A 56805-nucleotide genomic window follows, 5' to 3' on the forward strand; every position below is an offset into this window, starting at 1 on the left:
GTAGCGGGCGAAATGCCGTAGTGACGGCAAAGAGAACGGATGTTCGCCCCGTCTTGCGAGGCGAACAGAACAAACTCGGTACGTAATGACATGGTATCTCTCGCATCCCAGGGCATAAGCGACTCCAAAAACGGGTTCGTATGCCTTAGTTGTAAGTGTCTACCATGTCCCCGAACAAGTGTTCATGATGTCCCCGGACCGTACACCCATAGGGAGAGGGTGCAAAAACTAAAAACGGCAACTTGCGTTGCCGTTTTGCGTTTACCTTGCCGCCACCCGGCAAATAAACTCAAATCTTACACGCATCACCGCAATCATCGTCGGCAACCACTGCCTGCGCTTTTTTATCCGCATCTTCAAGACGTTCCGCATTGCGCTCTTGCGCTTCTTCCAGTCCGTTAAACACCAGATTCTCGAGATCAATTTCCATCATGCACCTGCTTAGTTCAGTTTTGCTGTTGGCAGATTATAGGATAAAAAAGTCAGGGAAAGTACCTCACCGCACGTAACGCCAATCCCTGCCATACTCATTCTCGAACGGATAAGAGGAGGGAAAATGATCACACTCTGCAAAACCTGCGGGACATCCTATGACACCGCGCCTGCACGCTGCGCGATTTGCGAAGACGAGCGCCAGTATGTTCCCGTCAACGGGCAACAGTGGGTTGATTTTGAGACCGTTACACGAAGCCACACCAACAAATGGCAGCAGCTTGAGCCTGGTCTGTTAAGCCTCAAAACCGTACCCAAATTTGCCATCAACCAGCGTGCATTATTGCTGACCACGCCGCACGGCAACGTGCTGTGGGATTGCATCGCCACGCTCGACCCGGCCACGTTAACGCTGATTAAGGCGCTGGGCGGAATCCACGCTATCGCCATTTCCCATCCGCATTATTACACCACCATGCAGGACTGGGCGGCGGCATTTGACGCCCCGGTCTATCTCCACGCCAGCGATCGGGAGTGGGTGATGCGCGACAGTTCGGCGCTGCATTTCTGGGACGGTGATGCTCTGGATATTTTGCCCGGCGTCCGGCTGCTGCGTCTGGGCGGGCACTTTGCCGGTGGCACGGTACTGCACTGGACTAACGACAGCGGGGTTCTGCTGGCCGGGGATATTTTGCAGGTCACGCCCGGCGCGGATCGCGTGTCGTTTATGTGGAGTTATCCGAATATGCTCCCGCTGCCTGGAGCCACGGTAGAGGCGATCACCGACCGTCTGAACGCGGTGGCTTTCGAACGGTTGTACGGCGCATTCGAAGGCCAAAACATCACTGAGAATGCTCATGAAATCGTCATGCAATCAGGGCGGAAATATATTTCTTGTATGAAGTAAAGCGCGGTGGGTAAACTCAGGAAGCGTGATCTTGATCATGCCTAAACTAAAACAGATAAAAGAGACATTGCTATGCAACATATCATTGAAGGTTTTCTCAGCTTTCAAAAAGAGATTTTCCCGCAACGTAAAGAACTCTTCCGCAGTTTAGCGTCCAGCCAGAATCCCAAAGCGCTTTTCATCTCTTGCTCAGACAGTCGTCTGGTCCCAGAACTGGTGACGCAGCAGGAACCGGGACAGCTCTTTGTCATTCGTAATGCTGGCAACATCGTGCCGCCGTTCGGTCCTGAACCGGGCGGTGTCTCTGCGACGATCGAGTACGCGGTGGTGGCGCTGGGCGTGACTGATATCGTGATTTGCGGTCACTCTAACTGTGGTGCGATGAAAGCGATTGCCGACAACGCCAACCTCGATCCGATGCCTGCGGTCTCCCACTGGTTGCGTTATTCCGACGCCGCCAAAGCGGTGGTTGAGAACAAAACCTGGGATACGCCGACCGACAAAGTGAACGCGATGGTGCAGGAAAACGTCTTTGCTCAGCTGAGCAACATCAAAACCCATCCATCCGTAGCGGTGGGCCTGCGCAATAATGCCATCCGCCTGCACGGCTGGGTGTATGACATCGAAAGCGGCGCAATTCTGGCGCTCGATAAAGACAGCAAAACCTTTATCTCCCTGTCTGATAATCCGCAGGTTTACTTCGAGTAAACCCGCGTCAGGGCGGGAATTTTCCCGCCCTGAAACGCTCATTATCCCGGCATGACTTCCCGCTTCAGACCCGCCTTACGCGCCGTTACCGGCAGCAAATCCGCCGCCGCGACGTACCCATCCGGGTCAAGACAGCGGTTTAATTCCCGCGCTTTCGCCAGAATTTCTTCGTCCCAGTAAACGCGTTTACGCTGATCGCCTTGCGTGGTGAGGATACATTCCACGTCGCCGTCGACCGCGCGATATTTTCGCCAGCTATTGCCCGGAACGGAAATCACCGAGCGCTCAGGTGCAATCACGCTGACTTCCTCGCCCGCCTGATTCCACGTCACCTCCAGCGCGCCTTTAAACACCATGATCACCTGCACGTCCGGGCACAAATGACGCCCGACCACATGCTCTGGCGCAAGGCGCAGCCATTCCACGGAGAACCCGTGCGGATTCACAATCGCTGGCGCGGCGTGGCGATCCTGCGAAATGCCGTAGCCAATCACCGGCGCAATTTCGCCACCGTGACCCGGCAGCACTGAATCCAGCAGACCGTCAGCTGACCAGCGGCGTTCGTCCCCGGTCACCGCACGCTGGCGCATCTCTGCAACAGAATAGTGGCGCAGGGCGGCGATCTCTTCCGGCGGCAGCGGGGCTAACAGCTGTGACGCGTCCGGCAGCGTATCGCCCGCGTTGACGTCGAGCAGCATATTGTCTTTGCTCAGATACAGCCCGTATTCGCTGGCCGCCGCCAGAATCGACGGATGCCAGATGATCCCCCCGGTGTTATTTCCGCCGAGCACCGTATACACCATGCCGCAGGTCTCTTCTTTACTGACGTTGGTGAAGCCACGGAAAATCCACGTCGGAATCGACAGAATGGCGGGCGCGCTGAACTCGGCTTCGTTTTCGCCGTTCGCCCCCCAGCGAAAACGCCACGTGCCTTCGTGAATCAAAAACACCTCCGCCGTGAAGTGCAGATGCAGGTTATTGGTCACGCCTTTCGGCATCGCCGCCGCGCCAATGTTAAAGCCGTGTGGTTCAGGAATGTTCACCACCTGCGCCGATGACTGCGTCACGCCAGGCCCGATAAACGAGTAGTTCTGCTTCAGATGCGAGCCAGGCAGCTTGCAGTCAATGAACGCCAGATTGCAGGACACCATATCGTCCGGTGTGATAACGCGGGTTTTGGCCTGCGCCGGGGTAATCGATTGTACTTTCATGTGTTCTCCTGTTAATAACCGGATGCACCCGTGGTCGGGGCGGATGTGCCGCGTGCCTGCGCGATGGCAACGCGTGCGGCACGGCCAAGCTGCATGACGTCGTTGGCGGGGGTGACAAACTGAAAACCTTGTTCGATGCGCAGTCGCGCCGCATCGCCGGAGGTGCAAAATATCCCCGCCAGTTTTTGCCTCTCGCGGCAGCGGCTGACCACCCGCTCAACGGCAGCGAGCATGTCAGGATGCTGAGATTCCGCGATGGCGCTGCCGGTAAGGGTGAGCGACAGATCGTTCGGGCCGATAAACACCCCGTCCAGCCCGTCGGTTGCCAGAATGGCGTCGAGATTCGCCAGCCCTTCGCGGGTTTCAATCATCGCCAGGGTCAGGATCGCCTGATTCGCGTGCTGCGGATAATCCGCACCGCCGTACAGCAAACCGCGTGCCGGGCCAAAGGAACGCACGCCGTACGGTGGATAGCGGCAGGCGGCGACAAAGTGCGCGGCCTGTTCGGCAGTCGAGATCATCGGGCAGATAATCCCGTACGCTCCGGCGTCGAGCATGCGCATGATCTGCGCCGGGTCGTTGTGCTGAACACGCACCAGCGGCACCGCCGGGGTGGCGGAGAGTGCTTGCAGCATCGTCAGGGCGCTGGCGAAATCGATCATCCCGTGCTGCAAATCCACGGTCACTGCGTCATACCCCTGATGGCCGACAATTTCCGCGCTGTAGCTCGACGGGATCGCCAGCCAGCCGTTGATGATTGGCGTGTTTTCCTGAATCAACTCTTTGAGTTTATTACGTCGCATTAAGAGACTCCTGAATCCACTGGCGCAGCGGCGGGGCGATTTCGTCGGGCGCTTCGAGCACCGCGAAATGTCCAGCGGTGTGCACAGTTATCCGTCGTGAGCGAACCGCACTTGCCGCGGCCAGTTGATGATGATGGGGCGTGCAGATCGGATCGTGCGCGCCGTTGATGATAATGATTGGGCATGAGAGCGCGGCCAGTGCCACGCGGTTATCCTGACGGGTGATGGCGATTTCCGTTTGACTGGCAAAGGTATCGGGGCCGCTCTCTTCTGCCATCTGGCAGATAATTTCCCTGAGCGCCGGATCACCCAGGCGCTCGGGTGCAACATACTTATGCCACAAATTTGCAGAGAGCCACTCCGCCAGCCCCTGTTCATGCGCCGTACTAACCGCTTCGCGCCGGGAAGACGCATTTTCCGGCGCATCGGCGAGCGGATTCACCGAGATTAGCGCCAGTCCGGCCAGCCGCTCGGGGGCGTCGGCGGCCATTTGGAGCGCCACGATGGCCCCGAGAGAAAACCCGGCCAGCAGAAAACGCGGCGGCAAGTTTTGCAGCAGACGCCGTGCGGCCTGTGGTGCGGAATCTGAACCCGTCAGGCTGATACACATCACGCTGGAAAGCGCTAATTGTTCAACCAGCGGCTGCCACAGCCGGGCAGTGCAGAGCGTGCCGCCAATCAGCACCAGCGGCAGTTCGGTATTATCGAGCATGACTTACCTCAGGTTGCCGTCCAGCCGCCGTCGACCAGCAGGGCGGTGCCGGTGATCATCGCCGCCGCGTCGGAGGCCAAAAACACGACCGGCCCCATCACATCTTCGACGCGTCCGAGCCGCCGCAGCTTGATGTTCTCCAGCACGTAGCGGCGAAAATCGGGGTTATCCAGCGATTGTCGCGACAGCTCGGTTTCGATAAAGGTCGGGCAGATCGTATTGACCCGAATCCCCGCATCGCCCAGCTCCAGCGCCATCGTTTTGCTCAATCCCTCCAGCGCAAATTTTGATGCACAATAGACGCTGCGATTCGGGCCGCCGACGTGGCCCATTTGGGATGACACATGAATAATGGAACCGGCAATCCCTTCGTCGCGCATCCGCTGCGCCACCCGCTGGCTGATAAAGAAGGTGGCCCGCAGATTCAGCGTCATTACGGCGTCAAAATTATCTTCGCTCACCGTCAAGAAAGGCTCATGGCGGGCCAGTCCGGCGCTGTTCACCAGAATGTCAAAAGCGGGCAACTGCCCCAGCGCCGACTCGACGCTGGCGCTGTCCGTGATATCCAGCGCCAGCGGATGCAGCGTCAAACCGCTTTCGCCCGCCAGCGCGGCGGCGTGTTCCAGCGTGAGGGGATCGCGCGCGGCAATCCACACCTGAGCGCCCGCCTGAGCGAGGGCCACGGCGCTGGCAAATCCCAGTCCTTTGGAGCCACCGGTCACCAGCGCCCGTTTTCCTCTTAGAGCAAAAGAGGGCGTTTGCGGAAGCGTCATGAATTACACCTTTTCCCGCACGGGCGCAGGCGTGGCGTAGGGCACGTCGGTATTCCCGTAGCGACGTACGCGAATGTTGGCCTGCTCCGCATGTCCGGCAAATCCTTCCAGCAGTGATAAACGCGAGCAGTAGCTACCGATTTCGGCGGTCGCTTCGTCGCTGAGGACTTTTTGCCAGGTGCAGGTTTTCATAAATTTGCCGACCCACAGGCCGCCCGTGTAACGCGCTGCTTTTTGCGTGGGAAGGGTGTGATTGGTGCCGATCACTTTGTCGCCATAGGCCACATTGGTGCGCGGGCCGAGGAACAGGGCGCCAAAGTTGGTGAGATTTTCGAGGAACCAGTCGTCGCGGTCGGTCATCACCTGCACGTGCTCGGAGGCAATGCTGTCCGCTTCAGCCAACATTTCGTCGTAGCTGTCGCAGACAATAATTTCGCCGTAATCTTTCCAGGACTGGCGGGCCACGTCGGCGGTTGGCAGTTTCTCCAGCAGGCGCTCGATTTCTGTCAGCGTTTCTTTTGCCAGTTTTAGCGAGTTGGTCAGCAGAATGGCAGGCGTGGTGACGCCGTGTTCCGCCTGACCCAGCAGATCGGTGGCGCAGATTTCCGCATCGACGGTGTCGTCGGCAATCACCAGCGTTTCCGTCGGACCGGCGAACAGATCAATGCCGACGCGGCCAAATAGCTGGCGCTTGGCTTCGGCCACATAGGCGTTGCCCGGCCCGACCAGCATATCAACAGGGGCCAGGGTGTCGGTGCCGAGCGCCATCGCGCCAATCGCCTGAATCCCGCCGAGGGCGAAGATCTCCGTCGCGCCCGCCATTTTCTGCGCGGCGACGATCGCCGGAGCCGGTTCGCCGCCAAACGGTGGGGCGCAGCTGATGATGCGCGAACAGCCCGCGACGTTGGCGGTGATAATCGACATATGCGCCGAGGCCAGCAGCGGATATTTCCCGCCCGGCACATAGCAGCCAACGGCGTTTATCGGGATATTTTTATGGCCGAGGATCACGCCGGGGCGGGTTTCAATTTCCAGGTCACGCAGGCAGGCTTTTTGCGCACGGGCAAAATTAAACACCTGCTCCTGGGCAAACTCGATATCGTGAATATCCTGACGGCTGAGCCTTTTCATGCAGCTGTTTATTTCTGCTTCCGACAGGCGATAATCACGGCGGTCGTAATTGTCGAAATTAATTGATAATTCGCGAATCGCTTTATTCCCGCGTTTTTCAATATCCATCAGAATCAGCTCTACGGTTTCGCGTATTTGCCGCTGCGCTTCCTGACGTTCCTGCACCGGTTTACTGGATTTAAGTTGATAAGCCACGATGTTCTCCTTTCATATTTGAAATGACAGATACCCTCCCGGCGAACCGGGATAAATAGTAATAAGCGGTTAATTTATTCTCGCGCGGAGGCGAGGGAACGGTTTGCCGATATTTCTGCTGGCTGACTGGCTTTACGTGAATGAACCCAGCGCACCGAAAGCGGGGTGGCGATAGCGGCAATAATCGAAAGCCCCGCAATAAACAGATACCCGGATGAGAGATTAATATGCTGCATCATCACGCCCATGATCACTGGCCCGGCAAACATACCGCATGAATAAATGGTCTGGAATAATCCCATGCGGGTGGACTGTTCATCTGAAGAGGTGTTGACCACGCTCAGCGACATAAATGCCGCGAAAGCCATACCAAATGAGAAACCGGCCAGCGCCTGTAACAGATAGATGAGATACAGATTGCTGGTAAACGGAATGCCAAACGAGGAAACCACCTGCAGCAGAATGCCCAGCACCGCGGTTTTGACCAGCCCAAGCCGCTGATAAAACACCGAGCTGCACAGGGCAATCGCCAGAGCGTAGAAGATCAGGTGAATGTTACTCAGCAGGGTCAGAATGCCAGCCCGCGCGCCCAGCTGTTCAGCGTAGATAGGTGTGAGCGTGTCGCGGGTGGCGAACGGCACCAGAATCACGATGGTCGCCAGAATGCCAATCAGCCAGACGGAGCGGTCGGCCAGCTGGAGTTTCGCGCCTGCAATACAGGCTTTCAGAGACGGAGCCTTAACCGGATCGTGAACGTCGCGGATGCGGGTGGTCAGGAACAGGGCCAGCAGGGCGGACACACAGGAGACGAAAAATGCGATGTTGTTCGCAAAATAGTGAATCAACACGCCGCCGATGCAGTTGCCAAGAAACACCCCGATAGGGCCTGCCAGCGCCAGCAGAGCGACCGCTGCCGGGGCTTCTTTGCGATCAAAATAACGGATAAACAGAATGTTATACAGCACCCAGGTAGCCGCGGTGACGCCATCGGCGGCTTTGGCGAGATACAGGGTGATGGCGTTTGGCTCCAGCCAGGCAATCGGCCAGGCGACAATCGGCAGCACCAGCGCTATCTGGATAAAAATTTTGCGGCTCTTCACCACATCAGAAATGATCCCCAGCGGGAAGCGAATCATCAGCGTCGCCAGACCGCTGGCGCCCATGATGATGCCCATCACCTGCGGTTCAATGCCCTGATTGATCATCATCGGCGCAAGAAACGCATCAATGCTGTGAATACAGATGTAAAACAATACGCTGATGATAAAAAACAGCCGGGCTTCCGGGCGGCGTAATAGTGCTCGAAACATGGTTGTGAACCTCTTAATAATTAATGGGTTATAACCAATCAAGTACAACGTTTACCGGTTCATTCCCTCTGGTGACGACCCAATTCGCCCGGTACAATTGACGGTGTGCATACGTATTCAAAAATTGAAGTTACGAAAAGGTTTCAATTTTGTAAAGGTACAAGATCACCATTGTGAAAAAAATAATTTAGCCGGTTGCATACGCATGCAAAGATGGTGTAAGACTAAAAAGCACTCACTTTCCAGGCGCTCCTGACGGGGCGATTGTGATACAAAACCTGAATGTGGCAGTGACAGGATAAGGAACCCAGGGTAATGAAGCGTAAGACTTTTGCGGCGGTGACCAGCCAGCAGGTGGCACAGTTAGCAGGTGTATCTCAGTCAGCGGTATCGCGGACTTTCACGCCGGGGGCGAGTATTTCGCCCGCCACGCGTGAAAAAGTGCTCAAGGCGGCACGCGAGCTGGGCTATCGGCCAAATGCGATTGCCCGGTCGCTCAACACCGCCCGGTCACGCATCATCGGCGTGGTGATCTCTTATTTCGATAATCAGTTTTACCCGCAGGTGCTGGAAGCGTTGGCGCAAAAACTGGATACCCTCAACTATCACTTGCTGTTGTTTGTCGGTGACAGGGACGGCAACGTGGACCGGATTTTTGACCAGATCATGCAGTACCGCGTGGATGGCATTGTGCTGGCGTCGGTCACGCTGTCGCTGGATCTCTCGCAGGAGTGTCTGGCCGCCGGCATTCCGGTGGTGCTGTTCAATCGCAGCGAAGAGAGCGGTATGGCGTCGAGCGTCAACAGCAATAACGAAGCCGCTGCGCGCCAGATCGCAGAATTTTTGCTGGCCGGGGAACATAAGCGCTTCGCCTATGTCGGCGGCGTGGCGGACTCGTCGGTGAATATCGCCCGTCAGCGCGGGTATCTTGAGACGCTCGCGGAACACGGCGTCACAGACGTACAGGTGGTGAATGGCAACTATGACGCGCAGCAAACCACGCGCGCGGCGTATTCTCTGTTCACTAACGCACCCGCACCGGACGCCATTTTTGTCGCCAACGACCATATGGCGGTGGCGGTGATGGACGTGGCGCGTTACGAATTTGGTCTGCGGGTGCCGGAAGACGTGTCGATCATTGGTTACGACGATATCGGCCCGTCGGGCTGGCCGTCTTATGCCTTAACGTCGGCCTCCCAACCGGTGGAGGCGATGGTGACGGCAACGGTAGAGTTACTGATGAAGCAAATCGACAGCGGCAACATCGAGCCAGAACAAATTACGCTGCCCGGTATGCTGGTGGTGCGCCACTCGGCGCGGCGTCCGCGCACCGGTGTTATCGAAAAAGACGGTTTATCTCTGTTCCAGCCTCAGGAGGTCAAATGAGCAGATTGCCGGGGTTCAGCCCCCAGTTCGACTCCATTCAGCAATTTATTTTGACTCTCACCCACGTGGTGTGGGAGCAAAAGGACATCGGCCAGTTGGCTGACTTTTACGCCACGCCAGTGGTGTTTATCACCCCGGAAAAACAGCTCACTGAACTGTCGCAATTTATGCGCCTGACGCTGGAGGCGATGCACAGTTTTCCGCAACGCTCGGTGCTGACGGAAGATATTCTTTGCAGCCACACTCCGGGTGAAGAGTATTACGCCGCCCAGCGTACGATGGCCTCGATTCGCCACCAGGGGGAAGGGTTCTTCGGGGCGCCGACCGGGAACAATGTTTGGGTGCGCACCTGGGCTGACCGAATCTGCGCTGACGGCGCGGTTCGCCAGGAATGGTTGCTTCAGGATCGGGCGGCGATAGTGTCGCAGCTGGGATTGGATGTGCGCGAGTTTGCCCGCAATCTTGCCGCCACCCAGCAGCAGCTTGGCATCCAGCCAGAAGCGGCGGAAACCCTTGACGCGCGCTGGTCGGGCGGGCCAGAAGGTGATGATATCGATGGGCCGCTGGCGGGCGTGGTTGAGCGCTATATGACGATGTGGGCTGGCGGCAATGGCGGAACGGTGCCGGGGTTGTATCATCCCGCCGCCACGCTATACGCTCCGGGGCATCACGTCGCCACCGGCGAGCAGGAGATCGGTGCCTGGCTTTCCGGCTATCGCGCCTCGTTTGCGGACAGCGAAACCCAGCTCCACCATCTGATCGTGCGCAAAGACGTGAATGAACCGGTGCGCATTTCCCTGCGCTGGTCGCTGCTCACCTGGCATGACGGTTACGGTAAATTTGGTGCGCCGACCCGTAAACCGGTTTCAATTACCGGTATTACTCAGCTGGAATTACGCGATGGTTTAATTATTCGTGAATATTTAGGTATTGATGAATTAGCTATCTGGTCTCAGGTAGTGAATTAATAAAGGGGAGGTACGCCTCCCGTCACATTTTTATTAACGCTGTGAACGTTCATTTCTCCATCCATTCCGGGTGCGGGAACTTATTGTCTGAAAATAGATGCAGGAGGTCACATGTCTTCAACTGAAGCAACAAATAAAGCTCCAGCCGTACCCGAGAAAAACAGCTCAAAACCTACGCGAGACGAACCGGTATTACAGGTCGAACGTCGCGACTTTATTGATTTAGTGCCGGAAAAACGCCCGCGCGCCCAATCATTAAGAGGCTTCGACGACTGTTATACAGACATTGTCGATTATATCGTTCGCTGTACCCATAAAATTTGGGATGAGCGCGATGTGGGATTAATTTATACCCATTACACCCACAACTGTGTTTTATATAATGCGCTGGGAACGCTGTATAACCGCGAACAGGTGGTGCAGGATACGCTCCAGCGCTTAATTGCTTTCCCGGAACGTCGCGGCATGGCGACCCAGGTTATCTGGAACGGTAATGACGTCGATGGTTTTTACACTTCCCATCTGGTGACCGGCAGCGGACGTCACACCCAGTTCAGTCATCTTGGCAAGCCGACCAATCGCACCTTCGTTACCCGTACCGTCGCCGACTGCATGATCCACGAGAACAAAATTTATCGTGAGTGGGTGGTGAGCGACAATATGTCGATGATGAAACAGTTGGGCCTGGACACCGATGAAGTCGCCTTTAACATGGCGAAAGAGCAGTTTGATAAAGGCTTCCGCGTCACCGATATCGGCGAGAATGGCCGGATGCTTGGCCAGTATCCGCCGGATGTGGCCTGCGATGTCTCTATCGCCCATACCGACACCGAAGAGCAGCTCCTGCGCTGGCTGCATGAGATTTATAACCGCCGGATGTTGGGCAAAATCAAAGAGATTTACGCCCCGAATGTGCAGTGGCATGGCCCATTAATGAAAGAGCTGTACGGCACGGCGGCGGTGACGCACCAGACGCTGGCGCTGATTGGCATGATACCGGATGGCGCGTGGCTCCCGCAGCATATCTGCTCCAATCCGTGCGACGAGGGCGGCGTCAAAGTGGCGGTGCGCTGGATTATCGAAGGCCATCATCTGGGCTACGGCGAGCTGGGGAAACCGACCGGTGAACGCCTGTTCGTGATGGGGATGTCTCATTACCACATTATCAACGGCAAAATCGTCGACGAGTGGGTGGTGTATGACCATCTGGCGCTGCTGGCGCAGATCAAACTCGGCCAGATGGAGGACGCGTAATGTCAGCTCAGTCTATTACCGAACAGGTGCGCTGGATCAAGCGTCCTCAGGGTCAGGACGCCCAGGCCGATCGCTCATTGACGGATAAAGTGAGCGCGATTATTGAGCGCGTGAAAGGTGAGGGTGACAGCGCGCTCAGGGCTTTTTCACAGCAGTTCGACAAAGTGGTACCCGAGCAATTTGAAGTAACGGCGCAGGAGATTGAAACCGCACTTAGGGAACTCGATCCGCAAACCCGTCGCGACAGCGAATTTGCCATTGCCCAGGTGCGCCGTTTTGCCCAGGCACAGCTGGCGACCATGCAGCCGCTGGAAATCGAAACCCTGCCGGGCGTACATCTCGGGCATCGTATTATTCCGGTGCAAACCGTGGGATGTTACGTCCCTGGCGGGCGCTATCCGATCCTTTCTGCGCCGGTGATGTCGATTGTTCCGGCGACGGTGGCGGGCTGTGAGCAGATTATTGCCTGTCTGCCGCCGGGTGCACATCCGGCGATGATTGCGGTGTGCCATCTGGCGGGCGCACATCGAATTTTCAAAATTGGCGGTGCGCAGGCGATCGCGGCGATGGCCTGGGGGACCGAAAGCGTTCCGGCGGTGGACAAAATTGTCGGGCCGGGCAATGCCTTCGTCAATGAAGCCAAGCGCCAGGTGTTTGGCAAAGTGGGCATTGACGCCCTGGCCGGGCCGAGCGAAATCTTCACCGTGGCCGACGACAGCGCCGATCCGCGCATTCTGGCGGCAGATTTACTGGCGCAGGCCGAGCATGACGTTCATACCCGCGTCGGGCTGGCGACCACCAGCCAGGCGATTGCTGAAGGTACGCAGAGGGAGATCCAGCGTCAGTTAAGCTCGTTGCCAACGGCGGAAACAGCAGGTGAGGCGTGGCGTCGGCAGGGTGAAATCGTGGTGTGTGACACAGAAGAGCAGCTGATTGCCTTCGCGGATCACATGGCGACGGAGCATCTGCAGGTACATACCCGCGATCCGCACGGCACGGCGGCGAAGATCCGCAACTACGGTTCGCTGTTTATTGGTCAGAACGCCAGCGTGGTGTTCTCGGATAAATGCTGCGGGACCAACCACACCTTGCCGACAATGGCAGCGGCGCGTTACACCGGCGGACTGTGGGTGGGAGCGTATGTGAAAGTCTGTACTCATCAATGGATCGATGACAAAGGGATTGCGGCGATTGCGGAACCGGCGATTCGCCAGAGCCGCACCGAGGGTATGCAGGGACACCGCCGTGCGGCGGAGATTCGTTTGCGGCCTAATGAGGTGGATGCGATTACGTCGGGGATGAGAGACTAAGTTTTGTAGGCTGGGGGCTGTTTCCTCTCACCCTAACCCTCTCCCACAGGAAGAGGGGACTGTCCGGAGGGAGAGGGGACTGTTCGGAGGGAGAGGAGACTGTTCGGAGGGAGAGGAAACTTGACCACCCTCTCCCTGTGGGAGAGGGCCGGGGTGAGGGCATCAGGCCGCACTTGTTTGTCACTCTTCCAAAAACGGCAACCGACGACGTGCGCGCGACGCGCGTTGCGTTATCGCTTTCGCCATCGCATCACCGATTTCTGCGCACACGGTCAGCCCCTGAACGAAGGGCTGATCGTGCATCAGATAGGGCAACGCGCCGAAGGCGATGCGCCCACGCACGCTGTCGGGCGCAAGCAGTGTGTAATCTTCGCTGACGTCCGGGATCTCATCCCCGTTTTCCTGTAACTGATGGCGCAGGGTCGGGAACGGCAGGTCTTTCGTTTTCAGCGGTTTTTGTCCTCTGGCATCAATAAACAGATCAAATTCAACCTTTTTACCGTCGAAGACAATCACCGTCCGGTTCTCCTGCACGTCCATTTCATACTCTGCCCCCAGCGCCAGGACGCTAATAATCCCCGCTTCGCGCAGCGCCAGCAGACGGCGAATCGACTGAGAAGGAATGGCCGCGTAGTTGTCGATGAAAATACGGGAAAGCCCGCCGTCGAAGCGCTTTCGATCCTTGTCGGTCAGATGCGGAACAATTTCCTGCACCACTTCATGCATTCGCAGAATGGTGTAGCGCCACGGCACCGTGCGTTTGTCGCGCTTGTTGCGCTCGACTTCATCGAGATTGGTTTGCGCCCAGCTGAAGGGATCATGTTTGTGGCGTTCGGCGAAGTAGGCGTCATGGAAACTGTCGGCGTCCAGCGCTGTTAAGGCGATGGAGGCGCTCCACTGCGGGTCAGCGAGCTCAAGTTCCTCAGCCATCATGCTGAAAACGCTATCCAGCAGGCCGTCCGACCCGGCGGCAATCTCTTTTTCGATCGCCTGTTCCGTTACGATGCTTAAAGGTTCATAAGGCAGTGGGCAGTAAAAATCCGCTTCCGGCAGAATGCCCGAGCGGGACATCAGCACCATGTTGAGCGCTTCGCTACCTTCGTCGAGCCTGAATTCAACGGGCTGGTTTTCCGGCTCGATAAAGTCACCGTGCTGAATGGCGACCGCCATTGCCGCGTCCAGTCCGCTTAAGGAGGTGCCCATAATCCCGACGCGACAGGCGTCGATTTTGGCTTCCATCAGCCCTGACCACGGGCTTGGGAAGTATGAACGGGTCGACTCGTCGTCGTCCGGCCAGACGTGCCCGGTAGCTATCACGGTGAGATCGTAAATTGTGGGTTCCGCACGGTTCTTCGCCCAGACGCTGACGCCTTCGGGCGTAGACTCCAGATCTGTGACCTGGCAGGATTCCTGCACGTTGACGTCAAAACCGCGCTGTTTTGCCTGATCGATCAGCTGCAAAAACTGGTCGCGATAATACTCGCCTAACAAAATGCGCGGCAGGAACTGACGGTCGTGAAGCGAGGATTTCTCCACGCCGTAGCGGGCCAGATGCGCGCTGCTTTGGGTGCGCAGCCAGTCGAGGTAAGTGGAAAAGAGTGGGGGAATTTCGATACTGGCAATATTCGCCAGCATCATCCGCGAGTTGTCTTCATCGCTGTAGGGCATTCCTACGCCAGCCTCTTCGGCCTGCTCGTAGATATCGATGCTAAATGGCGTCTTATTTTTTAGCAGCGAGAAAAGGGTGTAAATCCCCGTAGGTCCGGCGCCGATAATCGCAATTCTTTTCATTCATCGTTCCCTTATCCGATTCCTTAGGATGCTGACGCTAATATTTGGCCGGGAGCTTATTCACTTTAATCAATCTGCCCTCGTTCATTTCAACATATCCCCCCGTTTTCAGCTCTGCCAGTATTTTTAAGATCCCGCTGCGGGATAAATTTGTTTTTGCACGGATATATTTTTCAACAGTAGTGCTGGCGCGAAATTCTTCGGTTTCGGTCATCAGTTCCAGCAGTTGATAACGAATAATCTCATATGCCGAAGGCGCGGTGTTCTGCAGGGTGTGGTAATAGAGTTTACCCAGAACACCATTAATATGGCCCACTAGCGTTTCCATCAGGTCATTTTGCCGAATAATCTCATACGCTTGTTCCAGATCCAGGGTGGCTATCTGGCAAAGCTCGCGCGATTCAATCCAGGATTCGCGAAAAGTGGAAAATTGCACATCGGCCAGACCCACAATAGCGGGCGCGTAGATGTGGGTAACGACCATTCCGTCGGGGCCTCGGTGAAATTCCGTCGTGCCTTCAAGCTGGATGTAACAGACGGCAACATCATTCACACAAAGGGGGAACTTTTGTCCGGGTGGATACGTGGCGAGGGTGGCATGAGGAAGCAGCGCACCGATTAATGTTTCGGCCAGAGGTGTCGCGCGATTCATAGGAAAAGCAGGTTTGTCGTTGTTGCTCATAAAGCGCGTCCTGTCTTCAATGCCGGATTACCCGTACATCAGAGAGTATACACGCTGTTAATATTTCAATGGCAGATGCCGAATCTCAATCAGAATGCCCTTATCCATAATGATGTAACCGCCGGTGCGTAGCTCGGACAAAATGCGCATCGTTCCGCTTCGCGACAGATAGCTCCTGTCGATGATGTAGTTTGCTGCGGTGATGTGCAGGCGAATATTGTCCGGTTCGCCGATTAATTCCATCAACTGGAAACGAATGATGTCATAGGCCGACATTTGGGTAATCGCCATGCAATGGTCGTATACCCGCCCCGTGGTATATATCACCAGATGCGAAAGACTCTCCCAAAGATCGTCTTTGGCAATAATTTCATTGGCGAGTGCCAGCGGCACCTGGCCCACGCAGCATTCGTCGAGGGTACGGATGTACATATGCTCTTCGTTTGAGAGCTGGTTACTGATTCCGAAAACAAACGGGGTTGATTCAGAATTCAAAACCATTCCGTCGCCGCGACGGTGCAGGGCGACACTGCCTTTATAAAGCAGGAAGCAGTAGCGAATATTTTCTTCTGTGTAACGAATAACGGCACCTTTGGGATACATCACTTCTGTCGAGAAAGGCTGGAGATGTAGCAAGATCCTTTCTATGTGGTTCAAGGGCTTATGCGTTGAAAATGTATAGCCGCTGGCAAGCCCATCGAGAGACATACGCGTATTCATATTTAATTACACCTGCGAGGATGATTCATTGAGACCATTAATTATTGCTACTGCAAACATTTTTAAAAGTAGTTAATACGGTCTAAGTGTAGACCGAGAAAATGCTTGAAAAGAGGAAGGGAGTTGTGAGTTGTCAATAACTTTAGTGTGGTCAATCAATTATTGATCGCGGAAGGGCCTTAAAACACAGAATTTTCGCAGGTTAGTTTATAGTCTACAGATAGACCCAGAAAAAAATTGAGTAACCTAATATGTTTCTATAAATTACTGCTCAGCAAAACAACGTCAGGCAGTACGAATATATCGATAATGTATTATCGATATGCGCACCGCAATATTTAATAGCCACTTCAGTGGCAATAAAGATGATGATAGTTGTTTGTGCTTTACATTGAAGTAGGAAAAAGCTAACCGCAATAAAGTAATTCAAATTAATTTGAATGGTTTTCTATTCCGGTGAGCAATTAATACTATATTTTAAGGAATTTATGATGAAAAAGAATCTGATCGTTGCTGCTTTTGCTGTTACTGCTGCTGTGTCTATGTCTAACGTGTTTGCTGCTGCTGGCACCGTGAACTTCACCGGTGAAATTCTGGAGAACGCCTGTAACGTTGATGTGGCTTCTCAGAACCAGACCGTTGACCTGGGCCGCTACAACAAAACTGAATTCAACAATCTGGCAGGGAGTAAAACTGCGGCTAAAGATTTCAACATCGTGCTGAAAAACTGCCCGGCCAGCGTCTCTGCGGCAAAAGTACGTTTTGACGGTACGCCAGAAGTCACAGACTCTACGTTACTGGCCATCGACAGCACCACCGCTGGTGCGGCAACCGGCGTGGCTATCCACCTGATGTCAGCTGATAAAGGTGACTTACCGCTGCACGGTCAAAACAACTACACCTACATGCTGAGCTCAACTCAGGATAACACCCTGAAATTCTACGCACAGTATCAGTCTACTAATGCAACTGTGACTGCAGGTCCAGCAAACGCCGTTGCCAGCTTCTCTGTTGTATACAACTAATTTTCCTTTTTAAGGAAAAGAGTATGAGGTCGTTAATCGGCCTCATTTTTAATTGAGGTATAAAATGAACTTTCTTCGTAAGACTTTTATTGTCGGCGCATTTGTCGCGGCAGGAATTTCTGCAGCCCACGCCGGAGTAATTATTGGCGGCACGCGTGTTATTTATGATGGCAATAAAAAGGAAGCCTCTATTAGCGTTAATAACCCGGATGCCACGCCTTATTTAATTCAGTCCTGGGTCGAAACGCAAAATGGAGGGGCTGAGAAAGCTCCTTTTGTTATTACCCCGCCGCTTTATCGCCTCGATAAAGATCAGCAGAACGTTGAGCGTATTATGCTGACGGGAGCGTTACCTCAGGATAAAGAAAGTCTTTACTGGCTCAATATTAAAGCCATCCCTTCGGCACCGAAAAAAGATAATAGCCTGCAAATTGCCATTAAAACGCGAATTAAGCTGATCTATCGTCCTGCGGGATTAAAAGGCACGTTGCCCGAAGAACTCGCGGAAAAGCTGACCTGGAGTCGGTCTGGCAATCGAGTCAGCGTCAGCAATCCAACGCCCTACGTCATGAACTTCAGTCAGATCAGCGTCAATGGTAAGGAACTGGAAGAGGTGAGCTATGTCATGCCGGGAGCGACCGCTCAGTTTGCGTTACCGAATGGGGTGAGCGGTGGCGCCCTGAAATTCAAAGTGATCAATGACTACGGTGGGCCGGGGAAAGAGCATAACGCCAGTATTTAAAAAATGACCGCAACGTAAGACGGACTTCTGGTTAATGATGATGACAAAACAAAAACAACACTTTAAACCTGCCAGGCTTGCACTTTTTATTGCGGTCGCGCTGGGGACGATAATACACGATGCCGGGGCGCGGGATTTTTTTAACCCTGAACTGCTTGAGGTGGGCAATCCCGGCGCGGGTAAGACCGATCTGTCGATGTTTGAAGCCGGTTCCCAGGCTCCGGGGGTTTATCACGTTGATATTCTTATTGGCGATCAGACGGTGGATACCCAAGACATTGAGTTTGCGTCGGTGAAAGATAAAGACGGCGATTCGGTACTACAACCCTGCCTCAGCCTGGAGCAACTAAAAAGCTGGGGCGTTCGCACCCACCTGTTCCCTAATCTGGCCTCCAGCGGGAAGTGCGTGGATCTGTCTGCGATCCCTCAGGCTACGGCCGATTTTCAGTTCAGTACCCAGCGTCTGGTGATCAGTATTCCGCAGGCGGCGTTGGAACCTCAGGCGCGCGGATATGTGTCGCCTGAACAGTGGGATGAAGGCATCAATGCGGCGATGCTTAATTACAGCCTGAGCGGTGCTAACAACTGGCAGCGTGGCAACAACGGTCGTGCCGACAATGCGCAGTATGCCAACCTGCGTCCTGGTGTGAATATCGGGCCGTGGCGTTTGCGCAATTACACCACCTGGAGTCGTGACACACATGGTCAGGACAAATGGGATACGGTCTATACCTACGCTCAGCGTGATGTGATCCCGCTGAAAGCGCAGTTCACTGCGGGCGATAGCAGTGCGCCAAACGATGTGTTTGACAGTATGCCGTTCCGGGGCGGGCAGTTGGCATCCGACGACGATATGCTCCCGGACTCGCTGAAAGGCTATGCGCCTGTGGTGCGTGGCATTGCACGAACCAACGCGCAGGTCACGATTCGCCAGAATGGGTATCAAATTTATCAGAGCTACGTTTCACCGGGTGCCTTTGAAATTACCGATATGTACCCGACCGGAGGGGCGGGCGATCTGCAGGTCACCGTGAAAGAGGCCGACGGCAGCGAGCAGCACTACACCGTGCCGTTTGCCTCTTTGCCGGTGCTCCAGCGTGAAGGCCGTCTGAAATTTTCCGTCACCGGCGGCCAGTATCGTTCCTATGACAGCAGCGTAGACAAAACGCCGTTTGCCCAGGGCACCGCGATTTATGGTCTGCCGCACGGCTTTACGATTTACGGCGGCGTGCAGGAATCGAGTAAATATCAGTCACTGGCGAGTGGCGTCGGTAAAAACTTGGGTGATTTCGGTGCGCTTTCAGCCGATGTCACCCAGGCCTGGTCAACGCCGCAGGATGGTCTGAAAACCGACGGTCAGTCATGGCGTGCTCGCTACAGCAAAAACGTGCTGGAAACGGGGACTAACTTTGCTATTGCCGGATATCGCTATTCGACCAGTGGCTATTACGGCATGCAGGAAGTGCTGGACACTTATAGCGACACATCCGGGCTGGTCGAGCGACGCCGAAATCGCATGGAGCTGACCATGAGTCAAACTCTTGGACAGGATTTAGGCACCCTGATGCTGAGTACGGTTCGTGAGGATTACTGGAATTCAGGCCGCACGATGGCCTCCTGGAGCCTGGGTTACAATAACGGCTGGCGTGGGATTAACTACGGCCTGACCTATACCTACAGTAAAAACGGATCATCCACCGGGCGCGGCGAACAAACGTATTACGACAAAGATCAGCAGCTGGCACTGACCATCAGTATTCCGCTGGATAAGTTCCTGCCGCAAACCTGGGCTAACTACAGCATGAACGCCAGTAAACAAAGCGGTACCACGCACTCCGTGGGCTTAAGCGGTATGGCGATGGAAAACAACGCGCTGAACTGGAACGTCCAGCAGGGCTACGGCACCAACGACGTGGGCTACACCGGCGCGATGAATGCCGATTATCGTGGCACCTACGGCGAAGCGACAGTTGGATATGGCTACGACAAAAACAGCGATCGCATGAACTATGGCGTACAGGGTGGGATTTTAGCCCACGCCGACGGCGTGACCTTCAGCCAGCCATTGGGTGAAACCAACGTACTCATCAAAGCACCGGGCGCGAAAGGGGTCAGCATTCAGAACCAGACCGGCGCGAAGACTGACTGGCGGGGCTATACCACGGTGAGCAACGTCACTGTTTATCGTAAAAATGATGTGGCGCTGTTAACTGAAACTTTGCCCGAGGACGTCGAACTTGAACTGACCAACCGCACTGTAACTCCGACGCGCGGCGCGGTGGTGCGTGCGAATTATGTAACCAATGTGGGTCTGCGCGCGCTGATCACGTTAATGCAACCTGGTGCTATTCCCGTGCCGTTTGGGGCCATCGTGAATGTGGATGGCCAGAGTGGGCAGGGCTTTATTGTCGGTGAGGGCGGGCAGGTCTATTTAACTGGGTTGAATCCGAAAGGAAGCCTGACCGTTAAATGGGGTAATGACTCAGATAAAGCATGCCGGTCCGAGTATTCCAGTCGTGCTGAAAATAACCATTCTGGTGTCCAGTCGATGAACGTTATTTGTCGTTAGAGGAAATTATGAGAATTTCTAAATTATTATTTCTGATTATATTATCGTGTTTATTCTCTAAGTCTTCACTTGCGATGACCTGCACGTTAGTCAGTTACTGGAATCCCGTCGTCTCTATTGGCGCAATGACCGTTCAGCGTGACGCTCCTGTCGGAACAATTATTGGTACGGTGACATTAACAAATAGTACCCGGTCAGTAAATTGCTCGGACGCGGGAACCATGTCGCGTTATCGCACATTAACTTATTCAGGTGGTGTGCAATCACCTTTGCCGAATATATACAGAACGAATTTAACGGGTGTAGGTATTCAAACGGATCCTTCCGAAGCGTATTTTACAAATCCGGCGCAGCTATTCCAGAGTACCAATAGTGGGGCCGGCATTGTGTTTGCAAATCATCATACGATTATTATTAATGTCATCAAAACGGGTGATATCGTGTCAGGCACGCTGGCGATGGGAGAAATCGCCAACGAACAGTTTGATAATGGGTCTGGGGGGAGAATAACGTCTGAATCCGTCACTATGTCAGGCGGTAATTCTATCACCGTATTGGCATGTGGTCTGAGCACCCAAACGTTAACATTCCCGATTGGTGATGTATTTGCATCAACATTTGGCAGCACGCCAGGAACAATTCCTTCAGGCGCGCAAACAACGCAAAACCTGGGGCTGAACTGTGCCACAGGCGCCAATATAAACGTTACGCTTTCAGGGATTCAAAACCCTGATGTTTCTGATAACAGTGTTCTGGCTTTAACCGGGCAGGGAAGTGCGGGCGTAGCTCAGGGCGTTGGCGTTCAACTTCTTTATAACGGTTCTCCATTACGAATTAATAGCCGAATGGTGATGAAACAATCATCAGGGGGCCAGGAATCTCTTCCGCTGACGGCCCGTTATTATCAGACCAAAACGGCAGTTACAACGGGTTCGGCCAATACGTCGGCCACGTTGAATTTAACGTACCAGTAATCAAAAGGACCGAATAATGAACATCAGGAAACTGATAATAATCGGCTGTACTGCGCTGAGTGCAATAGTGAATGTGTCTGACGTGAAGGCTGCCGACCCGGTGACCATTAGTGTAACGGGGAGAATTATTGCTTCACCTTGTGAGATCAAAAGCGACAGTGTCAATATCAACGTAGATCTTGGTATGAATATCGAGGCTTCATCATTACAGGCACCGGGTTCAGCGACTGGATGGGTTCCCGTAGATGTGAATTTGATTAACTGCCCCTCTGCCACCACAAAAGCCACCATCTTGTTTCAGGGCACGGCGGATAGCCTCAATCCCAATGACATGTATCGAAATACAGGGACGGCGACAAACCTCGCCGTCCAGCTGCAGGGCGTCGGTGGAGAACCTTTTGGGAATGGGAAAAGTTTTACCGGCATTATCGTAGGCAATGCCTATTCGTATCACCTGCGAGCGCGAGCCTGGACCCAAATTGGCAACGTTATGCCTGGCACGATTAGCGCCGTCGTGACCGCCACCTTTACTTATCAATAAAAATGAATGCCCCTGCGGGAGCATCCTGGAGAGACCTATGCGCGTTTTTGTAACCTTCAGCGCAGTGATATTGATGGCAGCAGCGTTTTTTGCTCTTGCGGATACGGAAATAAATCTTCGCGGCAATGTGGTGGCAAGTCCATGTACGGTTGATACCGACACGGTGAATAAACTGGTGGAATTTGCCCCGCTACAGCGGACAGACCTCATCACCGCCGGAACAGGTGGCGCGTGGCAGAACTTCTCTCTGCTGGTCAAAAATTGTCCCGCAGGCACGCGGCAGGTGACGGTGAAATATCTCGGTGCCGCCGATACGCAAGACCCAACGGCGTGGCAAAACACCGGCACTGCCACTCACGTCGCGTTGCGCATGACCAATGCCGATCACTCGGTTATTTACAGTAACGGGAGCGCTCAGCAGATCTCGGTGAACACCAGCACTAACAGCACTGAATTTCCCCTCTCGGCGAAAATATTTACCCCGCAGGGAAATGCAGGGGCTGGAACATTTGCGGCGACGATCAACCTGGAATTTACCTGGCAGTAAGTCTCTTATTATGCCGAATATCAAAATGGTGACGGTTTATTAAGCCGTCGCCTGCATTTCGTTTTTGAGGTTACATGATTAACGTCCTGATTAAAGATGATAATGCGTTTTATGACTGGTCAATACACAACTTTCTGAGCGAGATATTTTCACAGGAATATCAGAAGAGGGTGAAATTAACGCTGGAGTTTACTCATCAGACGGTGCGCCAGGCCGATATGATTATTATGGGGATGTGCCAGGGCGAGCATTTCACCTGTCACCCTGAGCTGCATTCGCGCACCAAAGGGGTGATCGTTGGTTTAATGGATAAAAAACCGGTGAATACCGCACCGTCACCGGAGTGCATTGGGGATATTGTTTATATCGAACGCAGAGCGCCGCTTCGCGTGATACGCGATGGCATAATCCATGTCTGGAAAGGTCATGAGGAAACGCGTTGTAGCAATTGTTATACCTGCCGACATCGGGCGTTGTCTCCCCAGCAAACACGGATTATGGCTGGTTTCTACAGCGGTAAAAATGTGCCGCAAATAGCGCGTGAGCTTAATTTGTCTGAGAAGACGATTTTTTCTCACAAATATCACATGATGGCGAAATTCAATCTCTCCACCGACTATGAATTGCTCCTGCTGCTCGAAAGGTTGTACGAACGTCGGCTTTATCCCCATCTCTTCACAAAGTAACAGGGCATAAGGATATGTCTGTTCAAGGATGAACAAGGGGCATTACGTTGGGCTGGAAAAAGGATTTAAAACTGAAGAGGAGTATCACGAAATGGTGCGTCCGAGTGGACTCGAACCACCGACCCCCACCATGTCAAGGTGGTGCTCTAACCAACTGAGCTACGGACGCACTGTATAGAATTTTTGATGGTGCGTCCGAGTGGACTCGAACCACCGACCCCCACCATGTCAAGGTGGTGCTCTAACCAACTGAGCTACGGACGCATCATGTTGTCTGTGACAACGGGGTCGAATATTAGCGGCAGTGAGGGGATGAGGCAAGAGGGAAAATGCAATTTTCTTCCGTATTTCACGCGATTGCTTCATTCCCGCGCAAAGTGAAGAGAAAGTAGCCGCCCGAAGGCGGCTCGCGGATAATTAACGCGCAGCGCGTTGCAAAATCACGGCTGATGGTTGGCGTTGCAGGAAGCGCATGCGCAGCATCATCAGGACCGCGGCGGAGGTTAAACCGATGATAAAGCCCATCCAGAAACCGGCGGGCCCCATTCGGTCCACCACCAGATCGGTCAGAGCCAGCACGTAGCCGCACGGCAGTCCCAGCACCCAGTAGGCGGTGAAAGTGATAAAGAAGATCGAACGTGTATCTTTATACCCACGCAAAATGCCGCTACCGATAACCTGAATCGAATCAGAAATCTGGTACACCGCTGCCAGCAGCATCAGCTGAGAGGCGAGGATCACCACTTCAGGATTGTCGTTGTAGAGCAGGGCAATCTGCTCACGCAGCAGCACGGTAAAGATGGCGGTGCACGCCGCCATGCACACGCCGACCATCAGGCCAGTACGTGCCGCGGTTTGTGCATCCAGCGTCGAGCCTTGTCCCAGACGATAGCCTACGCGGATGGTTACCGCAGCCGCCAGCGACATTGGCAGAACGAACATCAGCGAGCTGAAGTTCAACGCAATCTGGTGGCCCGCAACGTCGACAATACCCAGCGGCGAGACCAGCAGCGCGACAACCGCGAACAGCGTTACTTCAAAGAACAGTGCCAGTGCGATAGGCAGGCCGAGCTGAACCAGACGTTTCATCACCGCCATATCCGGCTTGCTAAAGCTTTGCTCGTTGCGAATGTCACGCATCGAGCGCGCTCTTTTGACATACGACAGCATGCTGATGAACATCACCCAGTACACCGCCACCGTCGCCACACCACAGCCCACGCCGCCCAGTTCCGGCATCCCGAAGTGGCCGTAGATAAAGACGTAGTTGACCGGAATATTCACCAGCAGTCCGATAAAGCCAAACACCATGCCGGGTTTGGTTTTTGCCAGCCCTTCACATTGGTTACGCGCCACCTGGAAGAACAGGTAGCCGGGTGCGCCCCACAGCAGCGCACGCAAATAGCCGACGGCTTTATCGGCTAGTGCCGGGTCGATATTGTGCATTGAGCGGATAATGTGGCCTGCATTCCACAGCACAATCATGACGAGAATGGAGACGAATCCGGCAAGCCAAAATCCTTGACGGACCTGATGGGCGATGCGTTCGCGTCGACCTGAACCGTTAAGCTGGGCGATAACTGGCGTTAAGGCCAGCAGCAGACCGTGGCCGAAAAGAATGGCCGGAAGCCAGATGGAGGTCCCAATCGCGACGGCGGCCATATCAGTGGCGCTGTATCCGCCCGCCATGACCGTATCCACAAATCCCATTGCGGTTTGGGCGACCTGCGCGATGATCACCGGTATTGCAAGGGGTAATAACTGACGCGCTTCATTCATGTACTTCTGCACGTGAACACCTTTTAATTTGTTGTTATTTGAGAGACTAAAAAAACCCGCCGAAACTGGCAGCAAGAAGAAAATGCAGGGGGAGTGCCAGCTATTGTAGCGGGGTTTAGCTATTTATCTAGTGAAAAAATCGCCAGAAAATGCCCCTTACTGGCAACCTGTTTTTCCAGATGTTATTGTGATGCGATTAAAACGGTGTCACCACCGTTGGCATAAAACAGGAGTGGTAAGCATGTTTACTGGTATCGTGCAGGGCACAGCAAAACTGGTGTCCATTGAGGAAAAACCCAATTTCCGTACCCATATTGTCGAGCTGCCGGAATATATGCTCGACGGGCTGGAAACCGGGGCATCGGTTGCACACAATGGCTGCTGTCTGACGGTGACAGAGATTGACGGTAATCGTATTAGCTTTGATCTGATGAAAGAGACGCTGCGTATTACCAATCTCGGTGAGCTGGTGGTGGGCGATATGGTCAACGTCGAACGCGCGGCGAAATTCAGCGATGAGATCGGCGGGCATTTAATGTCGGGCCATATTATGACCACCGCTGAAGTGTCGAAAATCCTGACCTCAGAAAATAACCGTCAGATCTGGTTTAAAGTGCAGGATGCCTCATTAATGAAATACATCCTGTATAAAGGATTTATTGGCGTGGATGGGATTAGTCTGACGGTGGGTGAAGTGACCCCAACCCGTTTCTGCGTGCATTTAATTCCGGAAACCTTACAGCGCACGACCCTTGGCGCGAAAAAACTCGGCCATCGGATTAATATCGAAATTGATCCGCAGACCCAGGCGGTAGTGGATACCGTTGAGCGGGTTCTGGCGGCGAAAGAACTGGCAAGTAAATTGACGGCGCAAGACGAATAAAATAAACCCCGGGTATCCGGGGTTTATTCATTGAAGATGACCTCGTTTGTTGCCGGGTGGCGCTGTGCTTACCCGGCCTACAAAACAACAAATTTCCCGGTTTTGTAGGCCCGTGCAAACGAAGTGCCGCCGGGCGATTTTCATTCACCGCGCCACGCGCAATCCATGCTCTACACCACGGCTAAACACCACCTGCCATAGCTGAATATCCCGTGCGCGAAATGCCCCTGCGCAGGCATTCAGGTAATAGCTGAACATCCGTTTGAAGCGTTCCGAATAGTTATCAGCGATTTCTGGCCATGCGGCCTGAAAACGTGAATGCCAGGCCATGAGAGTAGTGTCGTAGTCTGCGCCAAAGTTGTGCCAGTCTTCGACTATAAAGTGCGACTCACTGGCATCGGCAATCTGGCGAACGGAGGGCAGGCAGCCGTTCGGGAAGATGTATTTGTTGATCCACGGGTCAACCGAATGGTCCGTCTTTTTGGAACCGATAGTGTGCAGCAGGAAAATCCCCTCGGGTTTCAGGTTGCGGTCGGCAACAGTGAAATAGGTACTGTAATTCTTCGGCCCTACGTGCTCGAACATCCCCACCGAGACAATACGGTCAAACTGGTCATCGAGGTCACGATAATCTTGCAGCAGAAGGGTCACATCCAGCCCGGCGCAGCGCTCTTGCGCCATTTTTTGTTGCTCGGCGGAAATGGTCACGCCGACGACGCTGACGCCATAATTTTTGGCCATATAATACGCCAGTCCACCCCAGCCGCAGCCGATATCCAGGACCCTCATGCCGGGCTGGAGCTGCAGCTTTTCGCAGATTAAACGCAGTTTAGCCTGCTGTGCATCTTCGAGAGTGGTAGCGTCTTTCCAGTAGGCGCAGGAATATTGCATGAAGGGATCAAGCATGCGGCTGAAAAGATCGTTACCCAGATCGTAATGTTCTTTGCCGACAATCCATGCCCGCTTTTTACTTTGCAGATTGAGCAATCGCGCAGAGGCGATACGCAGGGTATCTTTCAGGCGGTGAGGGAGCTGGTTTTCCAGCCCGGCACGCAGAACGTTATGGAAAAACATATCCAGCCGTTCGCAATCCCACCAGCCGTCCATGTAGCTCTCGCCCAGACCGAGCGAACCTTCCTGCAGAACGCGTTTGAAAAAATCGGGGTGTTTTACCTGAATATCGGAGGGGGCAGACCCGTTAATCGCGACGCCCGCCCGACCCAGTAATTCATTGACGATCCGAAACCAGTCATTGTCCCGGACATTGACTTCTTCTATACACGATGAACTCATAGCTTCTCCATCACCTGCTGTGATCAGAACCTTCAAACAGCGTAGCCGTTTTTTATGGTTTGTGAGAAATCCCACGGTTTTTCCGTGAGGCTAATATCCGACGTAGAACAGAGGAAGGGAGATAACCCTTACCGAAAGGCCTTCCATGGTAAAACGGGAGCACTCCGGCTCCCGTTAACACATAATATTTATCGTATTTGTGTGAAGCAAATTTAGTATAGGCCGCAAAAATCGGTGATTCAACAGAAAGTTATTAGCAGCCTAATCACTGAAATGTCACATAATTGCTGGCGCGATTATGCCCGAGAGGATTCTGTCTGCGAAGTGACGTCAGAAGAGTCCTGTGCCGAAGACTGCATGCGATAACCCAGCGCGGCGAGCAGTACGGTGGCGAGCATCACGCTGGTCGTTGTCATCAGCGGCGTGGCGATAAGCGCTGAAACAATCAAACTTGCCAGGAAACACAGCCCCAGTTGCAGGGTATTTTGCAGCGCAGCGGCGCGACCTGTCGCATGAGGGAATGGACGTAGCGCCTGAGCTACCACGATAGGGTAGATTGCACCGTTCGCCACCGCCATCACGCAGAAGGGGATCAGAATTTCAGTCAGCCCAACGTGCGGGATAAAGCCAACGGCCCAGGTCGCAATGACGCTGATTGCGAAGAGTACCAACAGCCACGGCAGCATCTGCTGTCCCTGCCATTTTTGCAGCGCCGCGCGGCAGCCGTAACCGCCGACCAGGAACGCGATGGTCTGAGGAACATAGCTCAGGCCGATCACCGCCGGACTGTAGCCCATGTCATGCAGAATAAACGGCGAGCCGGTCAGCCACGCGAAAAAGCTGGCGGAACAGGCGGCGTAAACCAGTACGTTGCCACGATAGGCGCGTGAGCGCAGTAGTGACAGGAAGGTCACGCGGTCATCGTTGTGCTCAGTTGGTTTCGGTGGCGCCGGTTTGAGCGTAAACGCCGGTAACATCAGCACCAGAGTGATGATGAACAGCGTGGCGAAAATCGCCTGCCAGTCAAAGTGCACCAGGATCCAACTGCCGAGCAGGGGCGCCAGCGCCGGTGAAAGACCGACAAGCGGCATAATGGTGGCAAAAATGCGGTTCACGCGTGAGGCGGGATAGTAGTCGGTGACCAGCGCCTGCCAGGTTACGGCGGCCGCACACACCCCGAATGCCTGCACAAAACGTAGTACCAGCAGCCAGGTGGCATCGCGCACCCACAGCATCCCCAGACAGGCGACGGCAAAGATCGCCAGACCTAAAAGTAAAATGGGCTTGCGGCCATAGCGGTCGGAAAGCGGTCCCCACAGCAGCTGCGCGAAGGCAAAACCGGCGAGGAACAGGCTCAGGCTGGCGCTGATCGCGGCGGCAGGCGTCTGTAAATCTTCCTGCATCGCGGCGAACGCAGGCAGATACATATCGGTGGCCAAAAAGCCCAGCACGCTTAAACCGCCGAGCCAGACCAGAAATCCTTTGTTGGGTTGCATTGTTTTTATGTCCTAAAGAGGCAGGTATTCATTGGCGCAAAGTGTAGGGAGTGCAAAGTTCCTTGTGAAACGCTAATATTTGGTGGTTGCATTCAAAAAATTTGCAGGCAAAAAATGTGGTCTGAATATTCGTTAGAAGTGGTGGATGCGGTCGCGCGTAACGGCAGCTTTAGCGGCGCGGCCCAGGAACTGCACCGCGTTCCGTCTGCGGTGAGCTACACCGTGCGCCAGCTTGAAGAGTGGCTGGCAGTTCCGCTGTTTGAACGCCGCCATCGCGATGTCGTTCTGACGCCTGCGGGTGTGTGGTTTTTGAAGGAAGGGCGTTCTGTTATCAAAAAAATGATGATCACCCGCGAACAGTGTCAGCAGATTGCCAACGGCTGGCGCGGTCATCTCGCCATTGCGGTGGATAACATCGTCAAACCCGAACGCACGCGCCAGATGGTGGTCGATTTCTATCGCCACTTTTCAGACGTTGAGCTGCGCGTGTCGCAGGAGGTGTTCAACGGCGTGTGGGATGCGCTGTCGGACGGCAGGGTAGAGATGGCCATCGGCGCAACGCAGGCGATCCCGGTGGGTGGACGCTATGCGTTTCGTGATATGGGGGCGTTGAGCTGGACCTGCGTCGTCGCCCGCGATCATCCTCTCGCCGCGATAGAAGGGCCGCTGAGCGATGACACGTTGCGCAACTGGCCGTCGCTGGTGCTGGAAGATACGTCGCGATCGCTGCCGAAACGCATCACCTGGCTGCTGGATAACCAACGGCGCGTGGTGGCCCCTGACTGGGAAACCTCGGCGACCTGCCTGTCGGCTGGCTTGTGCGTCGGTATGGTGCCGGTGCATTTCGCACGTCCGCGCATCGATCGCGGCGAATGGGTGGCGTTAACCCTGGAAAACCCGTTCCCGGATGCAGCGTGTTGCCTGACCTGGCAGCAAAACGATATGTCACCGGCGCTGGAATGGCTGCTGGCCTATCTGGGAGATAGCGAAACGCTGAACAGAGAGTGGTTGAAGGAGCCGGAATAACCGGCCCCTCAGAGGCGATTAACGACGATAGTCGCGGAACGGACCGTCAGCGACGGAGCGGCGTTCAATCAGGCGCGGGTGGACTTCAATCGACTGTGACTCTTCACGTTTGCTGACGATGCGGTCCATCAGCATGTTAAAGGCGGTTTCACCCAGCGAGTCTTTTGGCTGGTGAATCGTCGTCAGCGCCGGAGTAAAGTAACGGGCGTTGCGCACGTTATCGTATCCGATCACCGAAATATCCTGCGGCACGCGTAAACCAAGCTCATCTGCTGCGCAAAGTGCGCCCATCGCCATAATATCTCCACCGATAAAGACCGCGGTAGGACGATGTGACTGGGAGACAATCTGCTGCATCGCGCGATAGCCGGATTCCGGTTCGAAGTCGCCCTGCACGATCCAGTTTTCTGGCACCGTGATCAGCGCTTCTTCTATCGCTTTCATAAAGCCAGCCAGACGACCAGCACCAGTATTACGCTCCAGTGGGCCTGGGATCACGCCGATTTCGCGGTGACCGCGTTCAATCAGGTAACGGCCCGCCATATAGCCGCCTTCAAAGGCGTTGTCGTTCACTGAATCGGTAAAATCGGCGCGGGTATCGCCCCAGTCCATGACCACCATAGGGATGTGACGATACTCTTCGAGCATCGACAGCACGGATTCCGGATATTCAGAACACATTACCAGCAGGCCATCGACGCGCTTTTGCGCCATCATAGACAGGTAAGCACGCTGTTTTTCCTGGCTGTTCCAGGCGTTACCCAGGATCAGGGTGTAGCCCTTCTGGAAACAGTTTTTCTCAACCGCTTCGATGATTTCCGCAAAATAGGCGGCTTCACTGCTGGTCGCCAGCAGTCCGATCGATTTAGTGTGATTCACTTTCAGGCTGCGCGCTACGGCACTTGGGGAGTAGTGCAGTTCTTTGATAGCTGCCCACACGGCGTTGCGCGTCTCTTCCGCAACAAAACGTGTTTTGTTAATTACATGTGATACGGTTGTAGTGGAAACGTTTGCGCGTTTCGCCACATCTTTAATTGTTGCCATTACATGTCACTCCAGACCATATCTTAAACTCCTGAAATACTTAAAGGTAAACGTTTGCCTTCTCTCACCCTTATCTCGCAATGTGAATTGCGATACGCCGGGAAAACGACTCAAAACGTCAGGAGGGGGTCAGTGGCCGGTACGCTTATAAATTTAGCGTGGAATTTTGTCTTATCTTGATGAAAAGGGGAAGCGCAAAAACGGTTATCAGTCTAAATCCAGGAAGATTTTTGGGGTAAACTGTGTAAAAATGAGCAAGCTCACTTTTCGTGGGGTGATTAAAAGGAGAAAAATTGATGAGTGCCGATCTTAAGTTTTCGCTGACCACTACCGTTATTGTGCTGGCTTTGATTGTTGCAGCAGGTCTTACCGCAGCCCTGCACTGATTTAAACGGGGGAGAGTTCTCTCCCTCGTCTCTTCTCCCGATTGTTACTCATCCCGCAAAAATCTTTTGCTAATTTGTTAACTTCTCATTTTTTGTGATTGATGTCATGCTTTTGACATCTTAGTCCCGTGTCGCGCAATGACACGGTTTGCGGAGTTAACAATGAAAATCAACTTTCCCTTGCTGGCCCTGGCGATTGGCGCTTTTGGCATCGGCACTACCGAGTTTTCCCCGATGGGACTCCTGCCGGTGATCGCCAAAGGCGTGGACGTCTCTATTCCGGCAGCGGGTATGCTCATCAGCGCTTATGCGATAGGGGTGATGGTCGGTGCGCCGCTCATGACCTTGCTGCTCTCACATCGTGCCCGCCGCAATGCGCTGATCTTCCTGATGGCGATTTTTACCCTCGGCAACGTGCTGTCGGCGATTGCGCCGGATTACACTACGCTACTGCTGTCGCGCATTCTGACCAGCCTGAACCACGGCGCGTTCTTTGGTTTAGGGTCGGTGGTAGCCGCGAGCGTAGTGCCAAAACACAAGCAGGCGAGCGCGGTGGCGACCATGTTTATGGGCCTGACCATCGCCAACATTGGCGGCGTTCCGGCGGCGACATGGCTCGGTGAAGTGATTGGCTGGCGCATGTCTTTCCTCGCAACAGCTGGGCTTGGCGTGGTGGCGATGGTCGCGCTGTTCTTCTCTCTGCCGAAAGGCGAGGCAGGCGAGCGCCCGGATGTGCGCAAAGAGCTGTCGGTGCTGGTGCGTCCACAGGTGCTGTCTGCTCTGTTAACGACGGTGCTCGGTGCAGGCGCGATGTTCACGCTATACACCTATATCTCTCCGGTGCTGCATGACATTACCCATGCGACACCGCTGTTCGTGACGGGGATGCTGGTCCTGATTGGTGTCGGTTTCTCGCTGGGTAACTATCTTGGTGGCAAGCTGGCGGATCGTTCTGTGACCGGCACGCTGAAAGGATTTCTGACTCTGTTGATTGTGATTATGCTCGCCATTCCGTGGCTGGCGCGCAATGAGTTTGGTGCGGCCATTGCGATGGTGGTGTGGGGGGCTGCGACCTTCGCGGTGGTTCCACCGTTGCAGATGCGCGTGATGCGGGTGGCGCACGAAGCTCCCGGTCTGTCGTCTTCCGTGAATATCGGTGCCTTTAACCTCGGCAATGCACTTGGTGCGGCTGCGGGTGGGGCGGTGATTTCGGGCGGGCTGGGGTACAGCTTTGTTCCGGTAATGGGGGCAATTATCGCCGCACTGGGTCTGTTGCTGGTCCTGACGTCGGGGCGCAAACAGCCAGAACCCGTTAGCGTCACCGAGTAATCAAAAAACGCAGAAGGGCTGCCCTTCTGCGTCTCAGTTATGCAGCGAAGTTCTTCGCCACAAATTCCCAGTTAACCAGTGCCCAGAAGTGCTCAAGGTAGTTCGGGCGAGCGTTACGGTAATCGATATAGTAAGCGTGCTCCCACACATCGACGGTCATCAGCGGTTTGGCGCTGGTGGTCAGTGGGGTGCCTGCGTTAGAGGTGGAAACGATAGCCAGTTTGCCATCCGCCTCTTTTACCAGCCACGTCCAGCCAGAACCGAAGTTCTTAATGGCTGCGTCAGTAAACTTCGCTTTAAAATCAGCAAAGCTGCCGAAGGCCGCATTAATCGCCGCAGCCAGTTCACCGGTCGGTTCACCGCCCGCGTTTGGAGCCAGGCAGTGCCAGTAAAACGTGTGGTTCCACACCTGAGCGGCGTTATTGAATACGCCGCCTTCAGAGCTACGTACGATCTCTTCCAGTGTTTTGCCTTCAAACGCGGTGCCTTTCACCAGGTTGTTCAGGTTTGTGACATAGGTCTGATGGTGTTTGCCGTAGTGGTATTCCAGGGTTTCCGCCGAAATGTGCGGAGCCAGGGCGTCTTTTGCATACGGTAATGCAGGTAATTCGAACGACATTGCTTCTCTCCTTATTATAGTTTGCGCATCAATAACCCTATTGAGTGCAGGGATAGAGTAGCAAATTGAAAGGGGAGGCAAAAGAGGAACTTACCCTGCTGGCGGAGCAGCAGGGCAGGGATTAGCGGATCGTTTTTGGCGTCATCACGCGGCGTGCGCCGACGTAGTGGCGAACCCAATAATCTTCGCTGAGGGAAGTGATTTGAATATCCTGACCGCTACGAGGAGACTGAATGAATTTTCCGTTGCCCACGTAAACGCCTACGTGGTCAGCGGTGCCACGACCCTGAGTGCGGAAGAACACCAGATCGCCGCTTTCGAGTTCACCGCGATCGACGGACGCCGCATCGCGCAGGTGATACATCTCGTTTGCGGTACGCGGTATACGGAATTTCACCAGATCTTTATACGCGTAGTAAACCAGACCACTGCAATCGAAGCCGGTACGCGGTGAAGTGCCACCCCAGTGATAAGGTTTGCCTATTTGCCCCATCAGCTTGTTCATCGCGGTTTTTTGCGCTTTCTGCACGCGAACTTTATGCACCTCAGAGAGTTTTGCCGTTTTACCCACTTTTACGCAGTTAGTTTTATGCCCTTTACGAACGGTGCATTTTTCCGGAGCGATTTTTGCGGTGGTGCGGGTCGGTTTGCTGCGGGTTTTACTGGTGAGGGCTTTGCCGGAGGTGGTCTTCTGCTTGTGAGCTGTGGTGGTTTTTTTCTTTTCGCTTTTACTGGTGCTGGTCGTTTTTTTCTTACGTTCTGTGGTTTTCGCCAGATGAGATTTTTGCACGGCAGAATGCCGCGCCTGCTCAGAGGCATTAGCCGCTGGCATGAAAGCGAGAGATGTAAATAGTAAAGCACAGAGCGTGATCGAGACTTTTTTTATCCGCGCCACTGAGCATTCCCCTGAATTAGATGCGGGTCATCAATAATACCCACGTATGATTTACAAAGCCCGTCGATTCTAATGCATAAAACTGCGAGATGTTAATAGCATTTTTCAATCTAAAATTCTGTTTCGTTAGCAAGTGCAAAAAAAAACGTCAATCTGTTGCACTATTGCTCGTCCCTTAAGCAAAACCACAGCTTACGCAGGGATAAGCTATCTTAGAAATGCAACTTCAACGGATAACCGTTAAGATATATACAGGTGACGAAAATGTTATTTTCCGATGTCTCTCTGACCCGCTACAATGTCAGACGATTGCCGTAACAGAAGTTAAAGGAAGCAAGACATGAGCACTACTATTGAAAAAATCCAGCGCCAGATCGCTGAAAACCCAATTCTCCTGTACATGAAAGGTTCACCGAAGCTGCCAAACTGCGGTTTCTCTGCGCAAGCCGTTCAGGCTCTTTCTGCCTGTGGCGAGCGCTTTGCTTACGTTGATATCCTGCAGAACCCGGACATCCGCGCTGAGCTGCCGAAATACGCTAACTGGCCGACCTTCCCGCAGCTGTGGGTGGACGGTGAGCTGGTCGGCGGTTGTGACATTCTGATTGAAATGTATCAGCGTGGCGAACTGCAGCAGTTGATCAAAGAGACCGCTGCAAAGTATAAAACTGAAGAGCCAGACGCAGAGTAAGTTTTGCATCAGGCAAAAAAAAGCGACCATTACGGTCGCTTTTTTTATTCCTCGCTTTCGCCCATCGGCAGCGGCCAGCCGCCCAAACGCTTCCAGCGGTTCACAATCTCACAGAACAATTCTGATGTGCGTTCCGTATCGTACAGCGCCGAATGCGCCTGGGTGCCGTCGAAATCAATACCGGCGGTGATACAGGCTTTTGATAACACCGTTTGGCCCAGCGCCAGCCCGCTCAGTGCGGCAGTATCGAAGGTCACAAACGGGTGGAACGGATTACGCTTAAGCGAGGCGCGCTCGGCGGCGGCCATCATAAAGCTGTGATCGAAGGTAGCGTTATGGGCCACCATGATCGCGCGATTGCAGTTGCTGTCTTTCATGCCTTTACGGACCATTTTGAAAATGGCGTGCAGGGCGTCATATTCACTCACCGCACCGCGCAGTGGGTTCGTGGGGTCAATGCCGTTAAAGGCCAGCGCTTCTGGCTGTAGGTTCGCGCCTTCAAACGGTTCAACGTGGAAATGCAGCGTGGTGTCCGGTATCAGCCAGCCCTGTTCATCCATTTTCAGTGTGATGGCAGCAATCTCAAGCAGCGCATCGGTCTTAGCGTTAAATCCAGCTGTTTCTACATCAATAACAACAGGATAAAAACCACGAAAACGGTCACACAGACCGGTAAGTTGAGCGTTATCGGACATCAGGGTCTCTTACAAGGGAAAAAAAGCAGTGCGTATTATGGCAAAATTTGCGAGGGGATGCAGCAAAACAACGGGCGCAGAACGCGCCCGGAGGGATCAATTGCCCAGACCGCGACCGGCGTCTTTGGCTTCGATCAGTTCGATTTTATAACCGTCAGGATCTTCAACGAAGGCAATCACAGTGGTGCCGCCTTTGACCGGACCCGCTTCGCGCGTCACGTTGCCGCCGTTGCTGCGAATGCGCTCGCAGGCTTCGGCCGCGTTATCCACTTCCAGCGCGATGTGGCCGTAAGCGGTGCCCAGCTCATAGCTATCGACATCCCAGTTGTAGGTCAGCTCAATTACCGCTTCGTCACTTTCCGGGCCATAGCCCACGAACGCCAGAGAATATTTATATTCCGGGTTTTCGCTGGTGCGCAGCAATTGCATACCCAGTACGTTAGTGTAGAAATCGATAGAACGTTGCAGGTTGCCAACGCGCAGCATGGTGTGAAGTAGGCGCATATTTTCCTCTTAACCAACTCAATGGCTTATCTTTTTGAACAGAAACGATGTTTTAGTATAGCGGCGAATCATCGCCGCTATCAATGGACAACCGAGGAATTACAGAGAAGGGTAGTCGGTGTAACCTTCAGCGCCGCCGCCATAGAAGGTCTCTGGACGCTGTGGGTTTAGCGCCGCTTTGCGCTGCAGACGTGCGACCAGGTCCGGGTTGGCAATGTAATCACGGCCAAAGGCTACGGCGTCGATCAGACCTTTGCCGATCAAGTCTTCTGCTTTCTCTGGCGTATAGGCACCGGCACCGATAATCACTCCCTGGAAGCGCGCACGCACTTTCTCACGGAAGGCATCAGAGTACGGCGCACCGCCCGCCCAGTCTGGCTCGGACATGTGCAGATACGCAATGCCGCGTTTCGCCAGCTCTTCAATCAGATACAGCGCGTCGGCTTCTTCGTTCGGGCCGTTGTCGACGTTCTGGAAGGAACCGATCGGAGAAACGCGAATACCGATACGATCCGGGCTCCACTCCTGGCACACCGCATCGACCACTTCCAGCACCAGACGGGCGCGGTTTTCTACGCTGCCGCCGTACTGATCGGTACGTTGGTTAGAAGAGGGAGACAGGAACTGGTGCAGCAGGTAGCCATGCGCAGAGTGCAGTTCAACCAGGTCGAAACCGGCTTCACGGGCATTGGCGACGGCCTGGCGGAAATCATTCACGATGCCAGGGATTTCATCGAGTTCCAGCGCGCGAGGGGTAGAAGTATCGACGCGGATCGCATGACCGTTTTCATCACGCAGCGACGTACGTGTACCTGCATTCAGCGCGGAAGCGGAAACCGGTGCCTGCCCGCCAGGCTGGATGCTGTTGTGCGAGATACGGCCCGTATGCCACAGCTGAACTGCGATGCGGCCATCATCAGCATGAACACCCGCAGTGATTTTTTTCCACGCAGCGATTTGCTCAGGGCTGTGCAGACCCGGTGCGCCAGCATAGCCTTTCGCCTGAGCGGAGATTTGAGTGGCTTCGGAAATGATCAGGCCAGAGCTGGCGCGCTGACGATAGTATTCGCCCATCAGCGGGGTCGGGATATCACCCGGCTCAATGCTGCGCAGACGCGTCAGCGGGGCCATCAGTACGCGATTTGGTGCAGTAACCGCACCGATTTTCAGTGGGGTAAATAATTTTTCAGTTGACATCATGACTCCTGAGTAGACCGGTCGACTAGTGATTTGATAAATAAAAACGCCTGTTAAACGCCAGGCGTCGTAATACTGTTCTTCACATGCGCCAGCGCGCTTTCAAGCGGCACGGCGCTGCGGGAAATTTTGGCCTGCAAATTTGCGCCTAACCACAGCGCATATAACACCTGGGCCTGAGTCAAAGGATCGCCGCTGAAATTCAGCGTTTTTTCTTCGCGACCTTTTTCCAGCGCCTGAGCCAGCAGGGCAATAACACCGCTGGCCCCTTTGTCCATCGCCGTGCGCATGTCTTCTGAGAGATCGCACACTTCGGCAGACAATTTGACGGTCAGGCAACCGCTGATAATGCCCTGCTGGCAGAACTGGTTCAGCGTTTCCTGATAGTAGTTGAGCACACGATCGCGATAGCACCCTTCGCCGCTGGCAAAGTGGGTGGCGAGACGCTGATGGTACCCGGCATAGTGCCGTTCCAGCATTGCCACGCCAAACGCCTCTTTGGAGCGGAAGTAGTGATAGAACGAACCCTTCGGCACCTCAGCGGTTTTTAACAGCTCGCTAAGGCCCATTCCGGTAAACCCACGATGCATGCAAAGACGCTCGCCGGTAGCCAGAAGATGTTCGCGTGTATCGTGTTCAGTATTTTTGCTCATGGCGCTGAATGTACTAGACCAATCGGTCTAATGCAAGTATCACGATTTACGACAGGTATTCATGATGTCCATCTGCGGCTGATAAACCGCTGATTTTACGTTCATCATACCGAGAACTGTCGAGAACAAATTATCCTGAGAAACCGCTGTTTTCGCCGCCTGGTCACGCAAGCACGGCTCATTGACGCCGAAGTTATTCACGTAATCGGGCGACAGCCAGAACATAAACGGAATATGCGTCTGTTGCGTTGGGGCCAGCATATAAGGTGTGCCGTGCAAATACAGCCCGTTTTCGCCCAGCGATTCGCCGTGATCGGAAAGATACACCAGCGCGGTATTCATCGTGGTCTGACGCGCTTTCAGAGCATCAATGGTTTTACTGACAATGCTATCCGTATACAGAATGGTGTTGTCATAAGTGTTCATGAGCGCCTGATGGTCACAGTCCTGAATCTGATTGGTATCGCAGGTCGGGGTAAACTGGCGATATTCCTGCGGATAGCGTTGATAATAAGCTGGGCCGTGACTGCCCATTAAATGGATAACCAGCACGGAATCTTGCTTCAGCCCGTCGAGCACGTTATCCAGACGATGCAGGTTCACGTCGTCGATACAGGATTTATCTTTGCAGAACTGATCCAGTTTCCACTGGGTCATGTCCGTATGCGGGATGCGATCGCACGCCCCTTTACACCCCCCGTCGTTTTCACGCCACAGCAGATTTACCCCCGCGTGCGCAAGCACATCGAGCAAACCTTCCTGATGACGGGCTAAATCTGCGTCGTATTTTTTGCGCGGCATACCAGAGAACATGCACGGCACGGAGACCGCGGTTTCTGTGCCGCAGGAGGAGGCCTGCGGGAAGTTAATCATGCCTTGTTTTTTCAGCTGCGGATTGGTTTCACGCCCGTAGCCGTTAAGAGAGTAGTTTTCTGCGCGAGAGGCTTCACCAATCACCAGTACCAGCACTGTTTTTTTCTTCTGCGCCAGAATAACCGGGCCTTTGTGCGCATCCTGTCCGATACGGACCAGCGTCTGATCGCCCGCAAACCAGCGGTTTTTACTGTATTTGGCGATGGCGCTGACGTAGTTTGCCGGTGTCACCATTTTGACGATGGCTTTGTTATTGCGAAACAGGGAGGCGTAATCCTTATAAAAGACCGAGGCGACCAAAATAATCACCATCAGTGCGCCGAGGATAGCGGCGACGCGCATCAGCAGCGTGTACCACCATTTGCCGGAACGAATGCGAACAAACATCAGTACGATGGATGGGATCAGACCGATAACCGCAATCCACAGCAGCATCTGTGGTGTCACCAGTGCGGTGGCTTCCTGCGAGTTGGTCTCGAAGATGTTGACCATCATGTTCTGATCGATGACGGCTCCGTAAGTGTACATAAAGTACGTCGCGCCGGCACAACCCAGCGTCAGCAGGATCATCAGCGGCTTACGGATAAACGGAATATTAATCAGGCTGAAAATAATCACCCAGCCACAAAACAGAACCAGCGGAACAGAGGCTGCAAACAAGATATCGTGCAGATGGGCAGGGGCAATAATCTCCCAACTGCGTTGAATAAACAGCGCATTCAGGAGCGTAAAAAATAACGCGCAACCCAGAGTAAATTTAATATCGTTACACTGTAACTTTTTTGCAAACCACATCATAAAGAAAACCGTCTGTTTTTATTGATGGGGCGAGTATAGGGAACGAAGATTAGTGAAACCTTAATGCCACATTTGTGTGCTAAAGCCCTTGCAGATGGCGCAGTTAGCGTCTTCACTGAAGGTGATAATCGATTTCGGGAGGTGTGTGTGGCAGAGCAACTGGAGTTTTTCCCCGTCCAGAGCCCGTGCCGGGGAATTTGCCAGTCGGATGAGCGCGGCTTTTGTCGGGGCTGTATGCGCAGCCGCGATGAGCGTTTTAACTGGCAAAGTATGAGCGACGCGCAAAAGCAGGATGTGATACGCCTGTGCAGACAGCGTTTGTTGCGTAAATTACGCGCAAACAAACCGTCGGATGCCGAAGAACCCCAGCAACCTTCACTTTTTTAGCGGCGGATATGCGTATACTCATGACATCACTTCCTTGAGGTAATTGTTATGGTTCAGCGTATTGCCCTTGCCCCGCAGGGCCCGGAATTTTCACGTTTTGTTATGGGTTACTGGCGTTTGATGGACTGGAATATGTCCCCGCGCCAGCTGGTCAGTTTTATCGAGGAACATCTTGATCTCGGGATCACCACCGTCGATCATGCCGATATTTACGGCGGATATCTGTGCGAGGCTGCTTTTGGTGAGGCGATGAAACTGGCTCCGCATCTGCGTGAGCGCATGGAAATCGTCACCAAATGCGGTATTGCCACCACTGCCCGTGCGGAAAACGCGCTGGGTCATTACATCACCGACAGCGACCACATTATCAAGAGCGCTGAGCAGTCGCTGGTCAATCTGGCGACCGACCGTCTGGACCTGCTGCTGATTCACCGCCCCGATCCGCTGATGGATGCGGATGATGTGGCAAAAGCGTTCCTTGCGTTGCATCAGAGCGGGAAAGTGCGTCACTTTGGTGTGTCGAACTTCACCCCGGCGCAGTTTGCGCTGCTGCAATCTCGTCTGCCGTTTACGCTGGCGACCAACCAGGTCGAAATCTCCCCGGTTCACCAGCCGCTGCTGCTGGACGGCACGCTGGATCAGCTGCAACAGCTGCGCATTCGCCCAATGGCCTGGTCTTGCCTGGGCGGCGGGCGTCTGTTCAATGACGACGAATTCCAGCCGCTGCGCGATGAGCTTGAGACGGTTGCGCGTGAGCTGAACGCAGAAAGCATTGAGCAGGTGGTGTACGCGTGGATCTTGCGCTTGCCGTCTCAGCCGCTGCCGATTATTGGTTCGGGCAAAATTGAACGCGTACGTTCGGCAATTGCTGCAGAAGAGCTGCAGATGACACGCCAGCAGTGGTTCCGCATCCGCAAAGCGGCGCTGGGTTACGACGTTCCGTAATCGCCCATACCTATGACATTCCGGTGAAATCATTGCCCCTGGTCTAAACTTTAGGGGCAAAAATAAACCCGAGGAGGTCATATGAAGCGTTTTGCTCTGGCAGTTATGACGCTGGTGGTTTGCGCAGGCGCGCAGGCAGCCAGCGACAAAGTTGAAATGAATCTCGTCACCTCGCAGGGGATTGGCCAGTCCATAGGCTCTTTCACCATCAGCGAAACCGATAAAGGGCTGGAGTTTGCGCCCGATCTCAAAGCACTTCCTCCCGGTGAACATGGTTTTCATGTTCACGCCAAAGGCAGTTGTCAGCCGGCACTGAAAGAAGGGAAAGCCTCTGCGGCAGAAGCTGCTGGTGGTCATTTTGACCCGCATCACACCGGTAAACACGAAGGGCCGGAAGGCGCTGGGCACGAAGGTGACTTGCCCGTGCTGGTGGTCAATAACGACGGCAAAGCCACCGATCCGGTGGTGGCTCCGCGTCTGAAAAAACTGGATGAGATAAAAGGCAAAGCGCTGATGATCCACGTCGGCGGGGATAACATGTCCGATCAGCCTAAACCGTTAGGTGGTGGCGGGGCGCGTTACGCTTGCGGAGTGATTTGATCGCTAATCGTGCCCGGTGGTGGGGCTTGTTCCAGCTGAGAGAGCGAGCAGTGTAAACGCCAGATCAGTGAGGCTAAATCGCGCGCTACCGGCAGATGGTGGTGCGCGAGCGTGTCGCAAATACGTTGCAGTTCGGCGAGGGTAATGGCCAGCGGGCGCTGCTGGACGCCGCGAGTACTCATCACATCCCGTAGCAAGGAAATACAAATATCGCGCACCTGAGATAGCGGGTCGGAACGGGTTTCCCATGCCCGCAGTTGCCACACCACGTGCGAACAATTCAATAACACTACGCCCCAGCGCAGCAACCAGCGACGTGATAACTCGTCCTGACTGTTGTTCAACTGGCTAACGTGATGATATACCAGTGATTCATATTCGCTTTCGCTAAGGTGGGGTTTGCGGCTGAGCTGATCGACAAACCCCGTGCGCAGTTCTCGAATGTGACGCCGACTTTTACGCGCATCGGAGCCAGGGCGCAGAACCGCAAACGCCAGCCAGGCCAGTCCAACGCCCAAAATCTTCGCCAGATTGTCATTCAAAAAATCAGCAAAATCATATACCGGTGGATTGGTGACTGAAATAAACGAGCCCATAAAGACGATCAGTTGCCCCCATAGCCCTGCGAGTTTTGGCATTTGCAATTTCAGTAGCTGCATCGTGGTGAGCAGCGGGAACAGGAATAACAGGAATTGCCACAGATCGGTTATCTGTACCATCAGCCCAAATTTCACGGCGAAGCTGAACAGCGAAAGTAAAATCAGGGTGCGCAGGAGCAGCGTCAGGGAGTTAAAGGGCGAGGCCGCGACGGAATAGAGCACGCAACTGATGGCCGCCAGCGTCAGCGCCGCCGAACCGGATTCCCACTGGGTGGTGATGCTCCACGCGCCAACCAGCGTCAGGGCGCAGAAGGTGCGAAACCCGCTCCATAACGCTTCCATATTGTCCGTGTGTCTTGCCAGCGCGGGGCTGCCCGGCACATTAAATTCGGTAATCGGCGTGGCATCCTCAACGGCTTTTATCCAGCGGCTGCTGCGTAAATATAAGCGGCAGAAATAGAGCAGGCGCTGCCAGAACGCGCGATGTCGATAATCATATTCATCCGTTGGGGCGAGAGGGGCAAGAATGCGCGCTACTGCTAACATATCCGTCTGCGGATTCGCCAGCGCCGCCAGAAGGCGATCGATAATTTCGCGGGTGTTTTCAGGCGGATTTGGCCAGTTGAGCAGCATTCTTCGCAGACCGGAGAGGGCGCTGGTCATTCTTAACTGCTGATGGAGAAGATAATTCAACAGCTTATTCTGCCGACGAAAGCGGTAATGGCTCCAGAAAGCCTGAATACGCAGCAAGTTCATGGTGAGGATCTGCCCGATAACTTTTTCGTGGGCAAGACGAATGGTATCACTGGAATCAGGTTGCCAAAGCAAACTCGCGTGTTCCAGCAGACGCACATGCATGGTTTTTAACGCCGAAATGAGCGTGGTGCCGTCAGAAGTGCTCGGCAGGATCATCATCATTACGCCGCCACACAGGATACCGATGATCACTTCGCATACGCGCGCCTGGGCGATATCCCACAGCTCAGTGGTATCCAGAATATTGACCACCGGGAAGGCGATAATGGCGGCGGTGTAACCCGCCAGCTGGAAAGCATAGGCGACGTTATTGGTGAAATGGGCACAGGCCCAGGTGCAAAATCCCAGCCAGGCGGCCATGCTGAATAAAAATAGCCACGGATCGTTAAGCGTGTGTCCTGCGATAATTAATGCCGCCGTTGCCCCTAACAGGCTCCCTGCAACGCGCCCGAGACTTTTGCTGATTACGCCACCGACGGTGGGAAAGCTGACCACCGCGGCAGAGGTCATGGCCCAGTAGGGCTCATCCAGATTTAGATAATAGGCCACCGTGAGCGCCAGACACATGGCGATACCGTTGCGCAAAGCATATCGCCACTGCGCCGGGGAAGCTTTAAACCACGGCATGTTGCGCCACGAGAAAGCGCGGATGTTCATCAGCGCGTTCCGATAGACACGGTGCAGGTCGTACCGGAGACCAGGGTGATATCCTTCGGCAGGTTATCAAATTCAACGCGAACAGGCACCCGCTGGGCCAGACGCACCCACGGCACATTCGGTTTAATATCAGGCACTAAGCCAGAGTCAGTTTCGACACTCTGATCGTAAATAGCGCGCCCGATACTGGAAACGTGACCCTGTAACACCGTCGAGCCGCTGTACAGAGTGATTTGCGCAGAGGCGCCTTCCCGAATATGGCGCAGTTTGGTCTCTTCAAAATAGCCGACGACATAGAATGAGTGGCTATCCACCAGGGCAAAAACTGGCTGGCCCTGGGTGGCATAGTTACCTTCGCGTGTGGATAAGTTGGTGACCCATCCGTCAACGGGCGCTTTAACCACCGTTTGCGTCAGCTGCCACTGGGCTTCTTTGAGCGTCGCTTCCGCCACTTCTACGCTAGCCTGCATGGCTTTTACGTTGATATTAGCGGTATCCAGATCTTCAGCAGAGATGAAATTTTGCGGCAGGTGGCGGCGACGATTAGCTTCATTATTCGCTTTTGCCAGATCGGACTGCGCCTTTGCTACCTGCGCCTGGGCGTTGAGCACAGCGATATGGAATGGCGTCTCATCAATGCGGAACAGCACATCTCCTGCTTTGACTTTCTGATTATCTTTAATGAGCAGAGAGGTGATACTGCCAGACACCTGTGGGGTGATACTGACCTGCTCGGCGCGGACTTTGCCGTCGCGCGTCCACGGAGACTGCATGTAATAATTCCACAGCCACCAGCCAGCAATCACAGCCAGGGCCAGAACAAACAAACTGGAAAAATATTTAAGGGTTTTCAGGGACATATTCACCACGCAATCAACAGAGCCAGGCCAAGGCATACGGAAAGAGTAAACAACGACAGATCCATCAGCATGGGATGCCAGATTTCACCGGAATACATCCAGTCACGCAGCAGTCGGTGGGCCACAAGCCAGATCAGAAAACCCAGCATAACGGCTTTAAAAATAGGCGGGAAATAGACGGATGCACCGACAATCAGGTCCTGAAGGGGTAACCCTGCACAGCTAAAAGAGAACTTCACGAGCAGAGATCCTTTGCAGTGGTAAATGGACCCAGAGGGTCTGTGTTAACACGATGAAGTGCCTTAATTAAGTGTAAATCATTCGTTCAAAATTGATGAATGCAGTATTGCATTTGTTTTGCCAATATAAATGCTGCACACTATTCTAAAATCAGTATAATAACTTAGCAAGCTAATTATAAGGAGATGAAATTGGAATCGCCACTAGGTTCTGATCTGGCAAGGTTGGTACGCATCTGGCGTGCTCTGATTGACCATCGCCTGAAACCTCTGGAATTGACGCAGACGCATTGGGTTACGCTGCATAACATTCATCAGTTACCGCCCGAGCAGTCGCAAATCCAACTGGCAAAAGCGATCGGCATTGAGCAGCCGTCACTGGTGCGTACGCTCGATCAGCTGGAGGAGAAGGGGCTGATTTCCCGGCAAACCTGCGCCAGCGATCGCCGTGCTAAACGCATTAAGCTCACTGAGAAAGCAGCACCTATCATCACTGAGATGGAAGCTGTTATCAGTAAAACGCGAGGGGAGATCCTGTCCGGGATAACGCCTGCTGAGCTGGAACAACTGATTGATATGATTGCTCGTCTTGAGCAGAACATCAATGAGCTCCAGACCCGCGACTAACGCCATAAAAAAGCCTTGCTACGCAAGGCTTTCTTTTTATTTGAACACGACTACCCGATTTCGCCCCGTCGCTTTAGCTTCATACATGGCTTTATCCGCGCGTTCGACGCACTCCTCGGCAGTCACCGTTGGCGACTGCGCAGTATAAATGCCCATGCTGATGGTAATCGGTTCCGGAAGTTCGCCATGCGTTGTGTCACGGTCAAAACTGCTCAGCGTCAAGCGAATGCGTTCCGCCACCTGTTTTGCTGCCTCAGAAGGCGTATTCGGCAGCAGCAAGACAAACTCCTCTCCGCCGATGCGTGCGGCGATATCCTGCGGGCGTACTGAATCCATCAGCAGATTGGCGACAAACTGCAAGACCTTGTCACCCTGCAGATGCCCGTAGGTGTCATTAATGCGTTTGAAACGATCCAGATCGCTGACAATCACCGACACGGGTTTGCTTGCAGAAGTCGTACTGAGCGAGTGACTCAAGGATTCGTAAAAGTAGCTGCGGTTGTAGAGTCGCGTCAGGGCATCGCGGATGGAATTCTGGTAAGACTGCTGGTATTTAAGATGTGAAACCCGGTAGAGACTAAAAACATCGTGAAGTAGGGCAAAAATAATCAGCAGGGTGGCTGTCGTTTCGAATAGCCGTGAGTGATACCAGGCAAACCCCTCAACGTGATCTGACGATAAAAGAGTGGCCAGGGTAATTACATAGCAGACACATAAAAAACTGCCGCTGACCCAGAATAGATTACGCAGACGCGTAATGGCCAGCATGGTTATTAATGCGGTTATCCAGAGGACAATCAGAATAATATTAACCACCTGACTCCATAATACCGTCATCTGTCGACTTTCATTATTGACCAAATCCAGTGACAGCAAACTGCTATGGCTTGACCAGAGCCATGTCAGGGTAATCATGGTTGCCGTAAAAATAAATATCCCGCAGATGATGAATTTATACATCAAACGCGTTAATGGATAGTGACGCAATGTAAAAAGCACCGTTGCGAGGATGAACAGGCAGGCCATCATGATGTTACGCATCATGAAGAAAATCATCGCGTCATTGTAGTTGATACGATGCGTGCCATAGGGGTTTAGCCACCCTGGAAAGTTGCTCATCGTTCCGGCCAGCAGAATGGCAGAACCCGCAAAGGCAAACGCAATGGCGAGCAGGAAAACCCGATCTTTATCGCACCAGTATTTCATCGCCATAAAAAAGGCAATAAACAAATGAAATACCAGCAGAAATATCGTCAGGGTTGGGAATAAAAAGGGTGACAGCGCCGGGACAAAAACGGCTATTTTCGAATAAAAGGCGTGAAATAGACCAAAAAAAACCAGGCAGGCAAAGAAAAAGGAAACATAGCGGTTTCCCATATGTCGATTAATCAAAATCATAGGCAATTTAACTGGCAGATAATGCGTTATTTAACAGGGGTAATGAGACGCGATCTTATCAAATTCCAGAGGAAATACTTTGCGCGGGGACAATATAATGCTGCGTTATTAATTTGTACGGTGAATGTATTTAAAGCGAATAAAGAATATGAATGATACTTAATAAGTATGGATGTGGCCGTGAGCCACATCCATCAGAGAATTAGCGCGGGGATACAGTAACCTGGCTACCGTTGCTCGCCAGTACAACACGTTGGCCGCTAGAAAAACGAGTGTTGCCCTGTTTCTGCACCACCATAATGGTGTTGCCGTCGTCTTTACGGATTTCCAGCTCAACGCCCTGAGTTTTGTTCATTGAGCCTTGAACGCCTTGACCGGCTACGCCACCCGCAACAGCACCTGCAGCGGTTGCCAGAGAACGCCCGGTGCCACCACCGACGGTGTTACCCAGGAAACCACCCAGCACGGCACCGCCAATTGCGCCAATCACGTTGTTGTCGTCGCCACCCTGGATCTGAACCGGGCGAACGTTAACAACAGTACCGTAAGTGACGTTCTGAACTTGTTTGGCTTCGGAGGCGGTGTAAACGTCACCAGAAAGGGAGTCGTTGTTCACGCAGCCAGCCAGAGTTAACCCAATCAGTGAAACGCCCAGTACACGTAAAATCATTTGAATCTCCTGTTCACCCAAAACGCTCAATCTGAGCATCCGTTATGGCTAAATTATATGGCATTGGGAGCCATAGATCATATCTTTGCACTAACAATAAGAAAATTGTACTTGAATTTGACTTAACGAGACATAAACAAAGCGCCTGGGATGTTTGAGATCTGACATTGTTAAAAAATATTAGTGCGTCATAGAAATACCCCTCCGTTTATGGTGGAGTGGTGACCCCACGCCCAGGCTAATTAAGGAAAGTGCATGAAATCGGGTCGCTATATCGGTGTTATGTCCGGCACCAGTCTTGACGGAGTCGATGTTGTCCTTGCCGCTATTGATGAAAACATGGTGGCGCAACAGGCAAGTTTGACCTGGCCTATCCCCGTCGAACTGAAGGAAGCGATTCTGAGCATTTGTCAGGGCCAGCAATTGACCCTGTCGCAGCTTGGGCAGTTGGACGTAAAACTGGGATCGCTGTTTGCCGATGCAGTTCTGGCGCTGATGAAGCAGGAAAATCTTCAGCCGCAGGATGTGGTAGCGATTGGCTGTCACGGGCAAACCGTCTGGCACGAACCGCTGGGTGATGCGCCGCATTCAATGCAAATTGGCGATAATAATCAGATTGTGGCGAAAACCGGTGTCACCGTGGTCGGGGATTTCCGTCGTCGTGATATCGCCCTTGGTGGGCAGGGCGCGCCGCTGGTTCCGGCCTTTCATCAGGCGCTGCTGGCGCATCCGGTTGAACGTCGTATGGTGCTCAATATTGGCGGTATTGCCAATCTGTCGATGCTGATTCCTGGGCAACCGGTGCGCGGCTACGACACGGGGCCGGGTAACATGCTGATGGACGCCTGGATCTGGCGTCAGCGCGGCAAAGCCTATGATAAAGACGCGCAGTGGGCCTGCGAAGGGAAAGTCATTCTCCCGCTGTTACAAACGATGCTGAGCGACCCATATTTCGCGGCGCCGGCTCCAAAAAGCACCGGACGGGAATATTTCAACTACGGCTGGCTTGAACGTCTGCTCGCCCAGTTCCCGGCACTGGCCCCGCAGGATGTGCAGGCGACGCTGGTGGAGCTGACGGCCATTTCTATTTCTGAACAGGTCTTGCTGAGCGGCGGCTGTGAACGTCTGCTCGTTTGCGGTGGCGGCAGCCGTAATCCGCTGGTGATGGCGCGTCTCGCTGCACTGCTGTCTGGTACCGAAGTGACAACCACCGACGCGGCCGGGATCAGCGGTGATGACATGGAAGCGCTGGCCTTCGCCTGGCTTGCCTGGCGTACGGTTGCCGGATTGCCTGGTAATCTGCCTTCTGTCACCGGGGCGCGTGAAGCCAGCGTGCTGGGCGCGATTTTTCCGGCTAACCCGCGTCAGAATCAGAGTTAACTGAAACAAAGGTCTGGCTGTTACGGTTAAAATCCACAGGAATACAGGAGGGTGACTTCACCCTCCATGACCAGGATAGTCTTCGGAACAGGCCCATGAAAAAATACTTTCTTGTTTTCGCCCCTCTCTTACTCGCGGGTTGCAGCTACTACAACCAGTTCGTCGATCGCATGAACACCGACACGCTGGAGTACCGCTGCGACGAAAAACCGCTGACCGTGAAGCTGAATAACCCGCGTCAGGAAGCCAGTTTCATCTATGACAATAAAATGCTGAACCTGAAACAGGGAATGTCCGCCTCCGGGGCGCGCTACACCGACGGGATTTATGTTTTTTGGTCGAAAGGTGATGATGCCACGGTCTACAAACGCGACCGCGTGGTGCTGAGTAACTGCGTGTTGCAGAATCCGAAGCGTTGAGATTTTTCCAGGGGCGGCGCACAATAGCGCCACCCAATTCTAATTTCAGCTAACGCCATGTCAGATAACGATGAATTGCAGCAAATCGCGCATCTGCGCCGTGAATACACCAAAGGCGGCCTGCGCCGTCCGGACCTTCCCGCTGAACCCCTCGTGCTTTTTGAACGCTGGCTGAAACAGGCCTGTGAGGCCAAACTGGCCGATCCCACGGCAATGGTCGTCGCGACGGTGGATGAAAACGGTCAGCCGTATCAGCGTATCGTTCTGCTGAAACATTACGACGAAAAAGGGCTGGTGTTTTATACCAACCTCGGCAGCCGTAAAGCCCATCATCTCGAAAACAACCCACGCATCAGCCTGCTGTTCCCCTGGCATATGCTGGAGCGTCAGGTGATGGTGACCGGCAAAGCCGAACGCCTGTCGACGTTTGAAGTGCTGAAGTATTTCCACAGTCGTCCGCGCGACAGCCAGATTGGCGCCTGGGTCTCCAGACAGTCGAGCCGTATTTCGGCGCGCGGCGTGCTGGAGAGCAAATTCCTCGAACTGAAACAAAAATTCCAGCAGGGTGAAGTGCCGCTCCCGAGCTTCTGGGGCGGATTCCGCGTGCCCATCGAACAGATGGAGTTCTGGCAGGGCGGCGAACATCGCCTGCATGACCGATTTTTATACCAGCGCGACAACGACGCGTGGAAAATCGACCGTCTGGCTCCGTAATCGGCGAAATTTGTTGTCTTAAGCGCTAGCGCTGGATGGGCTGGCGCTTTATTCTATGTCACTTTCGCGTTAGGCGAAAAGTCGTGTACCGACAGAGGTGCAGTCGTTTATACATGGAGAATTTGATGGCAAGCAGTAACTTGATTAAACAATTGCAAGAGCGGGGCCTGGTGGCCCAGGTGACGGACGAAGAAGCGTTAGCAGAGCGACTGGCGCAAGGCCCGATCGCGCTCTATTGCGGCTTCGATCCCACCGCTGACAGCTTGCACTTGGGGCATCTTGTTCCATTGTTATGCCTGAAACGCTTCCAGCAAATGGGCCATAAGCCTGTGGCGCTGGTGGGTGGTGCGACCGGTCTGATTGGTGACCCGAGCTTCAAAGCCGCCGAGCGTAAACTGAATACGGAAGACACCGTGCAGGAGTGGGTGGACAAAATTCGCAAGCAAGTTGCGCCATTCCTCGATTTCGATTGTGGTGAAAACTCCGCGATCGCAGCGAACAACTACGACTGGTTTGGCGGCATGAACGTGCTGACTTTCCTGCGTGATATCGGCAAGCACTTCTCCGTTAATCAGATGATCAACAAAGAAGCGGTTAAGCAGCGTCTGAACCGTGACGATCAGGGCATCTCCTTCACCGAGTTCTCCTACAACCTGCTGCAGGGTTATGACTTTGCCTGCCTGAACAAACTGCACGGCGTGGCCCTGCAAATTGGCGGTTCCGACCAGTGGGGCAACATCACGTCCGGTATCGACCTGACGCGTCGTTTGCATCAGAACCAGGTCTTCGGCCTGACCGTTCCGCTGATCACCAAAGCGGATGGCACCAAATTCGGTAAAACCGAAGGTGGCGCAGTCTGGCTCGATCCGAAGAAAACCAGCCCGTACAAATTCTACCAGTTCTGGATCAACACCGCCGATGCGGACGTTTATCGCTTCCTGAAATTCTTCACCTTTATGGACATTGAAGAGATCAATGCCCTGGAAGAAGAAGACAAAAACAGCGGCAAAGCCCCTCGCGCGCAGTATGTGCTGGCCGATCAGGTCACCAGCCTGGTGCACGGTGAAGACGGTCTGGCAGCGGCGAAACGCATTACCGCAAGCCTGTTCAACGGAACCCTGAGCGACCTGAGCGCTGAAGATTTCGAACAGCTGGCGCAGGATGGCGTGCCGATGGTTGAGATGGAAAAGGGTGCTGACCTGATGCAGGCGCTGGTTGATTCCGAGCTGCAGCCGTCACGCGGCCAGGCGCGTAAAACTATTGCGTCGAACGCGATCACCATCAACGGTGAAAAGCAGGCCGATCCGGAGTACACCTTCTCCGACAGCGATCGCCTGTATGGCAAATACACGCTGCTGCGTCGCGGTAAAAAGAATTACTGTCTGGTTTGCTGGAAGTAATAACACGTGTTTGAGGGGCGTGGGAAACCACGCCCTTTTCTTTTGTCAGGGTTGTGGTAAGAAAAATGAATAACATCCTCGCCATTCAGTCCCACGTTGTTTTTGGTCATGCCGGCAATAGCGCTGCCGAGTTCCCCATGCGCCGCCTGGGGGCCAACGTCTGGCCACTCAATACCGTTCAGTTCTCCAACCATACGCAATACGGTAAATGGACTGGCTGCGTGCTGCCTGCCTCGCATCTGACGGAGATAGTGCAGGGTATCGCGGATATCGACCAACTGAAGCGCTGTGACGCCGTTCTGAGCGGTTATCTGGGGTCGGCGGAGCAGGGTGAGCATATCCTCAGTATTGTACGTCAGGTGAAAGCGGCGAACCCGTCTGCCAAATTCTTCTGCGACCCGGTGATGGGTCATCCGGAAAAAGGGTGCATTGTGGCGCCGGGCGTGGCGGAGTTCCACGTGCGTCATGCGATGCCTGCCAGCGACATTATTGCGCCAAATCTGATCGAGCTGGAAATCCTCTGCGAGCATCCGGTGAATAGCGTCGAAGAAGCCGTTGTCGCATCACGGGAACTGATCGCTCAGGGGCCTGAAATCGTGCTGGTGAAACACCTGGCGCGTGCGGGAATCAGCGGTGACCGCTTTGAAATGCTGCTGGTGACAAAAGACGAAGCCTGGCACATCAGCCGTCCACTGGTCGACTTTGGTGTGCGCCAGCCCGTTGGCGTGGGCGATGTCACCAGCGGGTTATTGCTGGTGAAACTGTTGCAGGGTGCCTCGCTTCGAGACGCGTTAGAACACGTGACCGCCGCGGTGTACGAAATCATGATCGCGACAAAACAGATGGATGAGTATGAGTTGCAGGTGGTTGCGGCGCAGGATCGTATCGCGAAGCCGGAGCATTACTTTAGCGCAACACAGCTTTAAAATATTGCCGGGTGGCGCTGCGCTTACCCGGCCTACAGAAGCAACAACACGTAGGTCGGGTAAGGCGAAGCCGCCACCCGGCAAAAACGACTTAATTCAACCCTTCAGCTTTCAACGCTGCCGCCACGCCCGGACGCGCCGCTACACGTTCCATATACGACTCAATATGGCTTAACCCTTCCATATTCAGCTTCACCGCACGCGCCCAACGCAGAACCGTAAACAGATACGCATCGGCGATGGTAAAGCGCTGACCGCTAATCCACTGATCGTCTTTCAGAGACTCGTTAACGTACTGCAGCTTTTTCTCGAGCAGGGCACGAACGGTTGGCTTGTACTCTTCTGGGGTATCAGGGCGGAACAGCGGGGTAAAGCCTTTGTGCAACTCGGTGGCGATGTAGTTAAGCCACTCCAGCGTCTTGTAGCGTGAAATACTGCCTGTCGGTGCCAGCAGTTGGCGATCCGGTACGGTGTCCGCGAGGAACTGCATGATCGCCACGCCTTCGGTAAGCAGGGTACCGTCGTCCAGCACCAGAGCCGGAACCTGTCCTTTCGGGTTAATCGCGAAATAGTCCTCGCCATTTTCCAGACGTTTTTTCATCAGGTCTACGCTGTCCAGCGTGAAATCTTTACCGCTCTCGCGCAGAGTGATGTGCGATGCAAGTGAACAGGCACCTGGTTTGTAGAACAGTTTCATCGGTAACTCCTTTTTGCTGAGGTTATGGACATGTTAATGCGCGGGCTAATAAAAAAAAAGCCGCTAACGCACAGTTAGCGGCTTCTCTTCAGTCGTTTCCCGATGACAATTAAGCGGTAGCGGTATCCGTCGCTTTCGCCGTTTTGTCGTCGTCCTGAGTCATACGATTCAGTTTAGGTGCTGTCAGCAGCATCAGCACAGCGATAACCGCAGTGGCGATACCGATCTGCATAAATACGCGACCATAAACTTCCAGAGAGACCAGAGGATCTGTGACGTTTTCTGGAACCGCCATCAGGTTTGCAATTTTACCTGCAATCAGTGCTGCACCCGCAGTGGTCAGGAACCAGCTACCCATGATGAAGCCCATCAGACGCTGTGGAACCAACTGCGCAACCATCGCCAGGCCCAGACCAGAGATCATCAGCTCACCGATAGACTGCAGCGCGTAGCTCAGAATCAGCCAGTTTACAGACACGATACCGGCGTCGGTAGCAAACTTGGTGCCCAGTGGCAGAACCAGGAATGCACCAGAGCACAGCACCATACCGATAGCGAATTTGTGCGGCATCGGCAGACGGTCACCCATCTTGTTGTAGATAGCGGCCAGAATCGGGCTACCAATCATGATCCAGAACGGGTTCAATGCCTGGAACTGCTCAGGTTCAAACGCGATGCTCAGGATTGAGTGCTCAACGTTACGAATCGCGAAGAAGTTCAGGGACGTTGGCATCTGGCTGTACAGAACGAAGAACACAATCGCCTGCAGCATCAGAATAAAGGCGACAACCATCTTACGACGGGCTGCGCCGTGCAGTGCAAAGGCTTCTTTCGCAAAGATGCAGATGATACCCAGAGCAACAACACCCAGAACCGCACGAGCAACACCCTGGTTGTGCAGCAGCCAGGTCGCGATAGTGGCAAGGATTACCACGCCCACGATAGTTGCCAGCAATTTGCCCATATGAACCGGTTCGAAGTCAGGCTTGGAACCGTAGTCTTTCACCCAGCGTTTGCAGAAGGCAAAGTTCACCACGGTGATCAACATACCGACTACAGACAGTGCGAATGCCACGCTCCAGCCGAATTTCGCCGCGAGCCACGGTGTTGCCAGCATAGAGAAGAAGGAACCGATGTTCACCGACATATAGTACATGGTGAATGCGCCGTCGAGACGCGGGTCATCTTTGTTGTAGCAAGTAGAGAGCAGGGAAGACGGGTTCGCTTTGAACAGACCGTTACCAACTGCAATCGTCGCCATGCCCATATAAACAATGGCTGCATCGTGACCGGACCATGCAACCAGCGCATAGCCGATTGCCAGAACGATGGCACCCAGCATAATTACGCGTTTGGTACCCAGTACTTTGTCACCTAACCAGCCGCCGACGGCAACCAGACCGTACACCAGAGCACTGAAAGAGGAGAACAGAGTGATGGAATCCGCTTCAGACATACCCAGTTGTTTAACCAGGTAAACAGCCATAATCCCTTGCAGGCCGTAAAAACCAAAACGCTCCCACAACTCGATAGAGAAAATGAGATAGAACGCTTTAGGTTGTTTGAAAGCGTTTAAACTTACGCTTTCTTCTGTTGGTTTATTGTTTGCAGTAGACACATATACCTCTTTTTTTACATCCCATATTAACGGGGGTGTTCATAGCGTAATTGACCGGAGTCCATTCGCCTTATAGTTATATTGGGAGGGGAAACGGCGGGTAATGTTCACTATCCTGACCCATCTGGCAAGGTGTTTGTAATACTCTGTTACATATAACCGAAGTGGTATAATACGCAGGTCATGCAAATGTTATTTAGCGTTAAATCTCACAGCCAGCGAATTAGTGGTTTTTTTCACTGCGCAGACCCGCAAATATGCCCTGTATGGCGATATGTTCTGCTAAACAGTCATTAAAGCAGTAGTATGGTCCATAATCTTAAAAATGACTGGTTTAATCTGTCGCTATAGATCGGTCATGGCTTGTCTGTGCAAGGGCTTAGCCCTCATTTATACACAAAAATCCAACATCACGTTATCACAGTGATCGCGATCACAGATGTATAGAAAATTTCGCTGACGAAAAAACAATTAACCTGCTTGAGTGTTAATGAACCGAATAATCGACAGGTGAAGAACTCAGTGAGGCGGATAATTATTGGTCAAAAGGAAGGTTTACGGTTAGGCCTTCCTTTAGTAAGGGATTGATTGCGTGAGGGGATAATACATAAGCAGCAAATATCAGAGATCGACCTTCTCTTTAAATTCGCATAAATCTTCAATCAGGCACGAGCCGCAGCGGGGCTTACGGGCGATGCAGGTGTAGCGCCCATGCAGAATCAGCCAGTGGTGGCAATCGACTTTAAACTCGGCAGGAACCACTTTCAGCAGCTTTTCTTCAACCTGTTCGACATTCTTACCCGGCGCGAAATGGGTGCGGTTACAGACGCGGAAGATATGCGTATCGACGGCAATCGTCGGCCAGCCGAAGGCGGTGTTGAGCACCACGTTCGCGGTTTTTCGCCCTACACCCGGCAGCGCTTCCAGCGCAGCTCTGTCTTCTGGCACTTCACCGCCGTGCTGTTCCACCAGGATACGACAGGTCTTAATCACGTTCTCGGCCTTGGTGTTGAACAGGCCAATAGTTTTGATATACGACTTCACGCCGTCCACGCCCAGCTCAAGCATGGCCTGCGGCGTGTTGGCGACAGGGTAGAGCTTCGCCGTGGCTTTGTTGACGCTCACGTCAGTTGCCTGGGCGGAGAGCAGCACCGCGATCAGCAGTTCAAAAGGCGAGCTAAAATTCAGCTCCGTTGTCGGATGCGGGTCGTTATCCCGCAGGCGCGTCAGGATCGCAATGCGTTTCTCTTTATTCATACAGCCTTCTCAGGGAGTCCTTCCTGCACGCTACGCTCGGCGGCGCGGCGTTTACGTTTCTCATCAATGAGGTATTTTATCGCCAGCATCATGCCCAGGCCAATAAAAGCGCCCGGTGGCAGCATTGCCAGCAGGAACGGCGTGTCGGTGTGGAAAACTTCAATGCGCAGGACTTTTGCCCAGCCGCCCAGCAGCGCATCCGCGCCGTCAAACAGCGTGCCGTTACCCAGAATTTCACGCAGCGAGCCAAGCACGAACATCGCGCAGGTCGCACCCATACCGATAGCAAAGCCGTCCAGAGCCGAGATCAGCGGATCGTTCTTCACCGCAAAGGCTTCCGCGCGGCCCACGACAATACAGTTGGTGACGATCAGCGGGATAAAAATCCCCAGCGACTGATACAGACCGAACGCGTAGGCGTTGATCAGCATCTGCACGATACTCACCACCGAGGCGATGATCATCACGTAAATCGGGATACGAATTTCCGACGGCGTCCAGCGGCGCAGGGCGGAGATCGACAGGTTGGTCAGGGTCAGCACCAGCGTTGTCGCCAGCCCTAATCCGAGTGCGTTTGTTGCGGTCGATGTGACGGCCAGCAGCGGGCACATCCCCAGCAGCTGGACCAGCGCGGAGTTGTTTTTCCAGAGACCCTGGACAATAACCTCTTTAACCTGGCTCATTACTACTCCTCACAGCTGGGCAGATTGTTGAGTTGCGCGGGCAACGTTTCGGCGTACAGCCCCGCGCGTTTCACCGCATTTACCACTGCGCGCGGTGTAATGGTCGCACCGGTAAACTGGTCAAACTCGCCGCCGTCTTTTTTCACCGCAAAGGCGGTGTCATTTTCACCGTGAATGACTTTCCCGGCAAAATGCAAAATCCAGTTACCGAGGCGAAGCTCAATTTTATCGCCAAGACCTGGGGTTTCGTGGTGTTCTGTCACGCGCGTGCCCAGAACCGTACCTGAGAAATCAGTCCCGACCAAAAGCCGAATCGCACCAGAATAGCCATCCGGTGCGGTTGCTTCCATCACCGCGCCCACGGCGTCATCACCCTTGCGTGCGATGAAAATACGGTGCTCACCTTTGCCTAGCTGCGGAGCCTGAACGATAAAGCAG

Annotated in this window: 58 protein-coding genes, 2 tRNA genes and 1 pseudogene (1 of these 61 only partly in view); 27 read left to right on the plus strand and 34 right to left on the minus strand. The window is 53.8% G+C overall.

The genetic code is table 11. From position 1 onward, the window contains the following. Together C3708_RS00005 and C3708_RS00010 are read right to left on the minus strand one after the other, a co-directional pair. Positions 1 to 128: pseudogene (locus tag C3708_RS00005) on the minus strand (IS481 family transposase); the annotation flags it as partial. Between the two features lie 161 nt (positions 129 to 289). After that, entirely contained in the window at positions 290 to 430 is a 141-nt protein-coding gene (locus C3708_RS00010) for a hypothetical protein (RefSeq protein ID WP_103949095.1), read from the minus strand. A gap of 126 nt (positions 431 to 556) precedes the next feature. On the opposite strand from C3708_RS00010, the gene C3708_RS00015 reads away from it, so the two are divergent. Together C3708_RS00015 and C3708_RS00020 are read left to right on the plus strand one after the other, a co-directional pair. After that, the gene (locus C3708_RS00015) at positions 557 to 1339 is read left to right on the plus strand and encodes an MBL fold metallo-hydrolase (protein ID WP_103949094.1); all 783 of its coding nucleotides are present in this window, start codon (positions 557 to 559) and stop codon (positions 1337 to 1339) included. Positions 1340 to 1411: 72 nt separating this feature from the next. Then, the gene (locus C3708_RS00020; RefSeq protein ID WP_095281775.1) at positions 1412 to 2047 is read left to right on the plus strand and encodes a carbonic anhydrase; all 636 of its coding nucleotides are present in this window, start codon (positions 1412 to 1414) and stop codon (positions 2045 to 2047) included. 41 nt (positions 2048 to 2088) lie between these two features. Here C3708_RS00020 and C3708_RS00025 read toward each other — a convergent pair whose 3' ends face one another. The 6 genes from C3708_RS00025 to C3708_RS00050 form a co-directional block, all read right to left on the minus strand. Beyond that, entirely contained in the window at positions 2089 to 3258 is a 1170-nt protein-coding gene (locus tag C3708_RS00025; protein ID WP_103949093.1) for a cupin, read from the minus strand. 11 nt (positions 3259 to 3269) lie between these two features. Further along, the gene (locus C3708_RS00030) at positions 3270 to 4061 is read right to left on the minus strand and encodes an HpcH/HpaI aldolase/citrate lyase family protein (protein ID WP_103949092.1); all 792 of its coding nucleotides are present in this window, start codon (positions 4059 to 4061) and stop codon (positions 3270 to 3272) included. Beyond that, positions 4051 to 4773, minus strand: a complete 723-nt coding sequence (locus tag C3708_RS00035) for an alpha/beta fold hydrolase (RefSeq protein ID WP_233210381.1) — start codon at positions 4771 to 4773, stop codon at positions 4051 to 4053. Before C3708_RS00035 ends, C3708_RS00030 begins: the two co-directional genes overlap by 11 nt. A gap of 8 nt (positions 4774 to 4781) precedes the next feature. Next, on the minus strand, positions 4782 to 5546 hold the full coding sequence (locus C3708_RS00040; RefSeq protein ID WP_103949091.1) for an SDR family NAD(P)-dependent oxidoreductase: 765 nt from the start codon (positions 5544 to 5546) through the stop codon (positions 4782 to 4784). Positions 5547 to 5549: 3 nt separating this feature from the next. Further along, on the minus strand, positions 5550 to 6872 hold the full coding sequence (hisD, locus tag C3708_RS00045; RefSeq protein ID WP_103949090.1) for a histidinol dehydrogenase: 1323 nt from the start codon (positions 6870 to 6872) through the stop codon (positions 5550 to 5552). 74 nt (positions 6873 to 6946) lie between these two features. After that, positions 6947 to 8182: an MFS transporter gene (locus C3708_RS00050; protein ID WP_103949089.1), complete on the minus strand. Its 1236-nt coding sequence runs from the start codon at positions 8180 to 8182 to the stop codon at positions 6947 to 6949. Between the two features lie 315 nt (positions 8183 to 8497). Here C3708_RS00050 and C3708_RS00055 point away from each other — a divergent pair, with 315 nt between their 5' ends. From C3708_RS00055 to hisD (C3708_RS00070), 4 genes are all read left to right on the plus strand, one after another. After that, positions 8498 to 9568, plus strand: coding sequence for a LacI family DNA-binding transcriptional regulator (locus tag C3708_RS00055; RefSeq protein ID WP_103949088.1), 1071 nt, complete (start codon positions 8498 to 8500; stop codon positions 9566 to 9568). Beyond that, the gene (locus tag C3708_RS00060; RefSeq protein ID WP_103949087.1) at positions 9565 to 10536 is read left to right on the plus strand and encodes a nuclear transport factor 2 family protein; all 972 of its coding nucleotides are present in this window, start codon (positions 9565 to 9567) and stop codon (positions 10534 to 10536) included. Before C3708_RS00055 ends, C3708_RS00060 begins: the two co-directional genes overlap by 4 nt. A 111-nt stretch (positions 10537 to 10647) precedes the next feature. Then, on the plus strand, positions 10648 to 11790 hold the full coding sequence (locus C3708_RS00065; protein WP_103946424.1) for an ester cyclase: 1143 nt from the start codon (positions 10648 to 10650) through the stop codon (positions 11788 to 11790). Further along, complete coding sequence (gene hisD, locus C3708_RS00070) at positions 11790 to 13100, plus strand: histidinol dehydrogenase (protein WP_165790671.1); 1311 nt, start codon at positions 11790 to 11792, stop codon at positions 13098 to 13100. Before C3708_RS00065 ends, hisD (C3708_RS00070) begins: the two co-directional genes overlap by 1 nt. A gap of 180 nt (positions 13101 to 13280) precedes the next feature. Here the strand turns inward: hisD (C3708_RS00070) and C3708_RS00075 are convergent, their stop codons facing one another. The 3 genes from C3708_RS00075 to C3708_RS00085 are packed head-to-tail and all read right to left on the minus strand — an operon-like array spanning position 13281 to position 16293. Next, positions 13281 to 14891 carry an FAD-NAD(P)-binding protein gene (locus C3708_RS00075; RefSeq protein WP_103949086.1) on the minus strand — a complete coding sequence of 537 codons (1611 nt, stop codon included), beginning with the start codon at positions 14889 to 14891 and terminating at the stop codon, positions 13281 to 13283. 37 nt (positions 14892 to 14928) lie between these two features. Continuing rightward, entirely contained in the window at positions 14929 to 15573 is a 645-nt protein-coding gene (locus C3708_RS00080; RefSeq protein ID WP_103946420.1) for a winged helix-turn-helix transcriptional regulator, read from the minus strand. Positions 15574 to 15630: 57 nt separating this feature from the next. Continuing rightward, the gene (locus tag C3708_RS00085; RefSeq protein ID WP_095281786.1) at positions 15631 to 16293 is read right to left on the minus strand and encodes a helix-turn-helix domain-containing protein; all 663 of its coding nucleotides are present in this window, start codon (positions 16291 to 16293) and stop codon (positions 15631 to 15633) included. 491 nt (positions 16294 to 16784) lie between these two features. Here C3708_RS00085 and C3708_RS00090 point away from each other — a divergent pair, with 491 nt between their 5' ends. From C3708_RS00090 to C3708_RS00120, 7 genes are all read left to right on the plus strand, one after another. Further along, positions 16785 to 17318, plus strand: a complete 534-nt coding sequence (locus C3708_RS00090; protein WP_095281787.1) for a fimbrial protein — start codon at positions 16785 to 16787, stop codon at positions 17316 to 17318. 64 nt (positions 17319 to 17382) lie between these two features. Further along, complete coding sequence (locus C3708_RS00095; protein WP_095281788.1) at positions 17383 to 18060, plus strand: molecular chaperone; 678 nt, start codon at positions 17383 to 17385, stop codon at positions 18058 to 18060. A gap of 34 nt (positions 18061 to 18094) precedes the next feature. Beyond that, positions 18095 to 20629 carry a fimbria/pilus outer membrane usher protein gene (locus tag C3708_RS00100; protein WP_370446849.1) on the plus strand — a complete coding sequence of 845 codons (2535 nt, stop codon included), beginning with the start codon at positions 18095 to 18097 and terminating at the stop codon, positions 20627 to 20629. An 8-nt stretch (positions 20630 to 20637) separates the two neighbouring features. Then, complete coding sequence (locus tag C3708_RS00105) at positions 20638 to 21603, plus strand: fimbrial protein (protein WP_103946419.1); 966 nt, start codon at positions 20638 to 20640, stop codon at positions 21601 to 21603. A gap of 16 nt (positions 21604 to 21619) precedes the next feature. Then, on the plus strand, positions 21620 to 22144 hold the full coding sequence (locus C3708_RS00110; protein WP_103949085.1) for a fimbrial protein: 525 nt from the start codon (positions 21620 to 21622) through the stop codon (positions 22142 to 22144). Positions 22145 to 22181: 37 nt separating this feature from the next. Further along, positions 22182 to 22691 (plus strand): fimbrial protein, encoded by a 510-nt coding sequence (locus C3708_RS00115; RefSeq protein ID WP_103949084.1) that lies wholly within the window; start codon positions 22182 to 22184, stop codon positions 22689 to 22691. Positions 22692 to 22765: 74 nt separating this feature from the next. Further along, positions 22766 to 23377 (plus strand): LuxR C-terminal-related transcriptional regulator, encoded by a 612-nt coding sequence (locus C3708_RS00120; RefSeq protein ID WP_103949083.1) that lies wholly within the window; start codon positions 22766 to 22768, stop codon positions 23375 to 23377. A 92-nt stretch (positions 23378 to 23469) separates the two neighbouring features. On the opposite strand, the gene C3708_RS00125 is transcribed toward C3708_RS00120, so the two are convergent. The 3 genes from C3708_RS00125 to mdtK form a co-directional block, all read right to left on the minus strand. Beyond that, positions 23470 to 23546 (minus strand) — tRNA-Val (locus tag C3708_RS00125). A gap of 18 nt (positions 23547 to 23564) precedes the next feature. Then, positions 23565 to 23641: transfer RNA gene (locus C3708_RS00130), tRNA-Val, on the minus strand. A gap of 153 nt (positions 23642 to 23794) precedes the next feature. After that, positions 23795 to 25168: an MdtK family multidrug efflux MATE transporter gene (gene mdtK, locus C3708_RS00135; RefSeq protein WP_103949082.1), complete on the minus strand. Its 1374-nt coding sequence runs from the start codon at positions 25166 to 25168 to the stop codon at positions 23795 to 23797. Between the two features lie 229 nt (positions 25169 to 25397). Between mdtK and C3708_RS00140 the strand changes: the two genes are divergently transcribed. After that, a complete protein-coding gene (locus C3708_RS00140; protein WP_103946415.1) occupies positions 25398 to 26039 on the plus strand; it encodes a riboflavin synthase subunit alpha in 642 nt (213 codons plus the stop codon). 144 nt (positions 26040 to 26183) lie between these two features. On the opposite strand, the gene cfa is transcribed toward C3708_RS00140, so the two are convergent. Both cfa and punC read right to left on the minus strand, forming a co-directional pair. Further along, positions 26184 to 27332 carry a cyclopropane fatty acyl phospholipid synthase gene (gene cfa / locus C3708_RS00145; protein ID WP_103949081.1) on the minus strand — a complete coding sequence of 383 codons (1149 nt, stop codon included), beginning with the start codon at positions 27330 to 27332 and terminating at the stop codon, positions 26184 to 26186. Positions 27333 to 27628: 296 nt separating this feature from the next. Next, the gene (gene punC / locus C3708_RS00150; RefSeq protein WP_095281796.1) at positions 27629 to 28828 is read right to left on the minus strand and encodes a purine nucleoside transporter PunC; all 1200 of its coding nucleotides are present in this window, start codon (positions 28826 to 28828) and stop codon (positions 27629 to 27631) included. Between the two features lie 114 nt (positions 28829 to 28942). Between punC and punR the strand changes: the two genes are divergently transcribed. Next, positions 28943 to 29854: a DNA-binding transcriptional activator PunR gene (gene punR, locus C3708_RS00155; protein WP_095281797.1), complete on the plus strand. Its 912-nt coding sequence runs from the start codon at positions 28943 to 28945 to the stop codon at positions 29852 to 29854. A gap of 18 nt (positions 29855 to 29872) precedes the next feature. Here punR and purR read toward each other — a convergent pair whose 3' ends face one another. Next, entirely contained in the window at positions 29873 to 30898 is a 1026-nt protein-coding gene (gene purR, locus C3708_RS00160; RefSeq protein WP_103949080.1) for an HTH-type transcriptional repressor PurR, read from the minus strand. Positions 30899 to 31194: 296 nt separating this feature from the next. On the opposite strand from purR, the gene C3708_RS00165 reads away from it, so the two are divergent. Together C3708_RS00165 and C3708_RS00170 are read left to right on the plus strand one after the other, a co-directional pair. Then, positions 31195 to 31284, plus strand: a complete 90-nt coding sequence (locus tag C3708_RS00165; RefSeq protein ID WP_095281799.1) for a YnhF family membrane protein — start codon at positions 31195 to 31197, stop codon at positions 31282 to 31284. Positions 31285 to 31446: 162 nt separating this feature from the next. Next, entirely contained in the window at positions 31447 to 32613 is a 1167-nt protein-coding gene (locus C3708_RS00170) for an MFS transporter (RefSeq protein WP_095281800.1), read from the plus strand. A gap of 37 nt (positions 32614 to 32650) precedes the next feature. On the opposite strand, the gene sodB is transcribed toward C3708_RS00170, so the two are convergent. Both sodB and C3708_RS00180 read right to left on the minus strand, forming a co-directional pair. After that, positions 32651 to 33232 carry a superoxide dismutase [Fe] gene (sodB, locus tag C3708_RS00175; RefSeq protein ID WP_103946411.1) on the minus strand — a complete coding sequence of 194 codons (582 nt, stop codon included), beginning with the start codon at positions 33230 to 33232 and terminating at the stop codon, positions 32651 to 32653. A gap of 121 nt (positions 33233 to 33353) precedes the next feature. Continuing rightward, a complete protein-coding gene (locus tag C3708_RS00180) occupies positions 33354 to 34127 on the minus strand; it encodes a C40 family peptidase (RefSeq protein ID WP_095281802.1) in 774 nt (257 codons plus the stop codon). 340 nt (positions 34128 to 34467) lie between these two features. Here C3708_RS00180 and grxD point away from each other — a divergent pair, with 340 nt between their 5' ends. Next, on the plus strand, positions 34468 to 34815 hold the full coding sequence (gene grxD / locus C3708_RS00185) for a monothiol glutaredoxin 4 (protein ID WP_095281803.1): 348 nt from the start codon (positions 34468 to 34470) through the stop codon (positions 34813 to 34815). A 44-nt stretch (positions 34816 to 34859) separates the two neighbouring features. Here grxD and rnt read toward each other — a convergent pair whose 3' ends face one another. The 5 genes from rnt to eptA all read right to left on the minus strand — a co-directional run bounded on the left by rnt (position 34860) and on the right by eptA (position 39532). Further along, a complete protein-coding gene (rnt, locus tag C3708_RS00190; RefSeq protein WP_095281804.1) occupies positions 34860 to 35510 on the minus strand; it encodes a ribonuclease T in 651 nt (216 codons plus the stop codon). A 96-nt stretch (positions 35511 to 35606) separates the two neighbouring features. Further along, a complete protein-coding gene (gene gloA / locus C3708_RS00195) occupies positions 35607 to 36014 on the minus strand; it encodes a lactoylglutathione lyase (RefSeq protein WP_012017189.1) in 408 nt (135 codons plus the stop codon). Positions 36015 to 36113: 99 nt separating this feature from the next. Next, positions 36114 to 37211: an alkene reductase gene (locus tag C3708_RS00200; RefSeq protein WP_095281805.1), complete on the minus strand. Its 1098-nt coding sequence runs from the start codon at positions 37209 to 37211 to the stop codon at positions 36114 to 36116. A gap of 53 nt (positions 37212 to 37264) precedes the next feature. After that, the gene (locus C3708_RS00205) at positions 37265 to 37864 is read right to left on the minus strand and encodes a TetR/AcrR family transcriptional regulator (RefSeq protein WP_095281806.1); all 600 of its coding nucleotides are present in this window, start codon (positions 37862 to 37864) and stop codon (positions 37265 to 37267) included. A 39-nt stretch (positions 37865 to 37903) separates the two neighbouring features. Continuing rightward, positions 37904 to 39532: a phosphoethanolamine transferase EptA gene (eptA, locus tag C3708_RS00210; protein WP_103949100.1), complete on the minus strand. Its 1629-nt coding sequence runs from the start codon at positions 39530 to 39532 to the stop codon at positions 37904 to 37906. A 150-nt stretch (positions 39533 to 39682) separates the two neighbouring features. On the opposite strand from eptA, the gene C3708_RS00215 reads away from it, so the two are divergent. The 3 genes from C3708_RS00215 to sodC all read left to right on the plus strand — a co-directional run bounded on the left by C3708_RS00215 (position 39683) and on the right by sodC (position 41467). Next, positions 39683 to 39922, plus strand: a complete 240-nt coding sequence (locus C3708_RS00215; protein WP_103946474.1) for a DUF1289 domain-containing protein — start codon at positions 39683 to 39685, stop codon at positions 39920 to 39922. Positions 39923 to 39970: 48 nt separating this feature from the next. Continuing rightward, positions 39971 to 40867 (plus strand): aldo/keto reductase family oxidoreductase, encoded by an 897-nt coding sequence (locus C3708_RS00220; RefSeq protein ID WP_095281807.1) that lies wholly within the window; start codon positions 39971 to 39973, stop codon positions 40865 to 40867. Between the two features lie 81 nt (positions 40868 to 40948). Beyond that, positions 40949 to 41467, plus strand: coding sequence for a superoxide dismutase [Cu-Zn] SodC (gene sodC / locus C3708_RS00225; protein ID WP_103949079.1), 519 nt, complete (start codon positions 40949 to 40951; stop codon positions 41465 to 41467). On the opposite strand, the gene C3708_RS00230 is transcribed toward sodC, so the two are convergent. The 3 genes from C3708_RS00230 to C3708_RS00240 are packed head-to-tail and all read right to left on the minus strand — an operon-like array spanning position 41446 to position 44578. Beyond that, positions 41446 to 43479 carry an FUSC family protein gene (locus C3708_RS00230; protein ID WP_095281809.1) on the minus strand — a complete coding sequence of 678 codons (2034 nt, stop codon included), beginning with the start codon at positions 43477 to 43479 and terminating at the stop codon, positions 41446 to 41448. The two genes, sodC and C3708_RS00230, sit on opposite strands and share 22 nt — an antisense overlap. Beyond that, positions 43479 to 44339: an HlyD family secretion protein gene (locus C3708_RS00235; RefSeq protein WP_103949078.1), complete on the minus strand. Its 861-nt coding sequence runs from the start codon at positions 44337 to 44339 to the stop codon at positions 43479 to 43481. Before C3708_RS00235 ends, C3708_RS00230 begins: the two co-directional genes overlap by 1 nt. Positions 44340 to 44341: 2 nt before the next feature. Continuing rightward, the gene (locus tag C3708_RS00240; protein WP_095281811.1) at positions 44342 to 44578 is read right to left on the minus strand and encodes a DUF1656 domain-containing protein; all 237 of its coding nucleotides are present in this window, start codon (positions 44576 to 44578) and stop codon (positions 44342 to 44344) included. A 186-nt stretch (positions 44579 to 44764) separates the two neighbouring features. Between C3708_RS00240 and slyA the strand changes: the two genes are divergently transcribed. Beyond that, complete coding sequence (slyA, locus tag C3708_RS00245) at positions 44765 to 45205, plus strand: transcriptional regulator SlyA (RefSeq protein WP_095281812.1); 441 nt, start codon at positions 44765 to 44767, stop codon at positions 45203 to 45205. A gap of 36 nt (positions 45206 to 45241) precedes the next feature. Here the strand turns inward: slyA and C3708_RS00250 are convergent, their stop codons facing one another. Together C3708_RS00250 and slyB are read right to left on the minus strand one after the other, a co-directional pair. Beyond that, on the minus strand, positions 45242 to 46603 hold the full coding sequence (locus C3708_RS00250; RefSeq protein ID WP_103949077.1) for a GGDEF domain-containing protein: 1362 nt from the start codon (positions 46601 to 46603) through the stop codon (positions 45242 to 45244). Positions 46604 to 46805: 202 nt separating this feature from the next. Continuing rightward, the gene (gene slyB / locus C3708_RS00255) at positions 46806 to 47273 is read right to left on the minus strand and encodes an outer membrane lipoprotein SlyB (RefSeq protein WP_095281814.1); all 468 of its coding nucleotides are present in this window, start codon (positions 47271 to 47273) and stop codon (positions 46806 to 46808) included. 255 nt (positions 47274 to 47528) lie between these two features. Between slyB and anmK the strand changes: the two genes are divergently transcribed. The 5 genes from anmK (at position 47529) to pdxY (ending at position 52112) form a co-directional block, all read left to right on the plus strand. Beyond that, the gene (gene anmK / locus C3708_RS00260) at positions 47529 to 48653 is read left to right on the plus strand and encodes an anhydro-N-acetylmuramic acid kinase (protein ID WP_095281815.1); all 1125 of its coding nucleotides are present in this window, start codon (positions 47529 to 47531) and stop codon (positions 48651 to 48653) included. Between the two features lie 95 nt (positions 48654 to 48748). Continuing rightward, on the plus strand, positions 48749 to 49072 hold the full coding sequence (mliC, locus tag C3708_RS00265; protein WP_103949076.1) for a C-type lysozyme inhibitor: 324 nt from the start codon (positions 48749 to 48751) through the stop codon (positions 49070 to 49072). 57 nt (positions 49073 to 49129) lie between these two features. Then, on the plus strand, positions 49130 to 49786 hold the full coding sequence (gene pdxH / locus C3708_RS00270; RefSeq protein WP_095281817.1) for a pyridoxamine 5'-phosphate oxidase: 657 nt from the start codon (positions 49130 to 49132) through the stop codon (positions 49784 to 49786). Between the two features lie 125 nt (positions 49787 to 49911). Next, positions 49912 to 51186 carry a tyrosine--tRNA ligase gene (gene tyrS, locus C3708_RS00275; RefSeq protein ID WP_095281818.1) on the plus strand — a complete coding sequence of 425 codons (1275 nt, stop codon included), beginning with the start codon at positions 49912 to 49914 and terminating at the stop codon, positions 51184 to 51186. Positions 51187 to 51251: 65 nt separating this feature from the next. Then, positions 51252 to 52112 carry a pyridoxal kinase PdxY gene (pdxY, locus tag C3708_RS00280; protein ID WP_103949075.1) on the plus strand — a complete coding sequence of 287 codons (861 nt, stop codon included), beginning with the start codon at positions 51252 to 51254 and terminating at the stop codon, positions 52110 to 52112. 91 nt (positions 52113 to 52203) lie between these two features. Here the strand turns inward: pdxY and gstA are convergent, their stop codons facing one another. The 5 genes from gstA to rsxG all read right to left on the minus strand — a co-directional run. Continuing rightward, positions 52204 to 52809: a glutathione transferase GstA gene (gstA, locus tag C3708_RS00285; RefSeq protein ID WP_103949074.1), complete on the minus strand. Its 606-nt coding sequence runs from the start codon at positions 52807 to 52809 to the stop codon at positions 52204 to 52206. Between the two features lie 109 nt (positions 52810 to 52918). Next, the gene (gene dtpA / locus C3708_RS00290) at positions 52919 to 54427 is read right to left on the minus strand and encodes a dipeptide/tripeptide permease DtpA (RefSeq protein ID WP_103946402.1); all 1509 of its coding nucleotides are present in this window, start codon (positions 54425 to 54427) and stop codon (positions 52919 to 52921) included. A 621-nt stretch (positions 54428 to 55048) separates the two neighbouring features. Then, on the minus strand, positions 55049 to 55684 hold the full coding sequence (gene nth, locus C3708_RS00295; protein ID WP_095281822.1) for an endonuclease III: 636 nt from the start codon (positions 55682 to 55684) through the stop codon (positions 55049 to 55051). Further along, positions 55681 to 56367: an electron transport complex subunit E gene (locus tag C3708_RS00300; RefSeq protein WP_095281823.1), complete on the minus strand. Its 687-nt coding sequence runs from the start codon at positions 56365 to 56367 to the stop codon at positions 55681 to 55683. The genes nth and C3708_RS00300 overlap by 4 nt, the downstream gene beginning before the upstream one ends. 2 nt (positions 56368 to 56369) lie before the next feature. Further along, positions 56370 to 56805, minus strand: the 3' portion of a protein-coding gene (gene rsxG / locus C3708_RS00305; RefSeq protein WP_095281824.1) for an electron transport complex subunit RsxG. 185 nt of this gene lie beyond the right edge of the window; the window shows 436 of its 621 coding nt (coding positions 186-621); the start codon falls outside the window, past its right edge; it ends in the stop codon at positions 56370 to 56372.

This window comes from Lelliottia sp. 7254-16, from assembly GCF_002922995.1.
Taxonomy (GTDB): domain Bacteria; phylum Pseudomonadota; class Gammaproteobacteria; order Enterobacterales; family Enterobacteriaceae; genus Enterobacter; species Enterobacter jeotgali.

Coding starts and splice junctions, on each gene's coding strand:
- C3708_RS00035 (WP_233210381.1), bottom strand. CDS start 4,773: ATGCTCGATAATACCGAACTGCCGCTGGTGCTGATTGGCGGCACGCTC.
- C3708_RS00120 (WP_103949083.1), top strand. CDS start 22,766: ATGATTAACGTCCTGATTAAAGATGATAATGCGTTTTATGACTGGTCA.
- sodB (WP_103946411.1), bottom strand. CDS start 33,232: ATGTCGTTCGAATTACCTGCATTACCGTATGCAAAAGACGCCCTGGCT.
- C3708_RS00235 (WP_103949078.1), bottom strand. CDS start 44,339: ATGTCCCTGAAAACCCTTAAATATTTTTCCAGTTTGTTTGTTCTGGCC.
- punR (WP_095281797.1), top strand. CDS start 28,943: ATGTGGTCTGAATATTCGTTAGAAGTGGTGGATGCGGTCGCGCGTAAC.
- C3708_RS00085 (WP_095281786.1), bottom strand. CDS start 16,293: ATGAATACGCGTATGTCTCTCGATGGGCTTGCCAGCGGCTATACATTT.
- mliC (WP_103949076.1), top strand. CDS start 48,749: ATGAAAAAATACTTTCTTGTTTTCGCCCCTCTCTTACTCGCGGGTTGC.
- C3708_RS00095 (WP_095281788.1), top strand. CDS start 17,383: ATGAACTTTCTTCGTAAGACTTTTATTGTCGGCGCATTTGTCGCGGCA.
- slyA (WP_095281812.1), top strand. CDS start 44,765: ATGAAATTGGAATCGCCACTAGGTTCTGATCTGGCAAGGTTGGTACGC.
- C3708_RS00050 (WP_103949089.1), bottom strand. CDS start 8,182: ATGTTTCGAGCACTATTACGCCGCCCGGAAGCCCGGCTGTTTTTTATC.
- C3708_RS00220 (WP_095281807.1), top strand. CDS start 39,971: ATGGTTCAGCGTATTGCCCTTGCCCCGCAGGGCCCGGAATTTTCACGT.
- C3708_RS00075 (WP_103949086.1), bottom strand. CDS start 14,891: ATGAAAAGAATTGCGATTATCGGCGCCGGACCTACGGGGATTTACACC.
- C3708_RS00010 (WP_103949095.1), bottom strand. CDS start 430: ATGGAAATTGATCTCGAGAATCTGGTGTTTAACGGACTGGAAGAAGCG.
- C3708_RS00250 (WP_103949077.1), bottom strand. CDS start 46,603: ATGATTTTGATTAATCGACATATGGGAAACCGCTATGTTTCCTTTTTC.
- C3708_RS00205 (WP_095281806.1), bottom strand. CDS start 37,864: ATGAGCAAAAATACTGAACACGATACACGCGAACATCTTCTGGCTACC.
- purR (WP_103949080.1), bottom strand. CDS start 30,898: ATGGCAACAATTAAAGATGTGGCGAAACGCGCAAACGTTTCCACTACA.
- C3708_RS00300 (WP_095281823.1), bottom strand. CDS start 56,367: ATGAGCCAGGTTAAAGAGGTTATTGTCCAGGGTCTCTGGAAAAACAAC.
- pdxY (WP_103949075.1), top strand. CDS start 51,252: ATGAATAACATCCTCGCCATTCAGTCCCACGTTGTTTTTGGTCATGCC.
- gloA (WP_012017189.1), bottom strand. CDS start 36,014: ATGCGCCTACTTCACACCATGCTGCGCGTTGGCAACCTGCAACGTTCT.
- rnt (WP_095281804.1), bottom strand. CDS start 35,510: ATGTCCGATAACGCTCAACTTACCGGTCTGTGTGACCGTTTTCGTGGT.
- C3708_RS00040 (WP_103949091.1), bottom strand. CDS start 5,546: ATGACGCTTCCGCAAACGCCCTCTTTTGCTCTAAGAGGAAAACGGGCG.
- C3708_RS00060 (WP_103949087.1), top strand. CDS start 9,565: ATGAGCAGATTGCCGGGGTTCAGCCCCCAGTTCGACTCCATTCAGCAA.
- slyB (WP_095281814.1), bottom strand. CDS start 47,273: ATGATTTTACGTGTACTGGGCGTTTCACTGATTGGGTTAACTCTGGCT.
- C3708_RS00165 (WP_095281799.1), top strand. CDS start 31,195: ATGAGTGCCGATCTTAAGTTTTCGCTGACCACTACCGTTATTGTGCTG.
- C3708_RS00065 (WP_103946424.1), top strand. CDS start 10,648: ATGTCTTCAACTGAAGCAACAAATAAAGCTCCAGCCGTACCCGAGAAA.
- C3708_RS00030 (WP_103949092.1), bottom strand. CDS start 4,061: ATGCGACGTAATAAACTCAAAGAGTTGATTCAGGAAAACACGCCAATC.
- C3708_RS00105 (WP_103946419.1), top strand. CDS start 20,638: ATGAGAATTTCTAAATTATTATTTCTGATTATATTATCGTGTTTATTC.
- hisD (WP_165790671.1), top strand. CDS start 11,790: ATGTCAGCTCAGTCTATTACCGAACAGGTGCGCTGGATCAAGCGTCCT.
- nth (WP_095281822.1), bottom strand. CDS start 55,684: ATGAATAAAGAGAAACGCATTGCGATCCTGACGCGCCTGCGGGATAAC.
- C3708_RS00080 (WP_103946420.1), bottom strand. CDS start 15,573: ATGAGCAACAACGACAAACCTGCTTTTCCTATGAATCGCGCGACACCT.
- C3708_RS00230 (WP_095281809.1), bottom strand. CDS start 43,479: ATGAACATCCGCGCTTTCTCGTGGCGCAACATGCCGTGGTTTAAAGCT.
- C3708_RS00015 (WP_103949094.1), top strand. CDS start 557: ATGATCACACTCTGCAAAACCTGCGGGACATCCTATGACACCGCGCCT.
- tyrS (WP_095281818.1), top strand. CDS start 49,912: ATGGCAAGCAGTAACTTGATTAAACAATTGCAAGAGCGGGGCCTGGTG.
- eptA (WP_103949100.1), bottom strand. CDS start 39,532: ATGTGGTTTGCAAAAAAGTTACAGTGTAACGATATTAAATTTACTCTG.
- C3708_RS00170 (WP_095281800.1), top strand. CDS start 31,447: ATGAAAATCAACTTTCCCTTGCTGGCCCTGGCGATTGGCGCTTTTGGC.
- C3708_RS00140 (WP_103946415.1), top strand. CDS start 25,398: ATGTTTACTGGTATCGTGCAGGGCACAGCAAAACTGGTGTCCATTGAG.
- gstA (WP_103949074.1), bottom strand. CDS start 52,809: ATGAAACTGTTCTACAAACCAGGTGCCTGTTCACTTGCATCGCACATC.
- punC (WP_095281796.1), bottom strand. CDS start 28,828: ATGCAACCCAACAAAGGATTTCTGGTCTGGCTCGGCGGTTTAAGCGTG.
- C3708_RS00115 (WP_103949084.1), top strand. CDS start 22,182: ATGCGCGTTTTTGTAACCTTCAGCGCAGTGATATTGATGGCAGCAGCG.
- C3708_RS00110 (WP_103949085.1), top strand. CDS start 21,620: ATGAACATCAGGAAACTGATAATAATCGGCTGTACTGCGCTGAGTGCA.
- anmK (WP_095281815.1), top strand. CDS start 47,529: ATGAAATCGGGTCGCTATATCGGTGTTATGTCCGGCACCAGTCTTGAC.
- C3708_RS00090 (WP_095281787.1), top strand. CDS start 16,785: ATGAAAAAGAATCTGATCGTTGCTGCTTTTGCTGTTACTGCTGCTGTG.
- C3708_RS00025 (WP_103949093.1), bottom strand. CDS start 3,258: ATGAAAGTACAATCGATTACCCCGGCGCAGGCCAAAACCCGCGTTATC.
- C3708_RS00055 (WP_103949088.1), top strand. CDS start 8,498: ATGAAGCGTAAGACTTTTGCGGCGGTGACCAGCCAGCAGGTGGCACAG.
- grxD (WP_095281803.1), top strand. CDS start 34,468: ATGAGCACTACTATTGAAAAAATCCAGCGCCAGATCGCTGAAAACCCA.
- C3708_RS00020 (WP_095281775.1), top strand. CDS start 1,412: ATGCAACATATCATTGAAGGTTTTCTCAGCTTTCAAAAAGAGATTTTC.
- C3708_RS00100 (WP_370446849.1), top strand. CDS start 18,095: ATGATGATGACAAAACAAAAACAACACTTTAAACCTGCCAGGCTTGCA.
- cfa (WP_103949081.1), bottom strand. CDS start 27,332: ATGAGTTCATCGTGTATAGAAGAAGTCAATGTCCGGGACAATGACTGG.
- pdxH (WP_095281817.1), top strand. CDS start 49,130: ATGTCAGATAACGATGAATTGCAGCAAATCGCGCATCTGCGCCGTGAA.
- sodC (WP_103949079.1), top strand. CDS start 40,949: ATGAAGCGTTTTGCTCTGGCAGTTATGACGCTGGTGGTTTGCGCAGGC.
- C3708_RS00200 (WP_095281805.1), bottom strand. CDS start 37,211: ATGTCAACTGAAAAATTATTTACCCCACTGAAAATCGGTGCGGTTACT.